At 72.4% G+C, this 55,833-nt stretch carries 55 protein-coding genes (2 of these 55 cut by a window edge); 33 read left to right on the plus strand and 22 right to left on the minus strand.

Translation table 11 applies throughout. The annotated features are described in order from the left end of the window. A protein-coding gene (locus tag NCI01_RS13685) for an acyl-CoA dehydrogenase (RefSeq protein ID WP_254182038.1) crosses the window boundary here: on the minus strand, window positions 1–1,011 show its 5' portion. 786 nt of this gene lie to the left of the window's left edge; the window shows 1,011 of its 1,797 coding nt (coding positions 1–1,011); the start codon lies at window positions 1,009–1,011; the stop codon falls past the left edge of the window. 109 nt (window positions 1,012–1,120) lie between these two features. Continuing rightward, window positions 1,121–1,930, minus strand: a complete 810-nt coding sequence (locus tag NCI01_RS13690; RefSeq protein WP_254182039.1) for a M57 family metalloprotease — start codon at window positions 1,928–1,930, stop codon at window positions 1,121–1,123. A 248-nt stretch (window positions 1,931–2,178) separates the two neighbouring features. On the opposite strand from NCI01_RS13690, the gene NCI01_RS13695 reads away from it, so the two are divergent. Then, the gene (locus NCI01_RS13695) at window positions 2,179–2,958 is read left to right on the plus strand and encodes an exodeoxyribonuclease III (RefSeq protein WP_254182040.1); all 780 of its coding nucleotides are present in this window, start codon (window positions 2,179–2,181) and stop codon (window positions 2,956–2,958) included. A gap of 3 nt (window positions 2,959–2,961) precedes the next feature. Here the strand turns inward: NCI01_RS13695 and NCI01_RS13700 are convergent, their stop codons facing one another. Next, on the minus strand, window positions 2,962–4,278 hold the full coding sequence (locus tag NCI01_RS13700) for an MFS transporter (RefSeq protein ID WP_254182041.1): 1,317 nt from the start codon (window positions 4,276–4,278) through the stop codon (window positions 2,962–2,964). A 71-nt stretch (window positions 4,279–4,349) separates the two neighbouring features. Between NCI01_RS13700 and NCI01_RS13705 the strand changes: the two genes are divergently transcribed. The 6 genes from NCI01_RS13705 to NCI01_RS13730 all read left to right on the plus strand — a co-directional run bounded on the left by NCI01_RS13705 (window position 4,350) and on the right by NCI01_RS13730 (window position 9,938). Next, window positions 4,350–5,342 (plus strand): GlxA family transcriptional regulator, encoded by a 993-nt coding sequence (locus tag NCI01_RS13705; RefSeq protein WP_254182042.1) that lies wholly within the window; start codon window positions 4,350–4,352, stop codon window positions 5,340–5,342. A 46-nt stretch (window positions 5,343–5,388) separates the two neighbouring features. Beyond that, a complete protein-coding gene (locus tag NCI01_RS13710) occupies window positions 5,389–6,363 on the plus strand; it encodes an aldo/keto reductase (RefSeq protein WP_254182043.1) in 975 nt (324 codons plus the stop codon). Window positions 6,364–6,427: 64 nt separating this feature from the next. Then, window positions 6,428–7,591 (plus strand): DNA recombination protein RmuC, encoded by a 1,164-nt coding sequence (locus NCI01_RS13715; RefSeq protein WP_254182044.1) that lies wholly within the window; start codon window positions 6,428–6,430, stop codon window positions 7,589–7,591. Between the two features lie 22 nt (window positions 7,592–7,613). Beyond that, a complete protein-coding gene (locus NCI01_RS13720) occupies window positions 7,614–8,054 on the plus strand; it encodes a DUF6542 domain-containing protein (RefSeq protein ID WP_254182045.1) in 441 nt (146 codons plus the stop codon). A 79-nt stretch (window positions 8,055–8,133) separates the two neighbouring features. After that, entirely contained in the window at window positions 8,134–8,682 is a 549-nt protein-coding gene (locus NCI01_RS13725; RefSeq protein WP_254182046.1) for a SigE family RNA polymerase sigma factor, read from the plus strand. Further along, window positions 8,679–9,938 carry a hypothetical protein gene (locus NCI01_RS13730; RefSeq protein ID WP_254182047.1) on the plus strand — a complete coding sequence of 420 codons (1,260 nt, stop codon included), beginning with the start codon at window positions 8,679–8,681 and terminating at the stop codon, window positions 9,936–9,938. Before NCI01_RS13725 ends, NCI01_RS13730 begins: the two co-directional genes overlap by 4 nt. Before the next feature lie 7 nt (window positions 9,939–9,945). Here NCI01_RS13730 and NCI01_RS13735 read toward each other — a convergent pair whose 3' ends face one another. Continuing rightward, window positions 9,946–10,569, minus strand: coding sequence for an L-threonylcarbamoyladenylate synthase (locus NCI01_RS13735; protein ID WP_254182048.1), 624 nt, complete (start codon window positions 10,567–10,569; stop codon window positions 9,946–9,948). 11 nt (window positions 10,570–10,580) lie between these two features. Continuing rightward, window positions 10,581–11,579 (minus strand): 4-hydroxy-3-methylbut-2-enyl diphosphate reductase, encoded by a 999-nt coding sequence (locus NCI01_RS13740; RefSeq protein WP_254182049.1) that lies wholly within the window; start codon window positions 11,577–11,579, stop codon window positions 10,581–10,583. Window positions 11,580–11,626: 47 nt separating this feature from the next. Here NCI01_RS13740 and xseA point away from each other — a divergent pair, with 47 nt between their 5' ends. Further along, window positions 11,627–12,880, plus strand: a complete 1,254-nt coding sequence (gene xseA / locus NCI01_RS13745) for an exodeoxyribonuclease VII large subunit (RefSeq protein ID WP_254182050.1) — start codon at window positions 11,627–11,629, stop codon at window positions 12,878–12,880. Next, complete coding sequence (locus NCI01_RS13750; RefSeq protein ID WP_254182051.1) at window positions 12,873–13,082, plus strand: exodeoxyribonuclease VII small subunit; 210 nt, start codon at window positions 12,873–12,875, stop codon at window positions 13,080–13,082. Before xseA ends, NCI01_RS13750 begins: the two co-directional genes overlap by 8 nt. 178 nt (window positions 13,083–13,260) lie before the next feature. Here the strand turns inward: NCI01_RS13750 and NCI01_RS13755 are convergent, their stop codons facing one another. After that, window positions 13,261–13,803: a DUF4245 domain-containing protein gene (locus tag NCI01_RS13755; protein WP_254182052.1), complete on the minus strand. Its 543-nt coding sequence runs from the start codon at window positions 13,801–13,803 to the stop codon at window positions 13,261–13,263. 106 nt (window positions 13,804–13,909) lie between these two features. Between NCI01_RS13755 and NCI01_RS13760 the strand changes: the two genes are divergently transcribed. From NCI01_RS13760 to glpX, 5 genes are read left to right on the plus strand one after another with little or no spacing between them, the layout of a single operon-like run. Beyond that, window positions 13,910–14,317: a TOBE domain-containing protein gene (locus NCI01_RS13760; protein ID WP_254182053.1), complete on the plus strand. Its 408-nt coding sequence runs from the start codon at window positions 13,910–13,912 to the stop codon at window positions 14,315–14,317. A 23-nt stretch (window positions 14,318–14,340) separates the two neighbouring features. Continuing rightward, entirely contained in the window at window positions 14,341–15,072 is a 732-nt protein-coding gene (gene modA, locus NCI01_RS13765) for a molybdate ABC transporter substrate-binding protein (protein ID WP_254182054.1), read from the plus strand. Next, a complete protein-coding gene (locus NCI01_RS13770; protein ID WP_254182055.1) occupies window positions 15,069–15,860 on the plus strand; it encodes an ABC transporter permease in 792 nt (263 codons plus the stop codon). The genes modA and NCI01_RS13770 overlap by 4 nt, the downstream gene beginning before the upstream one ends. 23 nt (window positions 15,861–15,883) lie before the next feature. After that, entirely contained in the window at window positions 15,884–16,837 is a 954-nt protein-coding gene (locus NCI01_RS13775) for a sulfate/molybdate ABC transporter ATP-binding protein (protein ID WP_254182056.1), read from the plus strand. A 10-nt stretch (window positions 16,838–16,847) separates the two neighbouring features. Next, window positions 16,848–17,864, plus strand: a complete 1,017-nt coding sequence (gene glpX, locus NCI01_RS13780; RefSeq protein ID WP_254182057.1) for a class II fructose-bisphosphatase — start codon at window positions 16,848–16,850, stop codon at window positions 17,862–17,864. On the opposite strand, the gene NCI01_RS13785 is transcribed toward glpX, so the two are convergent. After that, complete coding sequence (locus tag NCI01_RS13785; protein WP_254182058.1) at window positions 17,829–18,602, minus strand: esterase/lipase family protein; 774 nt, start codon at window positions 18,600–18,602, stop codon at window positions 17,829–17,831. The two genes, glpX and NCI01_RS13785, sit on opposite strands and share 36 nt — an antisense overlap. A gap of 151 nt (window positions 18,603–18,753) precedes the next feature. Between NCI01_RS13785 and NCI01_RS13790 the strand changes: the two genes are divergently transcribed. Next, a complete protein-coding gene (locus NCI01_RS13790; RefSeq protein WP_254182059.1) occupies window positions 18,754–19,686 on the plus strand; it encodes an alpha/beta fold hydrolase in 933 nt (310 codons plus the stop codon). Between the two features lie 5 nt (window positions 19,687–19,691). Here NCI01_RS13790 and galK read toward each other — a convergent pair whose 3' ends face one another. Beyond that, on the minus strand, window positions 19,692–20,804 hold the full coding sequence (gene galK / locus NCI01_RS13795) for a galactokinase (protein ID WP_254182060.1): 1,113 nt from the start codon (window positions 20,802–20,804) through the stop codon (window positions 19,692–19,694). 114 nt (window positions 20,805–20,918) lie between these two features. Between galK and NCI01_RS13800 the strand changes: the two genes are divergently transcribed. Genes NCI01_RS13800 through NCI01_RS13815 form a run of 4 tightly spaced genes read left to right on the plus strand, consistent with a single transcriptional unit; the run spans window position 20,919 to window position 25,249 of the window. Continuing rightward, on the plus strand, window positions 20,919–22,211 hold the full coding sequence (locus NCI01_RS13800) for an extracellular solute-binding protein (protein WP_254182061.1): 1,293 nt from the start codon (window positions 20,919–20,921) through the stop codon (window positions 22,209–22,211). A gap of 47 nt (window positions 22,212–22,258) precedes the next feature. After that, on the plus strand, window positions 22,259–23,146 hold the full coding sequence (locus tag NCI01_RS13805) for a carbohydrate ABC transporter permease (RefSeq protein ID WP_254182062.1): 888 nt from the start codon (window positions 22,259–22,261) through the stop codon (window positions 23,144–23,146). Then, window positions 23,146–23,976, plus strand: coding sequence for a carbohydrate ABC transporter permease (locus tag NCI01_RS13810; protein ID WP_254182063.1), 831 nt, complete (start codon window positions 23,146–23,148; stop codon window positions 23,974–23,976). The genes NCI01_RS13805 and NCI01_RS13810 overlap by 1 nt, the downstream gene beginning before the upstream one ends. A gap of 7 nt (window positions 23,977–23,983) precedes the next feature. Beyond that, window positions 23,984–25,249, plus strand: coding sequence for an ABC transporter ATP-binding protein (locus tag NCI01_RS13815; protein WP_254182064.1), 1,266 nt, complete (start codon window positions 23,984–23,986; stop codon window positions 25,247–25,249). A 91-nt stretch (window positions 25,250–25,340) separates the two neighbouring features. On the opposite strand, the gene NCI01_RS13820 is transcribed toward NCI01_RS13815, so the two are convergent. Further along, window positions 25,341–26,990, minus strand: a complete 1,650-nt coding sequence (locus tag NCI01_RS13820; RefSeq protein WP_372495163.1) for an alpha-amylase family protein — start codon at window positions 26,988–26,990, stop codon at window positions 25,341–25,343. A 281-nt stretch (window positions 26,991–27,271) separates the two neighbouring features. Between NCI01_RS13820 and NCI01_RS13825 the strand changes: the two genes are divergently transcribed. Further along, window positions 27,272–28,666 carry a glycoside hydrolase family 32 protein gene (locus tag NCI01_RS13825; protein ID WP_254182066.1) on the plus strand — a complete coding sequence of 465 codons (1,395 nt, stop codon included), beginning with the start codon at window positions 27,272–27,274 and terminating at the stop codon, window positions 28,664–28,666. 52 nt (window positions 28,667–28,718) lie between these two features. On the opposite strand, the gene NCI01_RS13830 is transcribed toward NCI01_RS13825, so the two are convergent. Together NCI01_RS13830 and NCI01_RS13835 are read right to left on the minus strand one after the other, a co-directional pair. Further along, the gene (locus tag NCI01_RS13830; protein ID WP_254182067.1) at window positions 28,719–29,804 is read right to left on the minus strand and encodes an ABC transporter ATP-binding protein; all 1,086 of its coding nucleotides are present in this window, start codon (window positions 29,802–29,804) and stop codon (window positions 28,719–28,721) included. A gap of 136 nt (window positions 29,805–29,940) precedes the next feature. Then, window positions 29,941–30,951 carry a LacI family DNA-binding transcriptional regulator gene (locus NCI01_RS13835; RefSeq protein ID WP_254182068.1) on the minus strand — a complete coding sequence of 337 codons (1,011 nt, stop codon included), beginning with the start codon at window positions 30,949–30,951 and terminating at the stop codon, window positions 29,941–29,943. Window positions 30,952–31,183: 232 nt separating this feature from the next. Here NCI01_RS13835 and NCI01_RS13840 point away from each other — a divergent pair, with 232 nt between their 5' ends. From NCI01_RS13840 to NCI01_RS13850, 3 genes are all read left to right on the plus strand, one after another. Beyond that, window positions 31,184–32,512: an ABC transporter substrate-binding protein gene (locus NCI01_RS13840; RefSeq protein ID WP_254182069.1), complete on the plus strand. Its 1,329-nt coding sequence runs from the start codon at window positions 31,184–31,186 to the stop codon at window positions 32,510–32,512. Between the two features lie 97 nt (window positions 32,513–32,609). Further along, a complete protein-coding gene (locus NCI01_RS13845) occupies window positions 32,610–33,593 on the plus strand; it encodes a carbohydrate ABC transporter permease (RefSeq protein WP_254182070.1) in 984 nt (327 codons plus the stop codon). After that, on the plus strand, window positions 33,590–34,510 hold the full coding sequence (locus NCI01_RS13850) for a carbohydrate ABC transporter permease (RefSeq protein ID WP_254182071.1): 921 nt from the start codon (window positions 33,590–33,592) through the stop codon (window positions 34,508–34,510). Before NCI01_RS13845 ends, NCI01_RS13850 begins: the two co-directional genes overlap by 4 nt. A 58-nt stretch (window positions 34,511–34,568) precedes the next feature. Here the strand turns inward: NCI01_RS13850 and NCI01_RS13855 are convergent, their stop codons facing one another. Next, window positions 34,569–35,216: a DUF1707 SHOCT-like domain-containing protein gene (locus NCI01_RS13855; RefSeq protein ID WP_254182072.1), complete on the minus strand. Its 648-nt coding sequence runs from the start codon at window positions 35,214–35,216 to the stop codon at window positions 34,569–34,571. 171 nt (window positions 35,217–35,387) lie between these two features. Here NCI01_RS13855 and NCI01_RS13860 point away from each other — a divergent pair, with 171 nt between their 5' ends. Continuing rightward, a complete protein-coding gene (locus NCI01_RS13860; RefSeq protein WP_254182073.1) occupies window positions 35,388–38,318 on the plus strand; it encodes an ATP-binding protein in 2,931 nt (976 codons plus the stop codon). 375 nt (window positions 38,319–38,693) lie between these two features. On the opposite strand, the gene NCI01_RS13865 is transcribed toward NCI01_RS13860, so the two are convergent. From NCI01_RS13865 to NCI01_RS13875, 3 genes are read right to left on the minus strand one after another with little or no spacing between them, the layout of a single operon-like run. Further along, complete coding sequence (locus tag NCI01_RS13865) at window positions 38,694–40,391, minus strand: CapA family protein (protein WP_254182074.1); 1,698 nt, start codon at window positions 40,389–40,391, stop codon at window positions 38,694–38,696. A gap of 39 nt (window positions 40,392–40,430) precedes the next feature. Continuing rightward, the gene (locus NCI01_RS13870; RefSeq protein ID WP_254182075.1) at window positions 40,431–41,243 is read right to left on the minus strand and encodes a Cof-type HAD-IIB family hydrolase; all 813 of its coding nucleotides are present in this window, start codon (window positions 41,241–41,243) and stop codon (window positions 40,431–40,433) included. Between the two features lie 21 nt (window positions 41,244–41,264). Further along, the gene (locus tag NCI01_RS13875) at window positions 41,265–42,332 is read right to left on the minus strand and encodes an NAD(P)-binding domain-containing protein (protein ID WP_254182076.1); all 1,068 of its coding nucleotides are present in this window, start codon (window positions 42,330–42,332) and stop codon (window positions 41,265–41,267) included. Window positions 42,333–42,395: 63 nt separating this feature from the next. Between NCI01_RS13875 and NCI01_RS13880 the strand changes: the two genes are divergently transcribed. Together NCI01_RS13880 and NCI01_RS13885 are read left to right on the plus strand one after the other, a co-directional pair. Further along, window positions 42,396–43,157 carry an isocitrate lyase/PEP mutase family protein gene (locus NCI01_RS13880; RefSeq protein ID WP_254182077.1) on the plus strand — a complete coding sequence of 254 codons (762 nt, stop codon included), beginning with the start codon at window positions 42,396–42,398 and terminating at the stop codon, window positions 43,155–43,157. A 39-nt stretch (window positions 43,158–43,196) separates the two neighbouring features. Beyond that, the gene (locus NCI01_RS13885) at window positions 43,197–44,909 is read left to right on the plus strand and encodes a fumarate hydratase (protein ID WP_254182078.1); all 1,713 of its coding nucleotides are present in this window, start codon (window positions 43,197–43,199) and stop codon (window positions 44,907–44,909) included. A 4-nt stretch (window positions 44,910–44,913) separates the two neighbouring features. On the opposite strand, the gene NCI01_RS13890 is transcribed toward NCI01_RS13885, so the two are convergent. After that, a complete protein-coding gene (locus NCI01_RS13890) occupies window positions 44,914–45,777 on the minus strand; it encodes a MerR family transcriptional regulator (RefSeq protein WP_254182079.1) in 864 nt (287 codons plus the stop codon). Between the two features lie 114 nt (window positions 45,778–45,891). Here NCI01_RS13890 and NCI01_RS13895 point away from each other — a divergent pair, with 114 nt between their 5' ends. Beyond that, window positions 45,892–46,125, plus strand: coding sequence for a hypothetical protein (locus NCI01_RS13895; RefSeq protein ID WP_254182080.1), 234 nt, complete (start codon window positions 45,892–45,894; stop codon window positions 46,123–46,125). Between the two features lie 38 nt (window positions 46,126–46,163). On the opposite strand, the gene NCI01_RS13900 is transcribed toward NCI01_RS13895, so the two are convergent. Further along, a complete protein-coding gene (locus NCI01_RS13900; RefSeq protein ID WP_254182081.1) occupies window positions 46,164–47,033 on the minus strand; it encodes a MerR family transcriptional regulator in 870 nt (289 codons plus the stop codon). Window positions 47,034–47,176: 143 nt separating this feature from the next. Here NCI01_RS13900 and NCI01_RS13905 point away from each other — a divergent pair, with 143 nt between their 5' ends. Beyond that, window positions 47,177–47,923 (plus strand): spermidine synthase, encoded by a 747-nt coding sequence (locus tag NCI01_RS13905; protein ID WP_254182082.1) that lies wholly within the window; start codon window positions 47,177–47,179, stop codon window positions 47,921–47,923. Window positions 47,924–47,948: 25 nt separating this feature from the next. Here NCI01_RS13905 and NCI01_RS13910 read toward each other — a convergent pair whose 3' ends face one another. From NCI01_RS13910 to NCI01_RS13920, 3 genes are read right to left on the minus strand one after another with little or no spacing between them, the layout of a single operon-like run. Next, window positions 47,949–49,841, minus strand: a complete 1,893-nt coding sequence (locus tag NCI01_RS13910) for a penicillin-binding transpeptidase domain-containing protein (protein WP_254182083.1) — start codon at window positions 49,839–49,841, stop codon at window positions 47,949–47,951. 58 nt (window positions 49,842–49,899) lie between these two features. Further along, window positions 49,900–50,442 (minus strand): SRPBCC family protein, encoded by a 543-nt coding sequence (locus tag NCI01_RS13915; RefSeq protein WP_254182084.1) that lies wholly within the window; start codon window positions 50,440–50,442, stop codon window positions 49,900–49,902. Next, a complete protein-coding gene (locus tag NCI01_RS13920; protein ID WP_254182085.1) occupies window positions 50,439–50,840 on the minus strand; it encodes an ArsR/SmtB family transcription factor in 402 nt (133 codons plus the stop codon). The genes NCI01_RS13915 and NCI01_RS13920 overlap by 4 nt, the downstream gene beginning before the upstream one ends. 171 nt (window positions 50,841–51,011) lie before the next feature. On the opposite strand from NCI01_RS13920, the gene NCI01_RS13925 reads away from it, so the two are divergent. The 5 genes from NCI01_RS13925 (at window position 51,012) to NCI01_RS13945 (ending at window position 54,618) form a co-directional block, all read left to right on the plus strand. Beyond that, on the plus strand, window positions 51,012–51,329 hold the full coding sequence (locus NCI01_RS13925) for a hypothetical protein (protein ID WP_254182086.1): 318 nt from the start codon (window positions 51,012–51,014) through the stop codon (window positions 51,327–51,329). Window positions 51,330–51,462: 133 nt separating this feature from the next. Next, complete coding sequence (locus NCI01_RS13930) at window positions 51,463–52,845, plus strand: class II fumarate hydratase (protein WP_308213222.1); 1,383 nt, start codon at window positions 51,463–51,465, stop codon at window positions 52,843–52,845. A 76-nt stretch (window positions 52,846–52,921) separates the two neighbouring features. Beyond that, window positions 52,922–53,626, plus strand: a complete 705-nt coding sequence (locus tag NCI01_RS13935) for a class I SAM-dependent methyltransferase (RefSeq protein WP_308213223.1) — start codon at window positions 52,922–52,924, stop codon at window positions 53,624–53,626. A 45-nt stretch (window positions 53,627–53,671) separates the two neighbouring features. Further along, complete coding sequence (locus NCI01_RS13940) at window positions 53,672–53,878, plus strand: hypothetical protein (RefSeq protein ID WP_254182087.1); 207 nt, start codon at window positions 53,672–53,674, stop codon at window positions 53,876–53,878. A 77-nt stretch (window positions 53,879–53,955) separates the two neighbouring features. Further along, window positions 53,956–54,618, plus strand: coding sequence for a DUF4396 domain-containing protein (locus NCI01_RS13945; protein ID WP_254182088.1), 663 nt, complete (start codon window positions 53,956–53,958; stop codon window positions 54,616–54,618). Here the strand turns inward: NCI01_RS13945 and NCI01_RS13950 are convergent, their stop codons facing one another. After that, window positions 54,619–55,311 (minus strand): aggregation-promoting factor C-terminal-like domain-containing protein, encoded by a 693-nt coding sequence (locus NCI01_RS13950; protein ID WP_254182089.1) that lies wholly within the window; start codon window positions 55,309–55,311, stop codon window positions 54,619–54,621. It lies immediately after the preceding gene. A 375-nt stretch (window positions 55,312–55,686) separates the two neighbouring features. Then, window positions 55,687–55,833, minus strand: partial view of an RNA 5'-3' helicase PhoH2 gene (phoH2, locus tag NCI01_RS13955; RefSeq protein WP_372495162.1) — the 3' portion only. It continues 1,242 nt past the right edge of the window; 147 of the gene's 1,389 nt are visible here — the last part of the coding sequence; the start codon falls outside the window, past its right edge; the stop codon is at window positions 55,687–55,689.

A 55,833-nucleotide genomic window follows, 5' to 3' on the forward strand; every position in this document is an offset into this window, starting at 1 on the left:
CGTCAGCCGACGGCCCTGCGGGCGGGAGCGGGCGTACTCCAGCGACTTGAGGTAGGCGGTGTAGGCCGTGGTCGTCGCGGACATCCCGACCCCGAGGCGCGCCGCGTTCATCATGTGGAACATGTAGGAGAGCCCCTTGCCGGGCTCCCCCACGAGGTAGCCGACCGCACCGGGGGCGCCTCCGGGCGTGTGGGCGCCCCCGCCGAAGACGGGCGCGGTGTTGACCGTTCCGCGGTTGCCGAGCTTGTGGTTGATGCCGGCGAGGGCGACGTCGTTGCGCTCGCCGATCGAGCCGTCCTCGCCGACGAGGTGCTTGGGGACGACGAAGAGCGAGATGCCGCGGGTGCCCGGCGCAGCGTCGGGGAGCTTGGCCAGCACCAGGTGGACGATGTTGTCGCCCATCTCGTGGTCGCCGCCAGAGATCCACATCTTGCTGCCGAAGATCCGGAACGTGCCGTCGTCGGCGGGGACCGCGCGCGTGACCACGTCGCCGAGGCTCGAGCCGGCCTGGGGCTCCGACAACGTCATCGTGCCGAAGAAGCGACCCTCCAGCATCGGGGTCACGTAGCGCTCGACCTGATTGGGCGTCCCGTGGGCGAGCAGCAGGCTGGCGTTGGCCATGGTGAGGAAGGAGTACGCCGCGGTGCCGATGTTGGCCGCGGTGAACCACGCCATGCACGCCGACGCCACGACGTTCGGCAGCTGGTGGCCGCCGACCTCCGCGTCGAGGGTGAGGCCCAGCAGGTCTGCCTCGGCGAACTTCGTGAGCGCGGCCTCGATCTCCGGGATCAGCCGCACCTTCTCGCCGTCGAACACCGGCTCCTCGGTGTCGCTCTTGCGGTAGTGGGGCGCGAAGTGCTCGGTGGCGAGCTGCTCGCACAACGCCAGCAGGGCGTCGTACGTCGCTCGGTCGTGCTCGGCGAACCGCGGCCGCTCGGCCAGCTGCTCCACGTCGAGCCACTCGAAGAGCAGGAATTGCAGGTCGCGCGCGGAGAGGATCGTGGAGGTCACGCTCCGACGCTACCCGCAGGTAGCCAGTCCCGCGCAACGGTCCGGACGGGCCGAACGCCCCCTCCGCTCGGGACGGAAGGGGCGCTCGGGGCTACGTGACGAACGTGCGTCAGGGGTAGGCGATGGCCGCACCCTGACGGTCGGTCGCCGTCATGCTGAGGTTGCTCGACGTGCCGTTGCACTGCGGGTAGTGCATGATCGACGAGGAGTCGTAGGGCGTCAACGGGACCCAGTTGTTGTCCTCGAAGCACGTGCCGGCCTCGGGCCGGGTGTGCTCGTGGCGGAAGCCCAGCGTGTGGCCGAGCTCGTGGCCCATGATGTTGGCCGGGGTCCAGGAGCCCGAGGTCCAGATCGAGTCGTCGACCAGCACGTTGCGCGAGCGCTTGGGGGTGCTGGGGAAGAACGCGCGGGCGATGTACTGCGTGGTCTGCACCGGCTCGACCGAGAAGAGGACCGACTTGTTGCGCGTGGTGCAGGAAGCGTCCTGCGACGGGACGTGGACGTAGTTGATCCGCGGCGCGGCCTCCTCCCAGAGGGAAGCACCGGCGGCCATCGCGTTGACGACGTCGGTGTAGCGCGACCCGAACTTGGTGCTCACGCAGTAGGTCAGGTTGCCGACCTGCGCCGTGGACCACTTGTCCTGGACGCCCCCGACGGTGTTGACGACGAGGCCCTCCTCCATGGCCTCCTCCGAGCCGTGGACCATCCGGTCGTAGTAGGCCTTGAGGTCGCCGGTGGTGCTGACCGGCTCGTCGCCGTTGACGATGTACTGCTGGTCGGTGTCCTTGTAGGACGAGGACTGGAACTCCTGGAAGGACGGGATCTCCGAGTCCGTCATGGCCATGGCCGGTGAGGCGAGGGCCGCGCCGAGGAGTGCGGCGGAGCTGAGGGCGATCGCCCCGAGTCGACTGCGCTGCATGCTGGTTCTTCTCTCGTGATGGGGGATGGGGCACACGCCATCTCGGAGTTCTCAGCAGCGCCGGACGTGACCAGAAGAGTGATGGGGTCAGCGTCCGACAGGGTGGAGCAGGAGCTTGCACTAGTTCCCGAGACAGGTGCGTGCCGACGAACTTCCCCCACGGGGCCCCGATCTGTAAAGGGTTTGCGGTGCAAAGACTTCCTCGCCCCACGGCGTTCGGCGCGAACCGCCTTCCTTAGGGTGGACGCGTGCGCATCGCGACCTGGAACGTCAACTCCCTCCGCTCCCGCATCGATCGCGTCGAGGCGTTCGTGCAGCGCCACGACATCGACGTGCTCGCCCTGCAGGAGACCAAGGCGCGCGAGGACCAGCTGCCGCTGATGGGTCTGCAGGCGCTCGGCTACGACATCGCGGTGGCCGGGCTGAACCAGTGGAACGGCGTCGCACTGCTCTCGCGCGTGGGCCTCGAGGACGTCGAGGTGGGCTTCACCGACATGCCGGGGTGGGGCGACCCCGTGGCGGCCGAGTCGCGCGCGATCGGGGCGACCTGCGGCGGGGTGCGCATCTGGTCGCTCTACGTCCCCAACGGCCGCAAGCCCGACGACCCGCACTACGTCTACAAGCTCGACTGGCTGGCGCGGCTGCGCACGACCGCGAGCGGCTGGCTCGACGGCCAGACCGCCCTGGTCGGCGACTGGAACATCTGCCCCACCGACGACGACGTCTTCGACGTCAAGCAGTTCGCGAAGTCGACGCACGTGACGCCGCCCGAGCGGGCCGCCTTCCAGGGGTTCCTCGACGACGGCTACGCCGAGGTGACCCGCGCCCACGACCCCGGCTACACCTATTGGGACTACTACCGCCAGCGCTTCGAGCGCGACCGCGGCCTCAAGATCGACTTCGTCCTCGCCTCCCCCGCCCTCGCCTCGCGGGTCAGCGGCGCCTTCGTCGACCGCGACGAGCGCGACCCGGCGCAGGGCACGGGCTCGCCGTCGGACCACGCCCCGGTCGTCGTCGACCTGCACTGAGCCTCACACCACCCCGGCCCTCGTCCGCTGGACCGCGGGCTGCGGCGTGCGCGCGATGGCGTACGACATCAGCGCGGCGACGGCGCAGAGCCCGGCCGCGGCGTAGAACGCGGGGTCGTAACCGCCGGTGACGTCGCGGACCACGCCGGCACCGGTCGCCGCGACGGCCGCGCCCACCTGGTGGCTGGCGAAGACCCAGCCGAAGACGATCGGGCCGGCCGCCGCGCCGAACCACTCCCGGCACAGGGCGACCGTCGGCGGGACCGTCGCCACCCAGTCGAGGCCGTAGACGATGATGAAGACCCACATGCTGGGCGCGACGTGCGGCGCCATGAGCGCGGGCAGGGTCATCAGGCCGACGCCGCGCAGGACGTAGTAGCCGACCAGCAGCAGCCGCGGGTCGACCTTGTCGGTGAGCCAGCCCGAGGCGATCGTGCCGACGACGTCGAAGATGCCGACGACCGCGAGCAGGGAGGCGGCCGTGGTGGCCGGCATGCCGTGGTCGTGCGCCGCCGGGACGAAGTGGGTCGCGATGAGCCCGTTGGTCGTCATCCCGCAGATCGCGAAGCCTCCGCCGAGGAGCCAGAAGGTGCGGCTCCGCATGGCGTCGCGCAGCACGCCGAGGGCCCGGCCCGCGCTCGACCCGACCTGCTGGTGCGGCGGCGGGCCGGGGTCGGCGTCGGTCGCGCCGTAGGCCCGCAGCCCGAGGTCGATCGGGTGGTTGCGCAGCAGGAGCAGGACGAGCGGTACGACGGCCAGCGCGGCCGCGGCGGCCAGGAGGGCCGCCGTACGCCAGCCGTGGTGGGTCGCCAGCCACGCCACCACGGGCAGGAAGACGAGCTGGCCGGTGGCGTTGCCGGCGGTGAGGATGCCGCTGACGAGCCCGCGCCGGGCCACGAACCACCGGCTGGTGATCGTCGCGACGAAGGCCATCGACATCGAGCCCGTGCCGATGCCCACGAGCAGGCCCCAGCAGACGACCAGCTGCCACGGCTCGGTCATGAAGACGGTCAGCCCGCTGCCCACCGCGACCATCACCAGCGCGAACGTGACGACCGGCCGGACGCCGAAGCGGTCCATCAGCGCCGCCGCGAACGGTGAGATCAGGCCGAACAGCATGAGGTTGAGCGACACCGCCGAGCCGATCAGGCCGTGCGACCAGCCGAACTCGTCGTGCAGCGGCTCGATCAACACGCCCGGCACCGACCTGAAGGCCGCCGCGCCGACGAGCGTCACGAACGCCACGGCGGCGACGACCCAGGCCCAGTGCAGGCCCTGCGGTCGCTGGAGGGCCGGCTCGGAGGGGGTGGTCGTGGTCACCGCGCCAGTCTCCCGGCGACCGCACCCGGTCCACGAGTGGCCGGAACGCCAACATGTGCAAGAATTCGGCCATGGCCTCTCCCGCACCGCACCGTGTGGTCGTGCTCGCGGTCGCGCCCGTCATCGGCTACGACCTCACCATCCCGCCCCAGGTGCTGGGCGAGGCCCACGACGCCGCCGGCGACCCGCTCTACGAGGTCGCGGTGGTGACGCTGGACGGGCGACCCGTGCAGGCGACCGGCGGCTACGCCATCGCGCCGGCGGCCGGCGTGGACGCCCTCGCCCGGGCGCAGACGGTGGTCGTGCCCGGCACCCAGGTCCGCGGACCGCGACAGGACGGGACGATCGACGACGACCTCCGCGCCGCTCTCGCCTCCGTGCCCGCTGACGCCCGCTGGGTCTCGATCTGCACCGGGGCGTTCGTGCTCGCGGCGGCCGGGATCCTCGACGGGCACCGTGCGACGACGCACTGGAAGTACGCCGACGACTTCCGCCGCCTCTACCCCGCCATCGCCGTCGACGAGGACGTGCTGTTCACCGACGACGGCCGGGTGCTGACGTCGGCGGGCTTGAGTGCCGGCATCGACCTCTGCCTCCACCTCGTGCGCAGCGACCACGGCACCGCGGTCGCCAACGCGGTCGCCCGCCACATGGTGGTCCCGCCCTGGCGCGACGGGGGGCAGGCGCAGTTCATCGAGCGCCACGTCCCGCGTCGCGTCGACGAGGCCACCAGCGACGTACGTGCCTGGGCGCAGGCGCACCTCGACCAGCCCCTCGACGTCGCGACCCTCGCCCGGCAGGCCTCGATGAGCGTGCGCACCTTCACCCGGCGCTTCCGCGAGGAGACCGGCCAGTCCCCCGGCGCCTGGGTCACCCAGCAACGGGTCCGGCACGCCCAGCACCTCCTCGAGGAGACCGACCTGACCGTCGACGACGTCGCGGCTCGAGCCGGGATCGGCACCGCCGCCTCGTTGCGCCAGCACCTGCGTGCCTCCCTCGGAGTGTCGCCCTCGGCCTACCGGCGCACGTTCCGCGGCGCGCCCGTCGCGGCCGCCGACGGCTGAGGTGCGGACGGCGTCCCTGTCGGCGCCGTCTGGTCTGATGGTTCGCATGCCTGATCCCGGGGGACCACAGACAGCCACGCCGCAGCCCGACCGCGGCAGCCAAGACCGACGATGGGGCGACGCGCTGGCGCTGCCCCTGGGGCTGGGCACCAACACCTTCGGCCGCACGACCGATGCCGCTGGGTCGCACGCCGTCCTCGACCGGTTCGCGGCCGCCGGCGGCACCCTGGTCGACACGGCCGACACCTACTCCGACGGTGCGGCCGAGACGATCCTCGGCGAGTGGTTGCGCGACAGAGGCAATCGCGACCGGATGGTCGTCGTGTCCAAGGTGGGCAACCATGCGCGCTTCGACGGACTCGCGGCTCCCGTGGTGACGGCCGCGGTCGACGAGTCGTTGCGCCGGCTCGGCACCGACCACCTCGACCTCTGCTTCGCCCACTACCAGGACGTCGAGACGCCCGTCGAGGAGAGCGCGGTCGCGTTCGACGCGCTGGTCCGGGCCGGCAAGGTCCGTGCCTACGGCCTGTCCAACTTCGACGCCGACACCGTGGCCCGGTGGCTCCGGGCGGCCGAGGAGGGCGGGCTCGCGGCGCCGGTCGCGCTGCAGCCCCACTACAGCCTGGTGCACCGGGAGCCGTACGAGTCCGCGCTGGCGCCGCTCGCAGCTGCATCCGACCTCGCGGTCCTGCCCTACCGGGCCCTCGGCGGCGGCTTCCTGTCCGGGAAGTACCGCACCCGCGCCGACACCGAGGGACGGGCCCGCGGCGCCGGGGTGACGCCCCTCCTCACGCCGGCCGGCCTCGCCCTTCTCGACGCCGTCGAGGCGGTGGCGCGGGACCACGAGGTCGCTCCGGCGAGCGTCGCGCTGGCCTGGCTGCGGGTGCGGCCCCACGTCGTCGCGCCGCTGGCCTCGGCCACCGACGCCACCCAGCTCGACGAGGTGGTCGCCTCGAGCACGGTCGAGCTCGGCCCCGACGAGCTCCACCGCCTGGACGAGGCGTCCGCGCTCCTGGGCTGACCAGGCTCCGCGTCGACGGGCACGGATCCGAGGCGATGTCGGTGGTCGCCCCCATGCTGGGCACATGGACACCTTCCCCCTCGTGCTGACCCTGGCGGCCGTGCTCGCCGTCGGGCTCGGCCTCGGTGCCGTGATCGGCGTGCTGTGGGCACGCAGCCGCCCGGCCGACGACCCGGCGATCGCCGCGCTCCAGCAGCGCGTCGCCGACCACGCCGTCGTCCGCGACGGCCTCGAGCGGCTGCAGGACCAGCTGAGCGACCTGGCCCACGACCGCACCGCCTGGCAGGCGCAGCTCCACCAACAGGTGACCGACGTACGCCACTCCACCGACGTGCTGCGGCACGAGACCCACACCCTCGCGACCGCGCTGCGCAAGCCGCAGGTCCGCGGGCAGTGGGGCGAGCTGCACCTGCGTCGGACCGTCGAGCTGGCCGGGCTCGTCGACCACTGCGACTTCGCCGAGCAGACGCGCCTCGACGACGGACGGCTGCGCCCCGACCTCGTCGTCACCCTCGCCGGCGGGCGCACCATCGCGGTCGACGCCAAGGCGCCCCTCGCCGCCTTCCTCGACCTCACCGGGGCCGACGACGCCGCCGAGCACGAGCGGGCGCTCACCCGGCTGGGCGAGCACGTGCGCAAGCACGTCAGCGACCTCGGGTCGCGGCGCTACTGGGAGGCGCTGTCCGGGACGCCGGAGTTCGTCGTGCTGTTCCTCCCCGGCGAGGCGATCCTCCAGGCCGCGCTGCAGGCCGTGCCCGACCTCGTCGAGCAGGCCGCGACCCGCAACGTCGTCCTGGCCACCCCGTCGACGCTCATCGCGCTGCTGCGCACGGTCGCCCAGGGGTGGCAGCACGAGGTGCTCAACGCCCAGGCGCAGGAGGTGCAGCGGCTCGGCCAGGAGCTCCACGCCCGGCTGGGCTCGATGGCCGGGCACCTCGACAAGGTCGGCCGCTCCCTCAACGCGAGCGTCGTCGCCTACAACCAGGCGATGGGATCGCTCGAGGGGCGGGTGCTGGTGTCCGCTCGCCGCTTCGCCGAGCTCGGCGTCACCAACGACCGCCTCGAGGGCCCCCGCCAGGTCGAGACCGTGGCCCGCTCGGCGGCCGCCCCCGAGCTCGAGGTCCTCGACGACGTCCCGGGCGCCACGGGCGACCCGACGCTCGACGAGCTCCTCGACGAGCACCCCGGCACGGGGCCGGTCACGGCGCGCCGCGCCCAGGGCGCCTGAGATCGGTCCTAGGTTGAGCCTCGTGACACGGACCGGTGCGTTCGGGCAGGCCGGGCAGGAGCCGGGCCGCCAGGTCGTGCTGCTGGGAGTGGCCCTCACCCTCACGGCCGTCGCGGTCGACGTGCTGCTCGTCGGCAGCCTCACGCTGTTCTTCGACCTCTGCTTCATGGCGCTCTGCCTGGGTCTGGCGGCGCTCGTGCGACGGCAGGACTTCTACCTGGTCGCGCTGCTGCCGCCGGTCCTGATGGTGGCGGTGTTCGCCTTCGTCTCCCTCGTGGCCCGTGACGCGATCGCCGACCCCCGCGACAGCGTCCTACAGGCCGTCGTCTCCGGCGTCGCCACCCACGGCATCGCCCTGTTCGTCGGCTACGCCCTGTGCCTGGGCTGGCTCGCCTGGCGCCTGCACCGCAAGGGCGACCTGGTCTCCGAGCTCGAGCACGAGCTGGGCCAGCCTGCCCGCTGACCCGGTCCGGTCCACCTCGCTGCAACCTGTTGCTGGGCCCGGCACGTATCCACACTGACAGTGGAGGCCGGGAGGTGACATGGCACGACGGGACGACACCGAGTTCGCTGCCTTCGCCGCGGCGTGCGCTCCCGGCCTGCGCCGGACGGCGTACCTCATGTGCGGCGACTGGGACCGGGCCGCCGACGTCGTCCAGGAGGCCTTCATCCGCGTGTACCTGGCGTGGCCGCGCCTCGACCCGGAGCGGGATGTCCGCGCCTATGCCCGCCGTACGGCGGTGCGGGTCGCCATCGACCAGAGCCGCAAGGGCTCCTCCCGGGAGGTTCCCACCCTCCGTCTCGGCGAGCGCCCCGCCACCGACCCCACCGACGGGGTGGCCGACCGCGCGCTGCTCATGGCCGCGCTCGCCGACCTGCCCCCGCGGCAGCGGGCCTGCGTGGTGCTGCGCTACTACGAGGACCTCAGTGTGGAGACGGTGGCCGAGGTGCTCGGCTGTCGCACGGGCACGGTGAAGAGCCAGACGGCACGAGGGCTGGCCGCCCTGCGGGTGGCCTACGCCCGGCACGGGGGCGAGCTGGCCGACCCCGAACCGGCCGCTCGCACCCACGCCGAGGGGGTCATGCCGTGAGCGCCGACCTGCGGACTGCCCTGCGAGACGCCTTGGCCGACGAGCCCGCCTTCAGCGTGGACGCGGCCGCGATCGCGGATGCCGGCGGTCGCCGCGCACGTCGGCGTACCGGGTTGGCGGTCGCGGCGGCCGCGCTGTCGACCACGGCAGTGCTCGCGGCTGTCGCCGTGCTCTCCCGCCCCGCCGACCCGGACCCCGCTCCCGCGCCCACCGAGGTCGTCCACCTCGGCCTCGACAGCGCGGACGAGGCACGCCTCGACGTCATTGCCTCCACTCGCACCACGTGGAGGGACGACGGCAGCGACGAGTTCTTCCGGCACGACCGCCTCGAGGGCCTGACCGCCGACGGGCTGGTCCTTCGCAACCGTCGGACCGGTCCCAGCGTCGGCGCGCTCCTGGGGTTGCTGGACCCACGCACCGGGACGACGGACTGGCTGCCCGACCCGCCCGCCAACCTCTACGGCATGCAGCCGCTGGCCCTCGACGTCGACCGCTTGGTGCTCGGCGTCGGGCAGGGCAACGGTCACTCCGTGCTGGTCTTCGATCGCGCCGCACGTCAGTGGCGCCGTGAGGTGGTGGAGGTCCCCTACGGGCTCGAGGTGCACGTGCCACCCCGCCTCGAGCTGCACGAGGACCGGGTATACGTCGGCAGCATCATGGAAGGCAACCCCGGTCCGATGCGCTGGTGGTCGGCGCCCGTGCCGGACGGCGGCCCGGCCGACCCGGAGCCCGACCTGGAAGGCGCCGCCGCCACGTGGGGTTCCGGCATGCGGCTGACCGCCCACCCGGACGGACGGGTGGTCCTCACGCGCGCCGAGGGGTCGACCGTCGTGGCAGAGGACCTTCCTGCCGGCTGCGAGCGACCCACGGACTTCCCGGACGCGGCGCCCGACGTCGTCCTGGCCGGCGATGTCCCCGTCGTGACCTTCCCCTGCGAGGGGAGCCAGGTCACGATGGTCTACCGCCCGGGCGAGGTGCCCGTGGCCATCCGCGGGGTCTCAGCCCTCGCTGGCGACGACGGGCACGTGGTGCTTGCAACTGCCCGCACGTTCTTGGGTGCGCTGATGATCGAGCCGGGCACCCCGGCACGCACCTACCTCCTCGACCTCGATGACCTCAGCCTGGGCCGCGTCGGCATGGGGCCGCACGAGGTCGACGTCGCCCTCGCTGCGGGAATGCTGCTGTGGAACGAACCCGGCCCGGGCGACAGCAAGGACGCCTACGACGTCGTCTGGAAGGTCGCGAGGCTGGACTGACCGGTGGTCAGGCCTCGAAGCGCGACGGGTCGCCCGCCCCGCGGCGTACGACGACGGGCTCGGTGTCGGACCAGTCGATCACCGTCGTGGGCTCGGCGGTCACCTCACCCGACTCGACCACGATGTCGACGACGTGGTCCAGGTCCTCCTTGATCTCCCAGCCCATCGTCCGCGCCTCGGTCTCACCGGGGAGGATGAGGGTGCTGGTGAGGATGGGCTCGCCGAGCTCCTCGAGCAGGGCGCAGACCAGCGTGTGGTCGGGGATGCGGACGCCGACAGTGCGCTTCTTCGGGTGCATCAGCCGTTTGGGCACCTCGCCCGTCGCGGGGAGGATGAAGGTGTAGGGACCGGGGGTCGCGGCCTTGATCGCCCGGAACGCGCTGTTGTCGACGTGGACGAACTGCCCGAGCTGGGAGAAGTCCTTGCACATCAGGGTGAAGTGGTGACGGTCGTCGAGGTCGCGGATCTTCAGGATCCGGTCGCGCCCGTCGCGGTTGCCGAGCCGGGCCCCGAGGGCGTAGCCGGAGTCGGTCGGATAGGCGATGAGCTGGTCGGCGCGCAGGGCCTCGACGACCTGGGTGACGAGTCGCGGCTGCGGGTTGTCGGGGTGGATGTCGAGGTAGCGCGCCATCGTGGTGCCCGTCAGGCCTTCTGCGCCGCGCGGAGGTCGCGTCGCAGCTCGGGCGGCAGCGCGAAGATCAGCGACTCCTCGGCTGAGTGCACGGCGCGCGCGTCGGGGAAGCCGCGCTCGGAGAGGAAGGAGAGCACGCCCTCGACGAGGTCCTCGGGCACCGAGGCGCCGGAGGTGACGGACACGGTCTCGACACCGTCGAGCCAGGCCTCGTCGATCTCCGTGTGGTCGTCGACGAGGTAGGACGCCTTGGCGCCGGCCTCGAGGGCCACCTCGACGAGCCGCACCGAGTTGGAGGAGTTGCGGGAGCCGACGACGATCACCAGGTCGGCGGCCGCGGAGATCTCCTTGATCGCGAGCTGGCGGTTCTGCGTGGCGTAGCAGATGTCGTCGCTCGGCGGGTCGAGCAGCAGCGGGAACTTCTCCCGGATCGCCGCGACCGTCTCGAGGGTCTCGTCGACGCTCAGCGTCGTCTGGGAGAGCCAAGCCACCTTGGCGGGGTCGCGGACCTCGATGCCGGCGACGTCCGCGGGGCTCTCGACGAGCTGGATGTGCTCGGGCGCCTCACCCGCCGTGCCCTCGACCTCCTCGTGCCCGGCGTGCCCGATGAGCAGGATGTCGTAGTCGTCGGAGGCGAACCGCCGGGCCTCGTGGTGGACCTTCGTCACCAGCGGGCAGGTGGCGTCGATCGTCTTCAGGCCGCGCTCGGCCGCCTGCGCGTGGACGGCCGGCGAGACGCCGTGGGCGGAGAAGACCACGGTCCGTCCCTCGGGGACCTCGTCGAGCTCCTCGACGAAGATCGCGCCGCGCGACTCGAGGTTGGCCACGACGTGCTTGTTGTGCACGATCTGTTTGCGGACGTAGACGGGCGCTCCGTAGAGGTCGAGCGCCTTCTCGACCGTGATCACGGCCCGGTCCACGCCGGCGCAGTAGCCGCGGGGGGCGGCGAGCAGCACGTTCTTCGCGGTCTCGGGGTCGAGGACGGGAGGAAGGCCGAGGTCGGTGCTCATGGGGGCGAGTCTACGGGCGTGTCCGCGGCCTCCCCTATCCTCGCCGCGTGCCCTCACTCCGCGACGCCACGGCTGAGTCGCCGGCCCCGGTCCGGGCCGTCGCCAACGCCGTCGCGCAGTGGATCGACAAGCTGGGCGGCGTCTGGGTCGAGGGCCAGATCGCCCAGGTCAACCGGCGCCCGGGCATGCAGACCGTGTTCATGACGCTGCGCGACACCGTGGCCGACATCTCGGTCACGCTGACCTGTCCCCGGTCGCTCGTCGACTCGATGAACCCGCCCCTCGTCGAGGGCGCCAGCGTCGTCGTGCACGCGCGGCCCAGCTTCTACGCCAACCGGGGGTCGTTCTCCCTGGCCGCGCGCGAGATCCGGATGGTCGGCATCGGCGAGCTGCTCGCCCGCCTCGAGCGGCGCCGGCAGCTCCTCGCCGCCGAGGGGCTCTTCGCCGCCGAGCTCAAGCGCGACCTGCCGTTCCTCCCCGCCCGGGTCGGCCTGGTGACCGCTCCCAACAGCGCCGCCGAGCGGGACGTCCGCGAAAATGCGCTGCGACGCTGGCCGGCTGTGCAGTTCGAGGTCGCCTACGCCGCCATGCAGGGCACGCGCTCCGCCGCCGAGGTGATGGAGGCGCTCGACCGGCTCGAGCGCCACGCCGAGGTCGACGTGGTCGTGGTCGCACGCGGCGGCGGCTCGATCGAGGACCTGCTGCCGTTCTCCGACGAGGCGCTGATCCGGGCCGTGCACCGGATGCGTACGCCCGTGGTGTCCGCGATCGGCCACGAGCCCGACCAGCCGCTGCTCGACCTCGTCGCCGACGTCCGGGCCTCGACCCCCACCGACGCCGCCAAGCTGGTCGTCCCCGACATGGCCGAGGAGGTCCAGGGCGTCACGTGGGCGCGCGACCGGCTGCGCCAGGTGGTCACGCAGCGCATCGCGCGCGAGCAGGAGTGGCTGGCCCAGGTGCGCTCACGCCCGGCCATGGCCGACCCGCGCAACCTGCTCACCGCCCGCTCCGACGAGGTCGACGACCTGCTCGCCCGCGCCCGACGCACCCTCTCCCACCGCCTCGACCGGGCGAGCGACGACATCGGCCACCAGCGCGCGCGGGCCCAGGCCCTCTCGCCGCTCGCCACCCTGCAGCGGGGCTACGCCGTGCTCCAGGACGCCGACGGCCACGTCGTCACGTCCGTCGCGCAGGCCGCGGTCGGCGCCGCGGTCTCCGTCCGAATCGCCGACGGACGCATCCACGCCACGACAGACCGCATCGAAGCAGCCACCCTGGTCGAGGAGGACCCCGATGAGTGACGCCACCCCCGAGCAGCCGAGCTATGAAGAGGCTCGCGAGGAGCTCATCGAGGTGGTCCGCACCCTCGAGGCCGGCGGGACGACCCTCGAGGAGTCACTCGCGCTCTGGGAGCGCGGCGAGGCGCTCGCCAAGATCTGCCAGCAGTGGCTCGACGGCGCCCGCAAGCGCCTCGACGAGGCCATCGGCACCGACGACGACTGATTGTCTGGCTCGGACCTAGGCGGAGCGGTGCGCCACGCGGGTTCCGCCGCTTGAGAACCCGCCTCGGCCACCGCTCGTACGCCGACACGCCGCGGCGCGCCGACCAGCGGTGCGCCACGCGGGTTCCGCCGCTTGAGAACCCGCCTCGGCCACCGCTCGACGGTGCGGACCGGACGTCTCAGCGGGTGAGCAGGCCGAGGTAGACCTCGATGTCCTCGGCCGGGGCGGAGCCGTAGACCAGGAGCGCCTCGTCACCGAGCTCGGTGGAGTAGCCGACGTCGCCGCCCTCGTCGGACCAGGTCTGCCAGGTGTCGGCGATGTCGGAGTCGACCGTGACGTCGTCACCGGCGACGGCCTCCTCGTCGACGTAGAGCTCGACGAGGTCGGAGACCGAGGTGTCCTGCTGCCGGATGCCGACGAAGCGGCCCTCGTCGGTGAGCACGCCGAGGCTCCAGCGCGGGTCGTCGCCCGCGGCCAGCTCGGTGCTGGTGGCGGTCCACCCCGCCGGCAGCTCGCGCGGGTGGACGACGGCGAGGTCCGCCTGCTGCGCCAGCTCGACGCGCGCCTGCCAGTCCACCGCCTCCGGCTCGGTCTCCACGTCGGTGCGCCAGAGCCCGCGCCACGCCACGAAGGCCAGCACGGCGACGACCGTGACGATGAGGGCTCCGGTCATCCCGCTGAACGAGCGCGTGTAACGGCTCGGCTGTCCCTGCCCACTCACGGGACCATCCTCCCAGTCGGCCCCTGAGCACCCCGCGGCCGGGTACGGCAACCGCATGCGCGGTGGAAGCGCGATGAATCAGCCGCACGTGCGGCATACTCCACGGGTGGTCACCTACCGAGTCGCGGAGGCAGCCGAGATCCTGGCGGTCAGCGACGACACCGTACGCCGCTGGGTGGACGCCGGCCGCCTGCCCTCGCGCCGCGACGGTGGCCGCACGACGGTGGACGGTCGCGACCTGGCCGAGCTCGCCGAGCACCTCGCGGAGTCGGGCGAGCTCGCGGAGCGCGACCGCACCCGCGCGGGCACCGTGAGCGCGCGCAACCGGATGAGCGGGATCGTCACGCGGGTCAAGCGCGACCCGGTGATGGCGCAGGTCGAGATGATCTGCGGCCCCTACCGGGTGGTGTCGCTGATGAGCACCGACGCCGCCGACGAGCTCGGCCTCGAGCCCGGCGTGCGCGCGATCGCCAGCGTGAAGTCGACCAACGTCGTCGTGGAGGTGCCCCAGTGAGAGGCGCAGTGAGCGGCTCACGGGTGAGGCGGCTGGCCGTCCTGGCCCTGCTGCTCCCCCTCACCGCCTGTGGGGACGGGGCCGCAGGCGGCGACGACGAGCTGACCGTCCTGGCCGCCGCGTCGCTCACCGACGTCTTCGAGGAGCTCGCCACACCGTTCGAGGAGGAGCACGACGTCGACGTCGTCCTCTCCTTCGGCTCGAGCACCGACCTCGCCGAGCAGGTCGCCGACGGCGCCCCCGGCGACGTGCTGGCCACCGCCGACGAGGCGTCGATGCAGCTGGCCGAGGACGCCGGCGTGACCGGCGAGGTCGAGACCTTCGCGACCAACGTCCTCACGATCGTCGTACCACCGGGCAACCCGGCCGGCGTCGAGTCGCTCGACGACCTGGGCGACGCCACGTGGGTGCGCTGCGCCGACGAGGTGCCGTGCGGCAAGGTCGCCACCGCGGTGCTCGACGCCGCCGGCGTCAGGGCGGAGCCGGTGAGCCTCGAGGAGGACGTCCGCGCCACCCTCGACAAGGTGGTCTCGGGCGAGGTCGACGCCGGCCTGGTCTACGCGACCGACGCGGTCGCGGCGGCCGACGACGTCGACGCCGTGGAGATCCCCGGCGCGGAGGCCGCCCCCACCTCCTACCTCGCCGCGACGCTGGAGCAGTCCGGGGACCCCGAGCTCGCCGCCGCGTGGGTCGCGTGGGTCACCTCGGACGAGGGGCAGGCGATCCTCGACGATGCCGGGTTCGGCAGCCCGTGAGGGACCGCCTCGGCCGGCCGCCGGCGCTCCTCGTCGTGCCCGCCGCCGTCGCCACGCTCCTCCTCGTCGTCCCGCTCGTGGCGATGGTCGCGAGCACCGACTGGCAGGCGCTGCCGGGTCACCTGACCTCGCAGACCGCGGTCGACGCCCTGCGCATCTCGCTGCTCACCTCGACCGTCGCCATCGCGATCTGCCTGCTCCTCGGGCTCCCCCTCGCCTGGCTGCTCGCGCGGGTCCACTTCCGCGGACGCGGTGCCGTGCGCGCGCTGGTCACGGTGCCGCTGGTGCTGCCGCCGGTCGTCGCCGGCGTCGCGCTGCGCAGCGCCTTCGGACGCACCGGCGTCATCGGCGAGCCCCTGCTCGAGCTGACCGGCTTCGCCTTCCCCTTCACGACCTACGGCGTCGTGCTCGCGCACGTCTTCGTCTCGATGCCGTTCGTGGTGATCTCCATCGAGGGCGCGTTCCGCTCGGCCGACCCCAGGTTCGACGAGGCGGCCGCGACCCTCGGCGCGACGAGGTGGACGACCTTCCGCCGCGTCACGGTGCCGCTGGCCCTGCCCGGCGTGGTCGCCGGGACCGTCCTCGGGTGGGCCCGCTCGTTCGGCGAGTTCGGCGCCACCATCACCTTCAACGGCAACTACCCCGGCACCACCCAGACGATGCCGACGCTGATCTACGTCACCCGGCAGTCCGACCAGGACGCCGCCCTCTCGCTGAGCCTGGTGATGCTGCTGGTCTCGATCGGCGTCCTCGTCGCGCTGCGCGACCGCTGGCTGGGTACGCCATGAGCGCGGCGCCGAGGAGACGACTGGTGGCCGACCTGCGGGTCGCCGACCGGGTCGAGGCCGCGTTCACCGCCGAGCCGGGCGAGGTGCTGGCCGTCATCGGTCCCAACGGCGCCGGCAAGAGCTCGCTGCTCCACGCCGTCGCCGGACTCGTCGACGTCGACGGGAGCGCCCGTCTCGGCGACGCCGACCTGCTGACGCTGCCCGTGCGCGAGCGTCGGGTCGGCCTGGTGTTCCAGGGGCAGCTGCTCTTCCCGCACCTCTCCGCCCTCGACAACGTCGCCTTCGGGCTGCGCGCCCGCGGCGAGCCCCGTGCGGCCGCCGAGGCGGTGGCGCGGGACTGGCTCGAGCGCTTCGGCATCGCGGAACTCGCGGCCCGCAAGCCCCGCGAGCTCTCAGGCGGGCAGGCGCAGCGGGTCGCCATCGCGCGGGCCCTCGCGACCGAGCCCGACGTGCTGCTGCTCGACGAGCCCTTCACCGGGCTCGACGTGTCGGTGCAGATGGCGCTGCGGATCGAGCTCGGCCGCCACCTGCGCGACTTCCCGGGCATCGCGCTGCTCGTCACCCACGACGCGATCGACGCGCTGACCCTGGCCGACCGCGTCCTCGTCCTCGACGACGGCCAGGTGGTGCAGGTCGGACGACCCGCCGACGTCGCCGCCGAGCCCCGCACCTCCCACGTGGCCCGGCTCGTGGGTCTCAACCTGGTCGCCGACGGCGACGAGCTGATGGCGTTCACCCCCGACGCGGTGGTGGTGTCGCTGCACGAGCCCGAGGGATCGACGCGGCTGCGCTGGCACGGCCCGATCGCGACGCTCGCGCCGCACGGTGACGCCGTACGCCTGCTGGTGCACGCCTCCCCCGACCTGCTCGCCGACCTGACGCCCGCAGCCGCGACGGAGCTCGAGCTGGCGCCGGGTCGCGAGGTGTGGCTGTCGGCCAAGGCGACCGCGGTGAGTCGCTACGCCGCGCGCCGATAACATGCGCGACATGAGCCCCACCTCGTCCCAGCTCGCCCCGCAGCCCGAACGCAACCTCGCCCTCGAGCTGGTCCGCGTCACCGAGGCGGCCGCGATGGCGGCCGGGCGCTGGGTCGGTCGCGGCGACAAGAACGACGCCGACGGCGTCGCGGTCGAGGCGATGCGCTACATGATCTCCACCGTCGAGATGCGCGGCACCGTGGTGATCGGCGAGGGCGAGAAGGACAACGCCCCGATGCTCTTCAACGGCGAGCAGGTCGGCGACGGCACCGGACCCGAGTGCGACGTGGCCGTCGACCCGATCGACGGCACGACGCTGACCGCCAAGGGCATGAGCAACGCGATCTCGGTGCTGGCGGTCTCGCCGCGCGGCTCGATGTACGACCCCAGCGCGGTCTTCTACATGGACAAGCTCGCCACCGGGCCCGAGGCCGCCGACGTGGTCGACATCCGGCTGCCGGTCAAGGAGAACATCGCCCGCGTCGCCAAGGCCAAGGGCATCTCCATCCACGACGTCACCGTCGTGCTGCTGGACCGGCCGCGCCACGCGCAGCTCGTCGAGAGCATCCGCGAGACCGGGGCTCGCATCAAGTACATCACCGACGGCGACGTGGCCGGAGCGATCATGGCGGCCCGCCCGGACACCGGCGTCGACCTGATGCTCGGCATCGGCGGCACCCCCGAGGGGATCATCGCCGCGTGCGCGATGAAGTGCATCGGCGGCAAGATCCAGGGCCAGCTCTGGCCGCAGGACGACGACGAGCGCCAGCGCGCCCTCGACGCCGGCCACGACCTCGACCGCGACGTCGTGCTCGGCACCGACGACCTGGTCACCGGCGACGACGCCTTCTTCGTGGCCACCGGCATCACCGACGGCGAGCTCATGCGCGGCGTGCGCTACCGCGGCGACGGCGTCACCACCCACTCGCTGGTGATGCGCTCGCGCAGCGGCACGATCCGCTCGATCACCGCCGAGCACCAGCTCGCCAAGCTACGCAATCTCTCCACGATCGACTTCGACAACTGACGCTGCCACCGCCGGCCGCAGCGCGGTCGACACCGCGCTGATCACGACCGGGTCGAACGCCATCCCCACGTGGGACGAGCGCACCTCCACCGGCCGCGCGACCGGGTCGATGCACGCACGCCAGTCGACGATGCCGTCGCGCCGGGAGAAGATCGCGGTGAAGTCGACGCCCTCCGGCAGCGCCGCGCGCGCCTGGTCGAAGCTCTCCTGGGCACAGTGCCCGGCCACGCAGTCCTCCGCCATCAGCCCGCGCATCCCGGCCCGGTTGAGCCGCACGAGCAGGTCGACGCTGCGCGCCAGCGACACGTGGTGCGCGCCCGGCGCCAGCATCGGGCTGCCCAACGTCACGATGCCCGCGACGAGGTCGGGGCGCCGGGCCGCGACTCCCCTGGCCAGCATGCCGCCGAGGCTGTGGCCGACGATCCGCACGTGCGAGCCACGCCGCTGCGCGATCTCCTCGAGCCGCTCCTCGAGCTGCGCGGCTGCCGACAGCGTGCACCCGACGTTGGCGCGGATGTCCGCGCGATAGGTGCGGAAGCCCTGGTCGCGCAGCCTCCGGCTCATCGGCGCGAGCGAGGAGTCGCCGGCGAGGAAGCCCGGGACCAGCAGCACCGGCTCGCCCGTCCGCGGCGGGCGCGAGCCCAGCGGCGTACGACGTCTCGCACTCCGCGAGCCGAGGGCGGCGACGGCGTAGCGACCCGCCTCCGTGATGACGGAGCTCTCGCGCAGCACCGCCACCACGGAAGGCTGTGAAAAGCCTTCCGGGGTGAGGAAAGCGGCCACTGTGCGCTGTGTCACAGTTCTCGAACCTAGCCCAGAACCCGCTCCGGAAGGGGGATGCGGGGCACCATGCGTTTTTTTGGGGACGCGCGTCGTGTTCACTGGCTCCATGTCCGCCCCGCACCCCGACAGCGACCAGCCGCCTGTCGCCTCCGACGAGCTCCGCGCTCCGATCGGCAACGAGGTCGAGCTCTGCTACCAGACCTTCGGCGATCCCGACGACGAGCCGCTGCTCCTGGTGATGGGGCTGAGCGGACCGATGACGTGGTGGGACCAGGCGTTCTGCGAGCAGCTCGCGTCCGCCGGCTTCCACGTCGTGCGCTACGACAACCGCGACACCGGGAAGTCGTCGCGCATCGCGGCCCCGGCCCGCCCCGACCAGCTGGTCAAGGCCTTCGCGACGGGCCGTGCCAGCGTGCCCTACACGATGTCGGACCTGGCCCACGACGCCGTCGCGCTGCTCGACCACCTCGCCCTCGAGGCGGCCCACCTCGTGGGCGTGTCGATGGGCGGGATGATCGCGCAGACCGTGGCCGTCGAGCACCCGGGCCGGGTGCGGTCGCTGACGAGCATCAGCTCCACGACGGGCAAGCGGACGGTCGGCTGGCAGCACCCCTCCCTCCTCCCCCGGCTCATCGCTCCGCGCAAGGCCGGGCGCGACGCCTACGTCGAGACCAGCCTCGCCATGTGGTCGCTGATCGGCTCCGCGGCCTACCCGTCGGACCCCGACACCCTCCGCACCCGCGCGGAGGCGACCTTCGACCGCGGCGTGAGCGCCAGCGGCGCGGTACGCCAGATGCTGGCCATCCTGACGCAGGACGACCGCACGCCGCGGCTGCGCAGCCTCCGCGTGCCGGCCCTCGTCATCCACGGCACGGCCGACAAGATGGTCCACGTCAGCGGCGGTCGCTCGACGGCGGCGGCCATCCCCGGCGCCGAGCTGGTGACCATCGACGGCATGGGCCACGACCTGCCGCCCGAGCTCTTCGACACCTTCGTCGAGGCCATCCGCCGCACCGCCGACCGGGCCACGGAGCGTTAGCGGGGTCAGCCCTCCAGACGGTGGGCGCCCTGCGCCGGCCGGGCCGTGAAGAGGTCGGGCTCGGCGAAGCCGGCGTCGGCGAAGGCACGTCGTACGGCGTCGCTCGCCGCGTCGACGGACCGCGCAGGCACCAGCCCGATCACGCAGCCGCCGAAGCCACCGCCGGTCATCCGGGCCCCGAGCGCGCCGGCCTCCAGCAGCGCGTCGACGGCGGTGTCGACCTCCGGCACGGTGATGCGGAAGTCGTCACGCATCGACCGGTGCGACGCGGTGAGCAGAGGCCCGATGTCGGCGAGCCGGCCGTCGTCGAGGAGCCGCACGACCGACAGCACCCGGTCGTCCTCGGTGACGACGTGGCGGACGTAGCGGCGCAGCTCCTCGTCATCGAGGCGGTCGAGCGCCGCGTCGAGGTCGTCGGCGGTCACGTCGCGCAGGGCGTCGACACCCAGCCGGCGCGCCGCCTCCTCGCAGCCGCTGCGCCGGGCGCCGTACTCGCCGTCGGAGTGGCGGTGGGGTGCGCGCGTGTCGGCGACCAGCACCGCCAGGTCGGTGCCGGCCAGGTCGAGCGGCACCGACCTGGTCGCGTGGCTGCGCATGTCGCAGAAGAGGGCGTGCCCCGCCTCACCGCGCAGGCTGACCAGCTGGTCCATCCCGCCGGTCGGCGCACCCACGGCGTCGTTCTCGACGTCGCGGGTCAGCGCGAAGAGGGCGTCGTCGTCGAGGCCGAGACCGAGGTGGTCGTCGACGGCCCGCGCGACCGAGCACACCAGCGCCGCCGACGACGACAGCCCGGCACCGGAGGGCACGTCGGAGTCGACCTCGATCTCCAATGGAGGGACGTCGACGCCGCGGTCGGTGAGCAGCCACAGCGCGCCCAGCACGTAGCGCGACCACTCGGGGACGTCCGCGCGGTCGGCGTCGGCCAGGCCCGAGCGTCGTACGACGACCGGCTCGGGCTGCTGCGCCGAGCGGACCGTCCAGCCGTCGGCATCGTCCGAGGCCGTCGACACCGACGCCGTGCACCCGACCTCGAGGGCGAAGGGGAGGACGAAGCCGTCGTTGTAGTCGGTGTGCTCACCGACCAGGTTGATCCGCCCCGGGGCGCGCCAGATCGTCATCGAACCCCTACTCGTCAACCTGTGGGCGGGATACCCGTTGGAATGGGATGAATGTTGCCAAATGGTGTCAGGGACCACTAGACCAGAGGCCCGAACTAAACGAGGAGGGCGCGGATGTCCCGAGCACCGTCGATCCGGCAACGAGGCCGGCCCAGGGGGAGACGGAGGGCGGCACCGCTCGCAGCTCTCGCTCTCGCGAGCGGTCTCCTGTCCGCCTGCGGAGGCGACAGCGGTCCCCCCGAGCTCACCTGGTACATCAACCCCGACAGCGGCGGGCAGGACGCCGTCGCCGAGAAGTGCTCCACCGACGACTACACCATCTCCACCCAGGTGCTCCCCCAGGACGCGGGCCAGCAACGCATCCAGCTCGCGCGCCGCCTCGCGGCGGGCGACACCGAGATCGACCTGATGTCGATCGACCCGCCCTTCACCGCCGAGTTCGCCGAGGCCGGCTACCTGGCCGACATCCCCGACGACCTCCAGCAGAAGTTCAGCGAGCAGGCCTTCGAGAGCGCGGCCGCCGCTGCGACGTGGAAGGACGAGCTCGTCGTCGCGCCCTTCTGGTCGAACACCCAGGTGCTGTGGTACCGCAAGTCCTTCGTCGACCAGACGGACCTCGACATGTCGCAGCCCGTCACGTGGCAGCAGATCATCGAGGCGGCCGAGGCCAACGGCGGCAAGATCGGCGTCCAGGCCAACAAGTACGAGGGCTACAGCGTGTGGATCAACGCCCTCGTCACCGGCGCCGGCGGCCAGATCGCGGAGGAGACCGAGAAGGGTGTCGACGCCAAGATCACCATCGACTCCGAAGCGGGCCGAGCGGCCGCCGAGGTGATCCAGACGCTGGCGGAGTCGGAAGCCGCACCGGCCAACATCTCCGTCTCCAACGAGGGCACCGCCGGCACCACGTTCGGCAGCGACGACGGCGCCTTCCTCGTCAACTGGACCTACATCTGGGGCAACTACGGCGACGACCGGCTCGGGGACGACATCGGCTACGCCCGCTACCCGCGTACGGTCGAGGGTGAGGAGTCGCGTCCGCCGTACGGCGGCATCGGCATCGGTGTCAGCTCGTCCTCCAAGCACCAGGACATCGCGATGCAGGCGCTGGAGTGCCTCACCAGCCCGGAGAGCCAGGCGATCAACGCCGAGATCACCGGGAACATGCCCAGCAGCCCGGCCGGCTACGACCAGCCCGCCGTGCAGGAGCTGTTCCCCGCCGAACTGCTGGCCTTGTTCCAGGAGAGCCTCGAGGCGGCCGCTCCCCGGACGCCGACGCCCTACTGGAGCGACATCTCCGGAGCCATCCAGGCCACGTGGCACCCGCCGTCGACGGTGGACCAGGAGACTCCGAAGGAGTCCGCGCAGTACATCGAGGACGTGCTCCAAGGAAGGAGCCTGTTGTGAGCAGCACTCTCGCGAGACCCCCGGCCGACGTCCGGGAGAAGCCCCAGGTGAGCGACCGTTCCCGCGCCGAGAACCGGCTGGGCCAGAAGCTCGTCGCTCCTGCGGTGATCCTCATGCTCCTGGTCACGGCCTGGCCCATGCTCCAGGCGCTCTACCTGTCGCTGTTCCGCTACCGCCTGACCGCGCCCGACGACCGCGAGCTCATCGGCATCGACAACTACGTGACGGTGCTGACGGACAGCCTGTTCTGGCAGGACATGTGGAACACCGTCCTGATCATGGTGCTCACCGTGGCCGTCGAGCTGGTCATCGGCTTCGCCTTCGCGATGGTGATGCACCGCGTGATCTTCGCCCGGGGCGCGATCCGCACGTCGATCCTCATCCCCTACGGCATCATCACGGTGGTGTCTGCCTTCGCCTGGCAGTTCGCCTTCAGCCTCAACAACGGCTTCGTCAACGGCTGGCTGCCGTTCGTCGACGAGAACTTCAACTGGTTCGGCGGCCACTGGTCGGCGATGTTCGCGATCATGGTCTCGGAGATCTGGAAGACCACGCCCTTCATGGCGCTGCTGCTCCTGGCCGGACTCGCGCAGGTGTCCGAGGACATGCTCGAGGCCGCGAAGGTCGACGGCGCGACCTGGTGGCAGCGGTTGTGGAAGGTGATCCTTCCCAACATGCGAGCGGCCATCATGGTCGCGGTGCTCTTCCGGGCGCTCGACGCCTATCGCATCTTCGACAACATCTTCGTGATGACCCGAGGCGCGCAAGAGACCGAGTCCGTGTCGTTCCTGACCTACCGACAGGTCATCGAGCAGGTCCAGCTGGGACTGGGGTCGGCACTGTCCGTGATCCTCTTCCTCAGCGTCCTGGTCCTGGCGTGGTTGATCATCAAGTTGTTCCGGGTCGACCTGGCCCAGGCGAGGGGTGAGGGCTGATGAAGAACAAGACCACCATCGGCACGTGGATCGGCTTCGTCGCGATCCTGGTGTGGTGCCTGCTCCCGGTCGTCTGGATCATCTCGCTGTCGTTCAAGTCGGTCGAGGAGACCGCCGCAGGCAGCGCCCAGTTCCTGCCCAAGGACCCGACCCTCGACAACTACCGCGACATCCTGTCGAACGGCGACTTCCTCGCCGCCCTGCGCAACTCCTTCGGGATCGCCGTCATCGCGACCTTCCTGGCTGTGGTGTTCGCGACCCTCGCGGCGTACGCCATCGCGCGGCTCGAGTTCAAGGGCAAGCGACTGGTCCTGTCGCTGGCCCTGGCCATCGCGATGTTCCCGGTCGTCTCGCTGGTCGGGCCGCTGTTCGACATGTGGCGGACCTTCGGCCTCTTCAACACGTGGCCGGGCCTCATCATCCCCTACATGTCCTTCACGCTGCCGTTGGCGATCTGGACCCTCTCGGCCTTCTTCCGCGAGATTCCGTGGGAGCTGGAGCAGGCGGCCCAGGTGGATGGCGCGACATCGTGGCAGGCCTTCCGGAAGGTGATCGTCCCGCTCGCGGCGCCCGGCGTCTTCACGGCGGCGATCCTGACCTTCTTCTTCGCGTGGAACGAGTTCGTGCTCGCGATCTCGTTGACCTCCACGACGGCCTCGCGGACGGTGCCGGCCCAGCTGTCGTACTTCGTGGGTCCCGATCCGTTCAACCCACCGTACGGCCAGCTCGCGACCGCTTCGGTCGTAGTCACCGTGCCGATCATCATCATTGTCCTGCTGTTCCAGCGCAAGATCGTCGCCGGCCTCACCTCCGGCGCAGTGAAGGGGTGATCAGCTCATGGCTGGCATCGAGATGAAGAACATCGTCAAGCAGTACGGCGACGGCTTCCCCGCCGTCAACGACGTGAGCATCGACGTGGAGGACGGCGAGTTCCTGATCCTCGTCGGGCCCTCGGGCTGCGGGAAGTCCACGCTCCTGCGGATGATCGTCGGGCTGGAGGACATCACCGACGGCGACATGATCATCGGCGGGAAGAAGGTCAACGACCTCGCGCCGCGTGATCGCAACCTGTCGATGGTCTTCCAGAACTACGCGCTCTACCCGCACCTGACGGTCTACGAGAACATCGCCTTCCCGCTGCGGCTGGCCGGCAAGTCGGACTCGGAGATCGACGAGAAGGTGCGCGAGGCGTCGAAGACCCTCGAGCTGGACGAGCACCTCGACCGCAAGCCCGGCAACCTGTCCGGTGGCCAGCGCCAGCGCGTCGCGATGGGCCGCGCGATCGTCCGCGACGCGGAGGCCTTCCTCTTCGACGAGCCGCTGTCCAACCTCGACGCCAAGCTCCGCGGGCAGATGCGCACCGAGATCTCCCGGTTGCAGAAGCGCCTGGGCATCACCACCGTCTACGTCACCCACGACCAGACCGAGGCGATGACGCTGGGCGACCGGGTGGCGGTGCTGAAGAGGGGCGTGCTCCAGCAGCACGCCACACCGCGTGAGCTCTACGAGAACCCCGCCAACCTGTTCGTGGCCGGCTTCATCGGCTCGCCGCCGATGAACTTCCTGCCCGCCAAGGTCGACGGGAACCGGGTCGAGCTCCCCTTCGGGACCGTGACCATCCCCGAGGCACGAGCGGCGAAGGCGCAGGGCAGGGACCTGCTGATCGCCGGCATCCGCCCGGAGCACTTCGAGGACGCCAGTGTCGTCGACAGCGACAAGGTCACCGACGAGGCGACCTTCACGGCCACCGTCGACGTGGTGGAGTGGCTCGGCAACGAGGCCTACGCCTACATCCCGTTCGAGGCGCCCGACGAGGTGCGCGAGCAGCTCACCCAGCTCGAGAAGGACCTCGACGGCGAGTCGCTGCGCACGCAGCTGGTGGTCTCGCTCGACGGGGCCAGCCGGATCAGCGAGGGCGACGAGGCCACCATCTGGGTCGACGCCCGCAAGATCCACCTCTTCGACCCGAGCACGGGCGACAACCTCACCATCGACCCCGACAACGCGGGCATCATCCCCGGCGGCAACACCATGGCGAAGGCCGAGGAGGTCGGCGAGCAGCAGGACGGGGTCAAGCCGAGCGCCGGTTCGTCGCCGAGCTGACCCCCGGACGTCCGACCCCGCTGGTCGGTGCGGAACCGAGGCCCCGGGAGCTGCTCTCGGGGCCTCGGCCGTACTGGTGGGGGTAGTCGCCTCAGGTGGGCGACGGGGCGGCGTGCAGCCACACCGAGGCGTACGGCTCCAGCCGGACCGCGCCGTCGTGCAGCCCCGGGGCGCGACCCGTCAGGGCGTCCACCAGGCCCCCCTCCAGGCCGCCGGGGTGCAGGCCGAGCCAGAGCAGGACGTCGGCGGACACCCACGCCTCCCGGTCCGTGACGTTGGCGGCGGCGAGGAGCGGGCCGTCCGGGTGCCGCCGGACCACGAGCAGCACGCCGGGGTCGCGGGGGTCCCACACCTCGGTGGGCGAGGCCGCGTGCAGGTGCGGCAGCGAGCGTCGTACGTCGACCAGGTGCCGCAGGCCGGAGGCGATGCCGTGCGGATCCGGGTCGGCCTCCACGTCGGCCCACGGCATCCGTGGCCGGTGCACCCACCGGTTGTCCGCGGCGTGGTCGGGGTCGTCGGCCCAGCCGCGGTCGTTGAGGAGTCCGACCTCGTCGCCCATCCAGATCACTGGCAGCCCGCCGAAGGACAGGACGACCGCGTGCGCGAGCAGGATCCGTGCCACGGCGTGGGGGTCGCCCGCCTCCAGCCCGGCGAGGGAGGCCAGCGAGCCGGAGATCCGCCGGTCACCGGTCTGCTCGTTGTGCTGGAACACCAGCCCCCGCGCCCACGAGCCGGGGAAGGACCCGGAGTACCAGTCGGACAGGAAGCGCCGGTGCGCGACGGGGTCGAGGCCGACCGCACGCGCGTCCTCGTCGGAGATGGCCCACCCGATGTCGTCGTGACAGCGCACGTAGGTGATCCAGGCCGTGGTCGACGGCGGCTGCGGCAGCTGCTGCAGGGCGTGTGTCGCCAGCCGGGCGTCGCGGGAGGCGAGCATCGACCAGACGTGCACCATCAGGCCGTTGTGGTAGGCGAGGTCGCTGACCCGCCCGGCGTGCTCGCCGACGCCGAGGTAGGCCGGCAGGTGCTCCGGGCCGACGATCGCCTCGGCCTTGAAGAGCACGGCCGGTGCGGCGATCCGGGCCACCGTGCGCAGCGCACGGGTGAGGTGGTGGACCTCGGGCTGGTTCTGGCAGTCGGTGCCGAGGCGCTTCCAGATGAAGGCGATCGCGTCGAGGCGGAACACCTCGACCCCCAGGTTGGCCAGCGACAGGATGAGGTCGGCGTACTCCCGGAGCACCTCGGGGTTGGACCAGTTGACGTCCCACTGGTAGTCGTTGAAGGTCGTCCAGACCCAGCCCGCGAGCTCGTCGTCCCAGGTGAAGCTGCCCGGGGCGAAGTCGGGGAAGACCTCCGGCAACGTCGCCTCGTAGGCGTCGGGCACCTCACGGTCGGGGTGCACGTGGAAGTAGGCCCGCTTGCCCGGGTCGCCCGCCCGCGCCGCGACCGCCCACTCGTGCTCGCGCGCGACGTGGTTGAGCACGAGGTCGACGCACAGGCTGATGCCCTCGCCGCGCAGGGCGGTCGCGAGGTCGCGGAGGTCGTCGACCGTGCCGAGGTCGGGCCGCACGGAGCGGTAGTCCATGACCGCGTAGCCGCCGTCGTTGGGGGCCGGGCGCGGCGTCAGGAGCGGCATCAGGTGGAGGTAGCCGACCCCCAGCGCCTGCAGGTGGGCGACCCGCTCCCCCACGCCGCGCAGGGTGCCGGCGAAGCGGTCGGCGTAGGCGGCGTAGCCCACCATCGACGGCCGCTGGAACCAGTCGGGCTCGCGCAGCCTCCGCGCGTCCAGCGCCCGCAGGTCGGCCGGACGGGCGGCGTGCGCCGCTCGGGCGACCTCGACCAGGGCTCGGGTGACCTCGGGCGCGGCGTCGGGGCCGTAGACGTGCGCCAGCGTGTTGCGGAGGTCGGGCTCGAGGGCGGCCAGCCGCTCCTCGAAACCGGTGTCGGACCCCGGGGACGGCTCCGTCTCGATGCGGCTCACGCGCCCAGTATGGCGAAGCCGGGGGGTCCTACGCTGGTCCGGTGACCCACGACCCGTCCCTGCGCCCGCGCGACCACTTCACGCCTCGCCGGGGCTGGATGAACGACCCCAACGGGCTGGTCGTGCACGACGGCGAGCACCACCTGTTCTTCCAGCACCTGCCCGACTCCCTCGTCCACGGACCCATGTCCTGGGGACACGCGGTGAGCACGGACCTGCTCGACTGGACCGAGCTCCCGATCGCCCTCGCCGCCACCGACACCGAGCACGTGTGGTCGGGCAGCGTGGTGCACGACGCCCGCAACACCTCGGGCCTCGGCGTCGACGGCGTCGGGCCGCTCGTCGCGCTGTGGACCGCCCACGAGCCTGTCAGCGGCGCCCAGCGGCAGTCGCTGTCGTGGAGCGTCGACCGCGGCCGCACCTGGACGTCGTACGCCGCCAACCCGGTGCTCGACATCGGCTCCACCGCCTTCCGCGACCCCAAGGTGCTCCGCGACGGCGACGGCTGGCTGATGGTGCTCGTGCTGTCCGACGAGCGCACGGTCGAGACCTACCGCTCGGCCGACCTGCTGCACTGGGAGCACGCGTCGTCGTTCGGTCCTGCGGGCTCGGTCGAGGGGATCTGGGAGTGCCCCGACCTGCTCCGCGTGCCGGTCGAGGATCGCGACGAGACGGCCGTGGTGCTGCTCGTCAGCGTCCAGGAGGGGGCACCGGCCGGCGGGTCGGGCATGCAGTACTTCGTCGGTCAGCTGGACGGACCCCACTTCCGCCCCACCCAGGACGCCCGGTGGGTCGACCACGGCGCCGACTTCTACGCCGCGGTGTCCTACTCCGACGCACCCGAGCCGCTGGTGCAGGGCTGGATGAGCAACTGGCGCTACGCCGACCTGGTCCCCGCCGCGACCCACCGCGGCTCGATGACGCTGGCCCGTCACCTCGCCCTCCGCCCGCGCGACGGGGAGCTGGTGCTCGTGCAGCGACCGGTCGTGCGCGACTCGCCGGTCGTGCACGAGGTCCGCGACGTGCCGGTGCAGGGCATCCTGGTGCTGCCGGTGCGGGCACGCACGTGCCGGGTCGTCGTCGACATCGATCCGGGTGACGCCCGTCGGGTCGGTGTCCACGTGCGTGCCGGGGACGGGCACCGGACGACGGTGTGGCTCGAGCCGGCGTCGAGCACGGTGGGGCTGGACCGTCGTACGTCCGGCGAGACCGGCTTCCACGACGGCTTCGCCGCCGAGCACACCGCGCCACTGACGGTCGGCGACCACGCGGTCCGGCTCGAGGTCGTGGTGGACGAGTCGTCGGTGGAGGTGTTCGCCGGCGACGGCGAGGTCGTGCTCACCGACCTGGTGTTCCCCGGCCCCGGTGACGACGGCCTGGCCGTCTTCGCGGAGGGCGGCACGGCCCTGGTGCAGCACCTCGTCGTGCAGGCCTGAGCCCCCGGGAGCAGGGCTCCCGGGGGCTCAGGCGTGGGTCACTCGGCTCGCGTCAGTCGGAGAGGCGCTCGCCCGACTCGGTGTCGAACACGTGGACGTGCTCGGGGTCGGTCGTGACGTAGAGGGTCTCGCCCTTCTGCGGGTGGTGCCGGCCGCCGCTGACGCGCACGATGACGTTGGACGGCGTGCCCTCCACGTCGCTGGTGCCGTAGACGTAGCTGTCGGCGCCGAGCTCCTCGACCACCGTCACCTTGACCGGGAGGCCACCGTCCTCCGCCGACACCAACCGCCAGTTCTCGGGGCGCACGCCGACGGTGACCTTGCCCGACATCTTGCGCTCGGCGGTCGGGTCGACCGGCACCTGGTAGCCGCCGATCTTGACGCCGCCGTCGGCGGCCACGCCCTCCATCAGGTTCATCTGGGGCGAGCCGATGAAGCCGGCGACGAACAGGTTGGCGGGCTTGTCGTAGAGCTTGAGCGGGGTGTCGACCTGCTGGAGCACGCCGAGCTTCATCACCGCGACCCGGTCGCCCATCGTCATCGCCTCGACCTGGTCGTGGGTGACGTAGACGGTCGTGACGCCGAGGTCCTGCTGCAGGCGGGCGATGTCGGTGCGGGTGGCCACGCGCATCTTGGCGTCGAGGTTGGACAGCGGCTCGTCCATGCAGAAGACCTGCGGGTTGCGGACGATCGCGCGCCCCATCGCGACACGCTGGCGCTGACCACCGGACAGTGCCTTGGGCTTGCGCTCGAGGTACTCGGTGAGCTGGAGGATCTCCGCCGCCTTGGCGACGCGCTCCTTGCGCTCGGCCGCCGGGACCTTGGCCATCTTGAGCGAGAACGCCATGTTCTCCTCGACCGACATGTGCGGGTAGAGCGCGTAGTTCTGGAAGACCATCGCGATGTCACGGTCCTTCGGCGGGATGTTGGTGACCTCGCGGTCACCGATGTAGATCTTCCCGTCGTTGACCTCCTCGAGGCCCGCGAGCATGCGCAGGGTGGTGGACTTGCCGCAGCCCGAGGGCCCGACGAGCACCATGAACTCGCCGTCCTTGATCTCGAGGCTGATGCCGGGCACGGCCGGCTCGTCGGCGCCGGGATACCACCGCTGCGCCTTCTCGAACGTCACTGATGCCATTGTCTGCTCCTTCACCGGCAGGTACGTGCCGGACGATCCGTAGTGAAGTGACTGGGGTCACAGACCCCGGGGTCACAGTAGGGCCCGCGGGCGGGGGGAGCAATGGCGGGGCCGTCGGGCCGGACCCGGCGCCGGCTCACACCGGGCGGACCGAGCCGCCCGGTCGCACGCGCATCGGTACGGAGTCGGTGCCGACGTGGTCGTCGGGGTCCAGCAACCGGCGTACGGCGAGGGCACCGAGCTCGGTGAAGGGCAGCTCGACCGAGGTCAGCACGGGCCGCAGCCACCCCGCCAGCGCCGACCCGTCGAACGACACGACGCTGACGTCGTCGGGCACGCGCAGGCCGTGCTCCGCGAGCGCCTGGTAGACGCCCATCGCGAGGCGGTCGTTCATGCAGACCAGGCCGTCGGCGCGGCCACCGTCCGCGAGCCAGCGGCTCGTGGCCTCGAACCCCTCGGTGACCGACCAGTCGCAGCGCACCAGGCCCGCGACGTCCAGGTCGTGGGTGGCCAGCTCGGCGCGGATCCCGGCCATCCGGCGCGGGCCCGCCGTCGCCTCCGGCACGGGGTCCTCGCCCACCACCCACACGTCTCGGGCGCCGGCGGCGAGCAGCGTCGCCACGGCGGCACGCCCCCCGCCCTCGTCGTCGGGCACCACCGACGGGAGCCGCTCGTCGGGGTCCTCGCAGTTGAGCAGGACCGACCGCACGCCGCGCAGCCCCTCGGGCAGGTGGACCGTGCGAGCGGTCCGGGTCGCGTAGACCACCCCGTCGACGTCGCGCTCGAGCATCTCCTCGATCAGCAGCCTCTCGAGCTCGGGGTCGCCCCCGCTCTCCCCCATCACCACGAGGTGGTCGAGCTCGCGCGCAGCGAGGCTCGCCCCGGTCAGCATGCTGCTGCCGTACTGCTCCCCGGCGATCTGGTCCGACACGAGTCCCACCGTCGCCGTACGCCGGGTGCGGAGGCTGCGGGCACTGCGGTTGGGCCGGTAGCCGAGGTCGGCGACGGCCGCCTGCACCTTGGTCACCGTGGCGGGTGCGATCCGCATCTCGTCGGCCCGCCCGTTGAGGATGTACGAGGCGGTGGTGGCCGAGACCCCCGCCTCGGCGGCCACGTCCGCGAGCATGACGCGTCGTCGTTTCCTCACTGCTGCTCACCCTCTCTGTTCGGGTCCTCACCGTCGCCGCGGACCGCCCGGTCGCGCGCCAGAGCATGCCGCAGCCACCGTGTGCCGGTGGCGGGACCGTGTCCGAACCGTTGCTTGACACCAGTCCCACCCGGCGCACATGATGCGGCTGATTCGATTCAGCAGTGGTACACGTCACACTACGACACAGCGGCTGAGCGGGACAGACCCCGCCACCCGAGGAGGCACCCTCATGCGACTGACTGCGACACGGCGACGGGCTGCGTTGGCCACCACGGCGGCGGCACTGGCCCTCACCACGACCGGCTGCCTCGGCAGCAGCGACGACGGAGGCGGCGGAGGTGAGAGCTCCGGCGGGGACGACGGCACCGTCGAGATCCTCGCCACGACCGACCCCCTCGTCTTCGACGGCCTGAAGGCCAAGATCGAGCAGGAGGCCGAAGCCGCTGGCATCGACGTCACGATGGAGCGCGTCGACAACATCAACCAGCTGATCCTCACCCGCATCCAGGCCGGCGACCCGCCGGACATCGCGGTCATCCCGCAGCCCGGCGTCATCAAGCAGATCGTCGACCGCGGGGAGGGCGTCGAGCTGACCGACGACATCGTCCCCGCCGACTCGATCGCCGACATGACGCCCGGCACCCTGGAGGCCGGCCAGATCGACGGCACCCAGTACGGCCTGATGATCAGCATGAACGTCAAGAGCCTCGTCTTCTACAACAAGCAGGCCTGGGAGAAGGCGGGCTACGAGGCCCCGGAGACCCTCGACGACCTCGCCGCGCTCACCCAGCAGATCAAGAGCGACGGCGGCACCCCGTGGTGCTTCGGCATCGAGTCGGGCACGGCCACGGGCTGGCCGGCGACCGACTGGTTCGAGGACCTGATCATGCGTTACGGCGGTGCCGACGTCTACAACCAGTGGGTCACCAACGAGGTGAAGTTCGACTCCGACGTGGTCCGCCAGGCCGCCGACTTCCTCGAGACCAACGTGCTCGACGACGACAACGTGCCCGGTGGACGCGACTCGATCGCCAGCGTGGCGTTCGGCGACGCCGAGGACACCATGTGGGACGACGACCCGGGCTGCTGGATGCTCAAGCAGGGCAACTTCATCGTCTCCGCCGACTTCATGCCGCAGGAGGTCGTCGACAACGTCGACGAGCGGATCGGCGTCTTCGGCTTCCCGCCGGCCGAGTCCGGCGGCGAGAACCCGGTCATGGGTGGCGGCGACCTCGCGACGCTGCTCCAGGACAACGAGGACTCCCGCGCGATGATGGAGATCCTGGCCGACGTCGACCTCGGCACCGAGGCGGCACCCGAGAGCTCCTTCATCTCGCCGCACACCGAGTTCGACACCTCGCTCTACCCGAGCGACCTGACCCGTCAGATCGCCGACGTGGCCTACCAGGCCGACCCCTTCCTGTTCGACGGCTCCGACCTGATGCCCGGCGAGGTCGGTGCCGGCAGCTTCTGGAAGGAGATGACGGCGTGGATCAGCGAGCAGCAGGACCTCGACACCACGCTGAAGAACATCGACGACAGCTGGCCCTCCAGCTGAGCGACGCTCGCAGGGACGGGGGCTGCCGCGCCACGCGGCCGTCCCCGTCCCGGCACCCGTCCACCACCCGTCACGTGCCCCCCGAGGAGCGAGACACATGGTCCTGAAGATCCTCAACACCCTGATCACCGTCGGCGTGGGTGTCGCCGCCGCGGTCGTCCTCTACTGGCTGCTCAACAAGATCGCGGAGCTGCTGCCCGGGCCGTGGGAGGACCGGGTCAAGCCCTACCTCTACATCCTCCCCGCCTACGCAGCCCTCGTCTTCTACCTCGTCTACCCCGCCGTCCAGACCGTCGTCTTCAGCTTCGCCAACGCCCAGAGCACCGCGTGGGTCGGCTGGGACAACTACACCAAGCTCCTGCAGAGCAGCAGCTTCCAGGACACCCTGTTCAACACGTTGCTCTGGATGATCGTCGTGCCGGTCGTCGTGGTGGCGCTGGGGCTGGCCATGGCCGTCCTCGCCGACCGCCTCAACCCGACCTGGGAGAAGACCTCCAAGACGATCATCTTCCTGCCGATGGCGATCAGCGCCGTCGGAGCCGGCGTGGTGTGGGGCCTGGTCTACAACTACCGTCCGGAGGGACGCGAGCAGATCGGCCTGCAGAACGCCATCATCACCGCGCTCGGCTTCGACCCGGTGGCATGGCTGCAGATCAGCGAGTTCCACGTCAACAGCTTCTTCCTGATGATCATGCTGATGTGGGCCCAGGTCGGCTTCTCGATGGTGCTGCTGTCCGCGGCGGTCAAGGGCGTCCCCGACGACACCCTCGAGGCCGCGCGCATCGACGGGGCCAACGAGCGGGCGATCTTCTTCCAGGTGGTCGTGCCGCAGATCTGGGGGACGGTGCTGACCGTCTACGTCACGACGCTCATCGGCGTGATGAAGATCTTCGACATCGTCTACGTGATGACCAACGGCGGCTTCAACACCAACGTCGTCGGCAACGAGTTCTTCAACCAGCTCTTCAGCAACTTCAACAACGGCGCCGCCGCGGCGATCGTCGTGATGCTGATGCTGGCGACGGTCCCGATCATGTTCTACCAGGTGCGCAACTTCCGTCGTGAGGAGTCAATGGCATGACCTCGACACAGACCACGATGGCGGCGGCCACGCCGACCGAGAAGACGCGCCGCCGGTCCTCCCGGGAGGGACAGCCGCAGAAGGCGGGATGGTTCGCCCGGATCGTCGTCTTCATCCTGTGCTTCCTGTGGATCGTGCCGGTCGTCGGGCTCTTCCTGACGTCCTTCCGGCCGCGCGACGACGCCAACGAGACCGGTTGGTGGACGATGTTCTGGACCCCGTCGGCGTGGAGCCGCCTGAGTCTCGACAACTACGTCACGGCCTGGAACGACGCCGACCTCGGCCGGGCGTTCGTCAACAGCCTGGCGATCGCGCTGCCCGCGACGTTCATCCCGGTGCTCGTCGCGGCGTTCGCTGCCTACGCGTTCGCCTTCATGGAGTTCCCCGGCCGCAACTTCCTGTTCCTGGCCGTCGTCAGCCTCCTGGTCGTGCCCAACTACATCGCGTTCGTGCCGATCCTGCGCATCTACAGCGACCTGGAGATCGCCGGGACGTTCCCGGCGGTGTGGCTGGCGCACATCGGCTTCGGCATGTCGCTGGCGATCTACATCCTGCGCAACTACATGGCGACGTTGCCGAGGAGCCTGATCGAGTCGGCCAAGATCGACGGTGCGAGCCACTTCCAGACGTTCTTCCGGCTGGTGCTGCCCATGTCCGTGCCGGCGCTGGCGGCGTTCGCCATCTTCCAGTTCCTCTGGGTCTGGAACGACCTGCTGGTCGCGCTCATCTTCGTCGGACCGGGCGAGAACGCGCCGATCACCGTGGCGCTGCGCAACAACCTGATGGGGCAGGCCGGCGCGGGCCAGAACCTCGTCACGGCCGGCGGGTTCCTCTCCATGATCCTGCCGATCGCGGTCTTCCTGGTGATGCAGCGCTACTTCGTCCGCGGCCTCACCGCGGGCGCGGTCAAGGGCTGAGCAGCACCCCGGGTCGCCCGGCGCCGGTCGCCGGGCGACCCGGGGCGCCTCGCGCCCGTCAGTAGGTGCCGAGGTACTTCTTCGGTGTGCCCGGCGCCGGCTGGCGCTGCACCGTGACCGACCCCATGAGGGCTACCCCGCGGATGCGCAGGACGGGTGAGCCCGGACCGACCTGCGCCGGCACCTTGTCCTTGGCCTGGGTGAACTCGCCCATGATCGGGGTGCCGTCCATGACGACGTGCATGTCGGCCGGCACGATCACCTTGACCTCGCCCATGATCGCGCTGGCGTTGACCAGGGTCTCGTGGGCCGAGAGCTGCGCCTGGCGGAGGTCGATGAGCACCCCGCCCATCATCGCGAAGGCACTGTGGTGCTCGGGCACCGACCAGACGCCCTGGCGCTTGCACTCGCTCATGATGGCCACCGACGAGTTGTGCCCGACGGCCGGCACCGCCGACGGCGTACGACGCACGGGCGAGCCGGCGGGCGGCGCCACGGGACCGGTCGCCTGCAGGTCGAGCGTGATCGGCACGAGCTCGCCGTAGGTCTTGGCCTGCCAGGTCAGCTCGAGCCGCTCCTCGAGCTCGTCGAGGTCGATGCGGCCCTCCCCCGCGGCGTCGCGCAGGACGTCGGCGACGCGCTGGCGGTCGGCGTCGGAGATGCGCATCTGCGACGGGTCGTGCGGGCGGTTCTCGATCTCCCCCATGGCGACAGCCTAGCGAGCAGCGGGAGTCGCGACCCGTGACGGCCGTCAGGGTCCGGGCACCTGCCGTTCTGTGGTCACCCTGTCGTCGAAATGCGTGGACACGACCCCTCGGGAGTCGGATTCTGGGAAGAGGACGTCTCGGGCACTGCACCAGTGGCTGCCGGAGGTGACATGGGCGCGCTACCCAGCCCGGACCTGCCACCGGGCGCGCACCACGACCTGGTCCGTGGCCTGCACGACCTGCACCACCGGGCCGGCTGGCCCAGCCTCCGCACGCTCGCCCGGCTGACCGGCGTCTCCCACACCACGGTCTCGAAGGCCTTCTCGAGCGGTGCCCTGCCACCGTGGGGGACCGTCGAGCTGCTGGTGGAGGCGCTGGGCGGGCGCCGGTCGGAGTTCCACGCGCTGTGGCTGGCGGCGTCGTCGACGGACGAGGCTCCCGCCCCGTCGCCGGAGATCGCGGGTCGTCGCACCGAGCTCGCGGTGGTGCGCGACCACCTCGCCGGCAGGGGCGGCCTCCTGGTGGTGACCGGGGAGGCCGGCATCGGCAAGTCCACGCTCGTGCACGCGGCCGCGGCCCGGACGGACACCCACGTGGCCGTCGGGCGGTGCCTGCCGTTCTCCACCGACGTGCCGCTGATGCCCGTCGTGGAGCTGCTCCGGTCGATCCACGACCCGGACGGGGGCCGGTGGGTCGACCTCGCGCTGTCCGGGTGCCCGGGCTATGCGCGCGGGGCGCTCGCCCGGCTGCTGCCGGAGCTGGGTCGCGACGCGCCCTCCACCGACGACGTCGACTTCGCCCAGCAGCACCTCTACGCCGCCGTCGCGGCCGTGCTCGCCGGGCTCGCGGCGTCACGCCCGCTCGCGCTGGTGGTCGAGGACCTGCACGTGTCGGACGACACCACCCTCGACCTGCTGGAGTACGTCCTCTCGCGCGACCGCGACGTGCCCGTCACGGTGACGTGGCGACTGGACGACCCCACGGTCCCGCGGCGGCGCAGCGACTGGCTCGGTCGCGTGCAGGCGCTGCCGGGGGTCCGGACCGTCGACCTCGGCCCGCTCACCCTGGAGGAGACGCACGACCAGCTCCGGCTGGCCGGGTGGCCCGACGTCACGCCGGACCGGGCCCGACGCATCCACGCGCGGTCCCGGGGGCACCCGCTCTTCACCGCGCAGCTGGCGGTCCAGGGGGACGACCCGACGCTCCCGCCGCTGCTCGCCGACCTCCTCGACCGGCGCCTCGGCGACCTCACCCCCGAGCAGGACCGGGTGACCACCGCTCTGGGGGTCGCCGACCGGCCGCTCGACGTCGAGCTGCTCGCGCGCGCGACCGGTCTCGACGAGGACACCGTGCTCGTCGCGCTCCGGCAGCTCGCGGGACGACACCTCGTGAGCGTGGGCGCGACCGACATGGTCAGGCTGGCGCACCCGCTCCTCGCCGACGCCGCCCGTCGCCGGCTGCTCCCCGGCGAGGTACGACGGCTGCACCGCACCTTCGCCCGGCTGCTCGGGCACGGTGGAGCCGACGCGGCCGTGGTCGCGGAGCACTGGCGGCTGTCGGGTGACACCTCGGAGGAGGCCCGGTGGCGAGCCGCCGCCGCCCGTCAGGCGCGCCGCCGCACCGACCCACGCTCCGAGGCCGAGCACTGGCTGCGGGTCCTCGAGCTGGGTCGCCAGCACGTCGTCGCGCCCGAGGGCGTCGTCACGGCCTGGCTGTGCGCCTTCGACGCCCTCCAGCTCTCGGGCCGGCTCGAGGCCTGCGCGGCCCTGGTCGACCACGAGCAGCCCGACGTCGACGCGCTCCCCGACGAGCAGGCGGCCAGGGTGCTGCGTCGCGCGGCGCAGGTCGCCTGGCTGGTGGGCGACGACCCGGAGGCCGCCGTCGCGCTGGCCGGCCGCGCGCTCGACCTCCTGGCGGGCCACCCCGTCAGCGCCGGCCTCGTGCACCTCCTCGACCAGCGGGCCAACGCCCTCATGGGCCTCGCCCGCTACGACGAGGCCACGCAGGACCTGCAGGCCGCGCTCGACGCGTGCGCGGAGCTCGACGACGGCGCCCTCTACCTCCAGACCGCCGCGACCCTGGGCTGGCACGTGGGCCACCTCGGCGACCTCGCCGCAGCGCTCGACCTGTTCCGCCGGGCGCGGAGCCGCGTGCGCGGCACGGCCGGACCGTGGCGGGAGGCCTACCTGGCGATGATGCACACCGACGTGCTGCTGCAGCACCACCGCCCACCACAGGAGGTCGAGGAGGCCGCCCGGCGGGCGCTCGACCTCGGGCGCGAGTGGCAGCTCGACTTCCACCTCCTCACCATGGTCAAGGCCAACGTCGTCGAGGCCTACCTCGATGCCGGCCGGACCAGTGACGCAGCCGCCCGCATGGCCGAGGTGCCTCGCTCGCAGAGCTATGACGACTGGCCGGGGCAGTGGGCCTCGGCGCGCCTCGCCATCGTCCAGGGTCGTCCCGAAGACGCGCGCCGGACGATGCACGGGCTGGTGAAGCTCGGCGGCAGCACCCGCAACCGGCTCAACCGGGCGGTGTGGGAGGCGATGGCACTGCTGTGGCAGGAGGAGCCGGAGCAGGCGTGGGCGGTCCTGCACGACCCCCTCGAGGCGTTCCTCGACTCACGCGGGATCGTCGACTACTGGCTCGCCTACCTGGTGCTCGCCAGGGCCGTGGCCGACATGTGCACGCGTCCCGGACGCAGGACGAGGGACCCGACGGCACCGCGGGCGCTCGCGGCGCTGGAGGACCTGCGTCGACGGGCCCGGCTCGACCCGCTGGATCCCCGGCGGTCATCGGCGGGGGTGGCAGCCGGCGCGACGTGGGACGTCGAGCTCGTCCGTGCCCGCGGCACCGACACGGTGGACCAGTGGTCGCGCGCCGCGACGGCCTGGGGTCACCTCGGCCGACCGCACTCGGCGGCCTACTGCCGGTGGCGTGCGGCCCAGGTCGCGCTCCGCGAGGGACAGGGCGTCGTCGCCGAGCGGCTGCTGCGACGTGCCGCGGCCGACGCCCGCGAGCACGTCCCGCTGTCCCGCGTCATCACCGAGACGTCCGCCGGGCAGACGGCACGACGTCGCTCGACGGGCGGGACCGGTTGACCGCTCCCGAGCCGGGTGCCGGCCGTACTCGTCCCTGAAGTCGAGGCGGTTGCCCGAGGTGTAGTCCGGCACGGGGACGCTTCTCCTCTCGACCACCTCGTCGCGGCTGGTGTCCGTGACCGGCATGTCGACGTAGGGGGTGCACGCTGCAAGGCCCGCCCAGATGACAGCCGCCGCGGCCAGGGTGGTCACCCAGCGGCGGACCGCGTGCGCGTCGGTGCCCGTGTCGGCGCCCATGGCCGTGTCCCTCCGTGGTGCCGGGCCCGGCTGGACCGGCAGTCCCTCCACAGTGGAACCGCCACGGCCGTGGTTGACACGGGTTGACGAAGGCTGACACCGCACTCGTCAACGGTCTGGACCGTCACGCCGAGCGGGTCATCGCCTCCGCGGTGCCGCGACGTGCTGGTAGTCCTTCGACGACTCCCAGTAGCCGCCCCACTCCCAGCCGATCCGGGCGAACGCCGTGACCGGGAGGTCGCCCGCGCGGATCACGCCGAGCCGGTCCGGTGCCGAGCGGTCCCGGCGGACCCCGGCGTAGGCCCGCCCCGCCGGCGGATCGATGCTCCCGGGGCGGACGTAGGGGTTCTGCACCGGGTTGATGTCGATCGCCTCCCCGTAGGCGTGCTGCGACCAGCTCGTCTGCCCCGCGACGCGCCGGCAGTTGAAGCCGGAGGTGTTGTTGGCCGCCATGGAGAGGTCGTCGTCGGCGCGGTAGTCGTCGACGAGCCGCATCCGCGCGATCGGGAAGCCCGCGTCGTAGAGGCGACCGAAGACCTCGGTCACGTCGTCGGCCCACCGCCGGTGGACGACCATCTCGCCGGTGCGGGCGCGGCCGTCGAAGTCGCGGTGCGTCATCCGGAGGTGGCGCAGCTCGCGCAGCGGCACCGGGCACCCGGGCCGGTGGCTGCGGCGCATCCGGTCGGCGAGGTCGGCGTCGACGCGGCTGACCGTCGAGGCGTACGCCGGGTCGTCGGCCTGGGCCTGCCCCCGCTCGCCCGCCAGCCCCGTGCAGCGCCGCCGGTCGCGCCAGTCGGCGACGGCGCGGGCCCGGGAGGCTCCGGCGAGCGGCACCGGCCGGCCGTCGTCGGGCGAGATGCGCGCGGGAGTCCACGACTTCCCCACCGCTCCCCCGCTGTCGAGGGTGACGGAGAGGACGCCGGACGCGGCCTGCCGGTCGTGGTACCAGACGAAGTTGCCCAGCCCGTAGCCCACCACCGCGTCACCCACCCAGCCCGTGCCACCGAGGACGTGCGAGTGGCTGCCCACGACGACGTCCGCACCCGCGTCGGCGAGGTCGCGCGCGAGCAGCCGCTGCGACTGCGTCGGGCAGGACTGGTACTCCCGTCCCCAGTGCAGGTAGACCACGGCGAGCTGGTCGCGCGCCGACGCCGCCTCGACGGCGGCGACCAGCGCGTCGGCGTTGCTGCCGCGCGCCGAGGCCGTCCCGAGACGGCCGGGGCGCGCGGTCCACACGTCGCTGGAGCCCTCGCGCTGGACCATGTCGGCCGCGAGGAAGGCGACCTCGAGCTCGCCGACCTCGACCACGTGGGGGGCGTACGCCGCCTCGCCCCGGCCGGCGCCGACCATCGCGACTCCGCGCTCCCGTCCGGCGGCCAGCGTGTCCTGCAGGCCGGTCGCGCCGTAGTCGCCCGCGTGGTTGTTGGCCACGCTCACCACGTCGACACCGGCGTCGGCGAGCACGTCCAGGGCAGCAGGGCGGGTGCGGAACCAGTAGCGGTCACCCGCGTTCTCCAGCTCCTTGGGGTCGCGCCGCCCCCGCTGCGTCACCGGCGTCTCCAGGTTGACCATGGCCACGTCAGCGGCGCGCAGCGTCCGGGCGATGCTCCCCAGCCCACCCGGGCGTTCGAGCAGCCGGTCGGCCACCCCCTCGAAGTGCACGTCGCCGCCGAGGGCGATGGTCACCTGACCACTCCGCTTCGGCGACGTCGTGGTCGTGCTGCCGGTCGCGGCGCCGGGTGGCGGGGGCTCCTCAGCGGGCGACGGCGACGTGCAGCCGGACGCGACGAGCACGCACGCGACGACTCCGGCCAGGTGTCGTGCCCGTCCCTCCATCCCCCGAGTCTGCCGGGGCCACCCCAACGGGTGGCGGCGTCACGAGGTGAGCAGCCGCTCGAGGACGAGCGCGACCCCGTCGTCCTCGTTGGAGGCGGTGACCTCGTCGGCGACGTCGAGTGCCTCGGGCACCGCGTTGGCCACCGCCACGCCTAGCCCAGCCCACGCGAGCAGCTCCACGTCGTTGGGGGCGTCGCCGAAGGCGACCACCTCCTCGCGGTCGATGCCCAGCCGTTCGCACAGGCGCGCGACGCCCCAGGCCTTGCTGACGCTGGCGGCCATCACCTCGAGGAACGGTGCGCCCGAGTGGGTCAGCGCGACGTCGTCGTGCCCGAGCGCGCGGGCGGCCGCGAGCAGCTCGGGCACGCCGAGCTCGGGGTGCCGCACGATCAGCTTGAGGCTCGGCTCGGCGAGCACCTCCGCGAGGTCGTGGCCCGACATGGTCGACACGTCGCGCTTGTGGTCCTCGTAGGTCGCCAGGGCGGCGTAGCCCTCCTGCGCGACGAAGCCCTCGCCGCCGTCCCGGACGCTGACGTGCAGCAGGCCCGGGATGCGCTCGGCCAGCGCCGCGACCAGCCGCTGCTGCGCCTCCACGGCGACCGGCTCCTCGAAGATCCGCTCGCCGGTGGTCAGGTGGATGCCCAGCGAGCCGTTGGAGCACACCGCCCACCCGTCGAACCCGGCCGCCTCGGCGAGCGGGCGGACCCCCAGAGGCTGCCGCGCGGTGACCGGCACGACGTGCACCCCCGCGGCGCGGGCGGCGTCGAGCGCGGCGCGGGTGCGCGGGCTCACGCTGCGGTCCCCGCGCAGCAGGGTGCCGTCGAGGTCGGTCGCCACCAGTCGGAGTCGCATGCGGAAGACGCTATGCGCCCGTCAGGCCGCCGCAGCGGCCAGGTGCCGCGACACCGCGAGCGCGGCCTGACGACCGGCGCGCGAGGCACCGACGGTGCTCGCCGACGGGCCGTAGCCCACCAGCTGCACGCGCGGGTCGCGCACCGTCGTGGTCGCGCCCTGCACGTTGCCGGGCACGGGGACGAGGGCGATGCCGCCCTCCGGCGACCTGAGGCCGAGGGGCGCGAGGTGGTCGACGGCGGGGCGGAAGCCGGTGGCCCAGAGGATCACGTCGACCGGCTCGAAGCGCCCATCAGCCCACCGCACCCCGTCGGGCTCGATCCGCTCGAACATCGGCAGCCGCCGGTCGTAGACGCCGAGCCGGGCCGCCTCCTGCTCCTGCGGACGCAGCGCCAGGCCCGTCACGCTGACGACGCTCGCCGGCGGCAGCCCACGTCGTACGCGCTCCTCGACGGCGGTGACCGCGGCGAGGCCGGCAGCGGAGTCGAAGTCGGCGTCGCGCCACACCGGTGGGCGGCGGGTGACCCACATCGTGTCGGCGACGGGCCCGAGCTCGCCGAGGAGCTGGACCGCGGAGGCGCCGCCGCCGACCACGAGCACGCGCCTGCCCCGGAAGTGGTCGGCGCCCGGGTAGCCGGCGGTGTGCAGCTGCTCGCCCGCGAAGGTGCCGATGCCCGGGTAGTGCGGCACGAACGGACGCGTCCAGGTGCCCGTGGCGTTGACCAGGGTCCGGGTGCGCCAGACGCGGTCGCCGGCGCGCACGACGAGGAGGTCGCCCTCGCTGTCGACGCGGTCCACGTTCACCGGGCGCACCACGGGGAGGTGGTGCCACCGCTCGTAGCCGTCGAAGTAGTCCGGCACCACGAGGTTGGCCGCCCGGCCGCTGCCGTCGGGGGCGGTCGACGCCGGCAGGTCGGCGACCCCGTGCACGTCGTCCATGCTCAGCGACGGCCACCGGTGCTGCCAGGCCCCGCCGGGCCCCGGGTTGGCGTCGAGCACGAGGTGGTCGATGCCCCGCTGGCGCAGGAAGTAGGACGCCGCGAGCCCGGCCTGGCCGGCGCCGATGACGACGGAGTCGAGGACGTGCATGCCGTCCCAACGCCGACCCGCTCGGCTCTATGCCCGTGACCGGCCACGTGGCAGCCTCGGGGCATGGACATCGCGACGCGCGCCACGACCCTCCTCGACCTCCACCACACCGGCTCCACGCTAGTCCTGCCCAACGTCTGGGACGCCTGGTCCGCGAAAGTCGTCGCCGGCGCCGGCTTCGGCGCGCTCAGCATCGGCAGCCACCCGCTGGCCGACTCCCGTGGCCAGGGCGACAACGAGCACATGACGCTCGACGACGCCCTCGACGGCGTACGCCGCATCTGCTCGGCCGTGCCCGAGGCCCCGGTCACCGCCGACATGGAGGCCGGCTACGGCGCCGCGCCGGCCGAGCTGGTCGAGCGGCTGCTCGAGGCCGGCGCCGTCGGCCTCAACATCGAGGACACCGTTCACTCCGAGGGCGGGCGGATGCGGTCGGTGGCCGAGCACGCCGACTACATCGGCGCGATCCGCCAGGCCGCCGACGCGGCCGGCGTCGACCTGGTGGTCAACGCACGCACCGACGTCTTCCTCAAGAAGGACCGGTTCGAGGACCCGGTCGGCGAGGCGATCACCCGGCTGCAGGCGTGCGAGGAGGCGGGCGCGCGCTGCGTCTACCCCGTCGGCGTGCCCGACGCGGCGGCGCTGCAGGCCCTGCTCGACGCCCTCTCCGGGCCGGTCAACGTCATCGCCAACCCGCGCACCGGCAGCGCCGCCGGGTCGCTGGAGGACCTGCAGGCGATGGGCGTGCACCGGGTGACCTTCGGCCCCAAGCTCATGCAGGAGCTCGCGCCCGAGCTCGCGGCACTGGTCGAGCCCTGGAGGTGACGTCCGGGCGGGCGCCGACCCGGCGTAGCATCACGGGCCGTGAGCGCCGCTGAATTCCACTACTCCGACCTCCTCCCGACCGCCGGTTCCAACGGCGCGGAGGAGACTCCCTACCGGTTGATCACCACCGAGGGCGTCTCGACCCAGGAGGTCGACGGCCGCACCTTCCTCAAGGTCGAGCCCGAGGCGATCCGGCGGCTCACCGAGGAGGCGATGCACGACATCAGCCACTACCTCCGGCCCGGCCACCTCGCCCAGCTGCGCAAGATCATCGACGACCCCGAGGCGTCGGGCAACGACCGCTTCGTCGCCCTCGACCTGCTCAAGAACGTCAACATCTCCGCCGGCGGCGTGCTCCCGATGTGCCAGGACACCGGCACCGCGATCGTGATGGGCAAGAAGTCCGAGGGCGTGCTGACCGGCGCCGACGACGGCGAGGCGATCAGCCGAGGGGTCTACGACGCCTACACGCGGCTCAACCTGCGCTACTCGCAGCTCGCGCCGCTGACGACGTTCGAGGAGAAGAACACCGGCACCAACCTGCCCGCGCAGATCGAGCTCTACTCCACGCCCGCGAAGGACGTGCCCGAGTACAAGTTCCTCTTCATGGCCAAGGGCGGCGGGTCGGCTAACAAGTCGTTCCTCTTCCAGGAGACCAAGGCCGTGCTCAACCCGACGCGGCTGATGGAGTTCCTCGACGAGAAGATCCGCTCGCTCGGCACCGCCGCCTGCCCGCCGTACCACCTGGCGATCGTCATCGGCGGCACCAGCGCGGAGTTCGCGCTCAAGACCGCCAAGTACGCCTCCGCGCACTACCTCGACGACCTGCCGACCGAGGGCTCGATGGCCGCCCACGGCATCCGCGACACCGAGCTGGAGGAGAAGGTCTTCGAGCTCACCCAGTCCTTCGGCATCGGCGCCCAGTTCGGCGGGAAGTACTTCTGCCACGACGTGCGCGTCGTCCGGCTCCCCCGCCACGGCGCGTCCTGCCCGGTCGCGATCGCCGTCTCCTGCTCCGCCGACCGGCAGGCGCTCGGCAAGATCACGCCGGAGGGCGTCTTCCTCGAACAGCTCGAGACCGACCCCGCCCACTACATGCCCGACGCCGGCATGGCCCACGACATCGAGGGCGGCGCGGTGGTGCCGATCGACCTCAACCAGCCGATGGCCGACATCCTCGCCGAGCTCTCGAAGCACCCGGTCAAGACGCGTCTCTCGCTCACCGGACCGCTCGTCGTCGCCCGCGACATCGCGCACGCCAAGATCAAGGAGCGCCTCGACGCCGGCGAGGAGATGCCCGACTACCTGCGCAACCACCCGGTCTACTACGCCGGCCCCGCCAAGACCCCGGAGGGCATGCCGTCCGGCTCCTTCGGCCCGACCACGGCCGGGCGCATGGACTCCTACGTCGAGCAGTTCCAGGCCGCCGGCGGCTCGATGGTCATGCTCGCCAAGGGCAACCGCTCCAAGGCGGTCACCGAGGCGTGCCACGCCCACGGCGGGTTCTACCTCGGCTCGATCGGCGGCCCGGCCGCCCGCCTGGCGCAGGACTGCATCCGGTCGGTGGAGGTCGTGGAGTACGAGGAGCTCGGCATGGAGGCGGTCTGGAAGATCGAGGTCGAGGACTTCCCGGCCTTCATCGTCGTCGACGACAAGGGCAACGACTTCTTCACCGACCCCTCCGGCGCGGTCACCGTACCGCTCAGCTCGTTGACGGGGGCCGGGATCCGGGTCCGCTCGGCCGAGAAGTAGTCCCTCAGCGGGTCGCGCTGAGGCGCGCCGCCAAGTCGGCGGCCGCCTCGCCGATCCGGTGCCCGAGCGCCTCCGCTCCCTCCACGCGGCCCTGGTGGGCCCCGCCGAGCAGCACGGTGGCGATGGGCGCGATCGCCTGAACGGCCTCGCGCACCGCCGGCAGGTCCTCCACGGTCGGGACCGAGAGCACGACGGCGTCGGGCATCAGCACGCGCGCGGTGTCGACCCAGCTCTCGACGGGCAGGTCGGCGCCGAGGTAGGTGACATTGACGCCCCTGCTGCGCAGCACCAGCGCGAAGGCCAGGACGCCCAGCTCGTGGCGCGAGCCCCGTGCCAGCCCCGTCATCACGTGCGGCGCCCCGGGCTCGGCGTGCGGGAGCTGGTGGAAGGCCTGCGCCAGCCGGCGCAGCACCGCCGCGCTCACGAAGTGCTCACCGGCCACGCTCACGGTGCCCTGCTGCCAGGCCTCGCCGAGGCGCACGAGCGACGGCATCAGCCACTCGTCCACCGCGATCGCCAGGTCGCCCTCGGCGAACGCCTTGTCGAGCATGCTCTCCAGCCGTACGACGTCGAAGTCCTGGCCGCACGAGGCCAGGTCGTCGAGCCGCGACAGCGGCGACCCCGGCCGGGGCTCGGCCGCCACGGTGCCGACCGGCTCGTCCAGCACGCGCCGGGCGGCGTCGCGCGGCGCCCACCCCGAGTCGACGAGGTCGCGCATCACCGAGAGGCGGCGGACCGCCTCGTCGTCGTAGAGGCGGTAGTTGCCCTCGGTGCGGGCCGGGGACACGACTCCGTAGCGCTGCTCCCACTTGCGCAGGGTCTCGCGGGGCACGCCCGTGAGCTGTGCGGTGCGTCCGACGGTGTACACACCCATGAGGGTAGCGAACTTTGGACAAAGTGTGGACAGAGTCCTACTGTCCTCTTGTCCACCAACGGTGGACAAACTGTGGACAACCCGCAGGCGCACTCCTCAGGAGAACCCATGACGACGATGACGGCCCTGCCGACGACCGACCTCGAGGTGCGCTCCGGCCGTGGCCTGCGCGTGGCGGGCATCGCGGTCCTCGCGGCCGCGGCCCTCGGCTCCGTGCTGGGCGCGTCGCCTGCGATGTCCGAGGCCCCCGCGACCGACAGCCACTGCCGCATGGACATCGTGGGCAGCTACTGGTTCAGCAGCGGCTGCGCCGAGGAGCCGACGGCGACGACCGCCCGCTGAGCCCCCGCCCGCTGAACCCGGCCCGCCGAGCGCCCGCGTCAGCTGACGGCGCCGAGGCGGGTGGCCAGCGCCGCCGCTGCCGCACCCGCGTGGTGCCCGAGGTGCACGGGCCCCTCGACACGGTTCTGGTGGGCACCACCGAGGAGCACCTCCGTGAGCGGCGCGAGCGCGTCGCTCACCTCGCGCACGGCGGGGAGGTCCTCGATCGTCGGGGCGGCGAGCACGACCGCCCGGGGCTCGATGAGCCGGACGGCTCCCACCCAGGCCTCGAGCGGCAGGTCGCCCCCGAGGTAGGTCACCGCCACCCCGCGCGAGCGCAGCACCAGGGCGAACGCCAGCACACCGATCTCGTGGCGCGAGCCCCGCGCGAGACCGACGACGACACGCGGGCCACCGCTCGGGGCCGGCTGCAGCGACTGGAAGGTGATCGCGAGCCTGCGGTGCACGGCGCCCGTCACGAAGTGCTCACCGGCCACCGAGATGAGCCCGCGCTGCCACGCCTTGCCGAGGTGGACCATCGAGGGCAGCAGCCAGTCGTCGACCACCGACACGACGTCGATGTCGGCGAAACCCTCGGCGAGCAGCTGCTCGAGCCGGGGGACGTCGAAGTCCTGGGCACAGCCGACGAGGCCCTCGAAGCGGGCCTCGTAGGCCGGCTCCTCAGGGCGCCCGACCTCCGCCTCGGCGGCCGCGACGTCCTCGGCCACGTGGCGCGCCGCCTCCTGCGCGGTCCAGCCGGCCTCGACGAGGCTGCGCATCACGCTGAGGCGGCGCACCGCCTCGTCGTCGTAGAGCCGATAGTTGCCGCGCGAGCGCTGCGGGGCGACCACCCCGTAGCGCTGCTCCCACTTGCGGAGGGTCCCGGAGGGCACGCCGGTGAGCTCTGCGGTGCGGCCGACGGTGTACACACCTTCACGGTAGACGCGCCCGGCGCGTCTGGGCAGCCATTTCGCGACATGATCTGGCGTGCGCCGACCATGGACAGGGCTCGCCGTCAGGCCCGCGCGCGGGCGGCCGCCGGGACCCCCTCGGGGGTTGGCAGGATGGCCCCATGGTGAGCCAGGGGACGCCCCACGACGTCGGGACGAGCACGGGATCGACCGCGGGATCGACCGCGGGATCGAGCGCGGGGTCGAGCGCGGAGGTCGCCCGGGCGGAGAGCCCGCGCGGCGAGGTGGTGCTGCGGCGGCGTACGTCCGGGACCGGCGCCGACGTCCTCGAGCTCCGCGTTAACGGGGTCTTCGTGATGGACACCCTGGAGACGACGAGCGAGATCGAGCTCGCCGCGCAGGCGCTCGAGCTGGTCGACGAGCCGTCGGCGGTGCTGGTCGGCGGGCTCGGCCTCGGCTTCACGTTGCAGCGGGTGCTGGCCGACCCGCGTGTCGAGCGGGCCGTCGTGGTGGAGATCGAGGAGTCGCTGATCCGGTGGATGCGCGACGGGACGGTGCCCCACGGGCCCGCCCTGCTCGCCGACACCCGAGCGAGCGTCGTCAACGCCGACATCGCGATGGCGATCGCCGAGGCGCGCTCGTCCTACGACCTGGTGCTCCTCGACGTCGACAACGGACCGGGCTACCTCGTGCACGAGAGCAACGAGGCGGTCTACGAGGAGGAGTTCCTCCGGCGCTGCCGCGACGTCCTGGGCCCCGGGGGCGTCCTGGTGGTGTGGTCGGCCAGCGCGGCGCCCGAGCTGCTGGACTCGCTCCGGACGGTGTTCGGCGCCGCGGAGGAGCAGGCCCACGACGTGCTGCTGCAGGACCGCCCGGAGGAGTACTTCCTCTACCTGGCCCGCCGCTGACCGGCCCCCAGCGCCCTCGGCACCTTCAGCGCAGGAAGGCCTCGAGCACCGGGCCGGCGGTCTGCGACCCCGAGACGCCGGTCTCGACGAAGACCGCGACCGCGAGGTCGCCGCGCGTCGCGATCATCCACGCGTGCGTCGGAAGGGCGCCGGAGGCGTCCGGCTCGCCGTGCTCCGCGGTGCCGGTCTTGGCACCCACCTCGCCGGGGACGTCCTGGAGGAAGCGGCCCGACCCCGTGGTCACCACGGCCCGCATCAGTCCGCGGAGCGTGCCGGACTCGGGACCGGTGAGCGGCGCCTGCGGGGGCACCTGCTCGACCTGGTGGTCGGGCAGGAGCACCGGCAGCACGGCCCGCCCGGCCCGGACCGACGCGCCGACCGTGGCCATCGCGAACGGGCTGGCCAGCACGGTGCCCTGGCCGATCATGTCGGCGGCGGCCCCCGTCTCGGTCTCCGGCGGCGGCACCTGCCCGAAGTAGACCGGGAAGCCGAGGTCGTGGTCGGTGCCGAGCCCCAGGGCCTGCGCGGCGGCCGCGAGGTCGCCCTCGGCGAGGCGGTCGGCGTTGCCGATGAGCGCGGTGTTGCACGACTGGGCGATGGCCTGGGTGAGGGTGATGTCACCGATCGCGGTGGCCGGGTAGTCGTCGTAGTTCTTGAACGACCGGCCGTCCACGACCGTCGTGGCGGGGCAGGACACGACGTCGTCCACCCCCATCCCGCTGCGCAGCAGCGCGAGCGAGGTGACGACCTTGAACGTCGACCCGGGCGCGTACTGCCCGGTCATGGCGAGGTCGGCGCCGGCGGCCCCGGCGCCGTTGGCGCTCGCCAGCACGGCGCCGTCGGAGGGCCGGATCGCCACGAGGGCGGCTGCCGGGGCACCCTCGCCGAGGCCGGCGAGCACGTCCTCGGCCTTCTGCTGCAGGACGGGGTCGAGGGTGGTGGCGAGGTCGGCGCCGTCGGCGGCGGGGACCTCGGCGAGCGTGCGCAGCCGGTCGTCGGCGTCGCGGGCGACCACGGACGTGCCGGCCACGCCGCGCAGCTGCTCGTCGTAGCGCTCCTGGAGGCCGGACAGTCCGACCTCGTCGCCGGCGGCGATGCGCCCGTCGGAGGCCTCGACGACCTCGGCCGTGGCGGGTCCGACCCGGCCGAGGAGGGCGGCGGCGAACTCGCGCGTCGGGGCCAGCGGGAGCGTGTCGCGCACGGCGAGCGCGCCGCGGATCTTCGCGAACCCGGGCAGCACGTCGAGGGCGTCGTCCTCGCGCAGGACGAGCGCCTCGACGAAGGCCTCGGCGCCCATCGCCTCCGCGCGCTCGACGTAGGACGCGACGTCGACGTCGAGGACCCGGGCGATCCGGCGGGCGCTCCGGGCGACCTGCGGGCCATCGACCTTGGTCTTGTCGAGCCCGTAGCGCAGCACCGGCCGCTCGGTCACGAGGACCGCTCCCCCGGCGCCGGTGATGTCGCCGCGCACCGGCGGGAGGGTGCGCAGGCCGAGGGTGTCGCCCTCGGCGAGGTCGGGCACCAGCGCCTCCGGCGCCCAGTCGACCTGCCACCCGGTCCCGTCGGGCACCAGCGCGACCGTGGTGTCGTACTCCCACGGCGCGGTGTCGGTGAGCTGCCACCGCCAGGCCAGCGTCGCCGTGGCCGAGCCGGCCTCGTCACCGGCGCCCTCGACCTCCTCGACCGAGGCGACCTCGACGGCGACCGGCACCTCCTCGAGCGGCGAGACGAGCTCGGCGAACGCGGCACGGTCGGCCTCGTCGGTCAGCGGCACGTCGCCGAGCGAGTGCCCCGACAGGGCGGCGGCGAGGTCGTCGGCCACTCCGGACGGCGGGGCGGTGTCGTCGCCACCGAGCACGGAGCAGCCCGAGCCCACCCCCACGAGCAGAGCGGCGACCCCGAGACGGAGAGATCGCATGCCCCCATGCTCCCGGTCGGCGAGCGCCGCTCCAAGCGGCCACGCCGCGAGGCGCGGCTCAGGCGAAGCGCTCGCGGTAGTCGGACGACCCGCCGGCGTAAGCCTCCCAGTCGACGCGGTCCACGTCGTCACCCGAGAGCGCCGCGCCCAGGCGGTCGAGGTAGTAGTCCCAGCCCGGCCCGACGCTCGCGGCCATCTCGACGCCCGTCGCGCCCGGTGCGAGCACCTGGACGAACCGCAGCGAGGTGACACCGTCGGTCTCCTCCAGCTCGAGCTCCATCTCCCAGAACGCGGTCTCCCCGGAACCGTCCTCGCTGAAGGGCTGAGGCTCACGACCGCGTACGACGAAGCGCCGCGGCGGCTCGCACGCCAGGACGTCCATCTCCTCGGCCGGCACGTCGTCACCCTCCGCGGTCATCCGGAAGCTGACCGACCCGCTGGCCGGGTCGCCGCTCCACGTGCCGATCCAGCGCTCCATGCGCGACGGGTCGGTGCACGCCGCCCAGACGTCCTCCACCGGGGCCCGGAACTCGCGCTCGATCACGAGCAGGGTGCTGCCGTCGCGCTGCTCGCGCCGGCCGGTCATCAAGGTGTTGCTCATGCGGTGTCCTCCTGCGGTGGGGATGGGTGGCTGGTCGGGCGCCCGGGTGCAGGCTCGGTCGCGGCCCGGCGCTCGCGGCCGGTCCGGCGCACCTCGAGGTCGAGGCCGTCGAAGTCCGAGGTGGTGAAGCGCGGCCGGGGGGCACCGGAGCCCTCCAGCGCGGCCAGCCAGTCGCCCAGGGCCGCGAGCCCCTCGCGCCGGAGCCGGTAGTGCCGCTCGCGCCCACGGTCCTCGGCCTCCACCAGGCCGGCCTCGGCCAGCACCCGCAGGTGCCTGCTGATCGCCGGCCGGCTGATGGCGTGATCGGCGGTCAGGTCGACCACCCGCGCCGGTCCCTGCGCCAGCCGCACGACCAGGTCACGGCGGACGGGGTCACCGAGGGCGGCGAACGGGTCCACCCAGTATTAGTAACCTTTGTGTTACCAATTGTCAAGGCTGGCCGAACATCCCGCCGCCCGACGACGACTCTGGACAAACCTCAGACAGACCTTGGACAAACCCTCGACACGCAGGGCCGGGCGGTGGTTCGGTGGGCGTCCGACCTTGATCCCCCCACAAGGAGCAACGACATGACCCGCACCTCCCGCACCGCCGCCGGCCTCGCCGCCGTGTCCCTCGCCGCCGCCACGGTGGTCCTCGCTCCCGCCGCGGCCCAGGCCAAGCCGGACACCGACTGCATGCGTGCCGGCATCAGCACGCTCAAGACCGCCGGGCTGTTCTCGACCGTGGCCCGCGACGGGCTGCCCATCGCCACCGCCGTGTCGGTCGGCGTCGCCCCTCGCGCCGGCACCGATGTCGCCGCCCTGCCCGACCCGCTCCCCCTGTCGGTCGTCCTCGCGGACCACCGCGCCGGCGACGACAGCCTGTTCATCTACCCCTGGTGCTGATCAGTCCCTGGCACTGACCACTCCGCCACCGACGCCCCGCCGACCGTCCCCGGGTCGGCGGGGCGTCCTGCACCGGGCCCGATCCGTGCCGCCGGCGAGGCGTACGCGCGCTGACAGTGGGTACGGTCGAGCCGTGACCGAGACACGGACAGAGCACGACTCGATGGGCGAGGTGCAGGTGCCTCGCGACGCCCTGTGGCGGGCCCAGACGCAGCGTGCGATCGACAACTTCCCGATCAGCGGCCTCACCCTGCAGCCGCGCCATGTCCAGGCGCTCGCCCACGTGAAGGCAGCCGCCGCGACCGCCAACGCCGCACTCGGCGTCGTACGGCACGAGCAGGCGCAGGCGATCGTCACCGCCGCCGACGCCATCGCCGCGGGCACCCACGACGCGGAGTTCCCGATCGACGTCTTCCAGACGGGCTCCGGCACGAGCTCGAACATGAACGCCAACGAGGTCATCGCGACCCTGGCTGCCCGCGCGGGCGTCGAGGTCCACCCCAACGACCACGTCAATGCCTCGCAGAGCAGCAACGACACGTTCCCGACGAGCATCCACGTCGCCGCCACGCTCGCCGTCGTCGACGACCTGCTGCCCGCGCTCGACCGGCTCGCGTCGTCCTTCGAGGCCAAGGCCGAGGAGTTCGCCGACACGGTGAAGTCCGGCCGCACCCACCTCATGGACGCCACGCCCGTGACGCTCGGGCAGGAGATGGGCGCCTACGCCGCGACCCTGCGGCTCGGCGTCGAGCGGCTCGAGGGCGTGCTCCCCCGCGTGCGCGAGCTGCCCCTCGGCGGGACCGCCGTCGGCACCGGCATCAACACCCCGGCCGCGTTCGCCGAGCGGGCGATCGCCGCCCTGTCCGAGCGGACCGGCCAGCCCTTCACCGAGGTGCGCGACCACTTCGAGGCGCAGGGCACGCGCGACTCCCTGGTCGAGCTGTCCGGCGTGCTGCGCACCATCGCCGTCGGCCTGACCAAGGTCTGCAACGACCTGCGCTGGATGTCGTCGGGACCGACCACCGGGCTCTCCGAGATCCACCTCCCCGACCTGCAGCCCGGGTCGAGCATCATGCCGGGCAAGGTCAACCCGGTGCTGCCCGAGGCGACCCTGATGGTCTGCGCCCGCGTCGTCGGCAACGACGCCACCATCGCGTGGGCCGGGGCGTCCGGCAGCTTCGAGCTCAACGTGCAGATGCCGGTCATGGCGCACGCGCTGCTGGAGTCGATCCACGTGCTCTCCACCTCGACCGTGCTGCTCGCCGAGCGCTGCGTCGACGGCATCACTGCGGATGCCGAGCGGATGCGCCGCTACGCCGAGTCCTCGCCGTCGGTCGTCACCCCCCTCAACGCCCACATCGGCTATGAGGAGGCGGCCAAGGTGGCCAAGAAGGCGCTCGCCGACGGGGCGACGATCCGCGAGACCGTGATCGCCATGGGCTACGTCGAGCGTGGCGACCTCACCGAGGAGCAGCTCGACGCCGCCCTCGACGTCGACTCGATGACGGGCCGCTGACCGACACGGGCTGACCGACACCTCCTGGCCGGGCGCCTGCCGCGACGACGTCGGCGGTCCGTGAGAGCGTGCACCCGTGGACGACATCACCAGCCCCGAGCACGTGCGCGACCAGTACGGGACGGAGGGACGGCTCGAGACGCGACGCTCGGTCTGGCGCCCGACCGACGACGGCCGCGACCCCGCCGACGAGGCCTTCAAGGCCATCGACCGCGCGATGACCGGCGACTCCTCGGTCCTCGAGGTGGGCTGCGGCACCGGGGTGATGGCAGAGCGGATCAACGCACTGCCGGGTGTCACGCTGGTCGCGGTCGACCTCTCCGAGCGCTTCGTCGAGCTGACGGCGGCACGCGGCGTCGACGCCCGACAGGCCGACATCTGCTACCTCCCCTTCGAGGACGACACGTTCGACGTCGTCTACGCCGGCTGGATGCTCTACCACGTGCGTGACATCGACCGGGCGCTCGCGCAGGTCCGCCGGGTGCTGCGCCCGGGTGGCACGTTCGTCGCGGTCACCAACGGTGACGACACCCTCGCCGACCTGCGCCGCGAGGCCGGGGGCCGCCGGATGGTGACGACCTTCTCCAGCGAGAACGGCGAGCACGCGCTCGGCCGGCACTTCAGCGACGTACGCCGCCAGGACCTCGAGACGCGCGCCGTGTTCGCCGACCACGCCGAGGCGCAGGCCTACCTCGACACGGCCGGGGAGGGCCTGGTGCTGCCGCCCTTCGAGGGTCCGCGGACCTGCGCCGGCCACGTCACGGTCTTCGAGGCGCGCTGACGACAGGGGCTGCCGGTCGTCCGGAACCCGGCCTAGCCTCGGCAGATGACCGCGACCCGAGGCGAGACGTCGTACGAGATCAAGCCCCTCACGCCCGAGACCTGGCCGGCCTTCGACGACCTCGTCATCCGGCACAACGGCATCTTTGGCGGCTGCTACTGCATCGCCTTCCACCCCGACGGCCCCGATCGCGGACAGGGCAGGGAGGCCAACCGGGCCCTGAAGCGCTCGTTCGTGGAGCGCGGCGCCTGAAGAACTGCGTGATGACGACGACCGTGCCCGCCACCCGACCCTTGACGTAGATACCCCCCGGGGGTATGGTCCGACGCATGGACCACCCACACGCCACCCACCTGGAGCACGACTCCCACCACGACATGGGCAGCACCAACGCGATGGCGGTGTCCGCCACCCTCCACTGCCTCACCGGCTGTGCCATCGGCGAGGTCCTCGGCCTGATGATCGGCACCGCTCTCGGCCTCGGCAACCTCGCCACGATCGCCATCGCGGTCGCCTTGGCCTTCCTCTTCGGCTACGCGCTGTCGACGCTGCCGCTCCTGCGTGCGGGCCTCGGCCTCGGCGCGGCGCTGGCCGTCGTCCTCGCGGCCGACACCCTGTCGATCGCCACGATGGAGCTCGTCGACAACCTGGTGATGGCCGCCATCCCGGGCGCCATGGAGGCGGGGCTGGTCAACCCGGTCTTCTGGCTCTCCATGATGCTCGCGCTGACCGTGGCGTTCTTCGCGGCCTGGCCGGTCAACCGCTACCTGCTGGCGCGCGGCAAGGGCCACGCGCTGACCCACGGGTTCCACGGCGCCGAGCCGGAGGGCGCGCGGCGCTTCATCCCGGACCTGGCGACCTCGGCGCTCGTGGCCACCATCGTGGCGTTCATGCTCGGCGGCCTCGTCGTCTCGATCGCCGACGAGCTCGAGTCCCCGTCCGAGGTGGAGGCCCCGTCCGACACCGGCGGCCATGCGGCCGGCGTGCGGTGATCAGTACCAGCCGTTGCCCTGCTTGAAGCTCCACGCGCTGCACGGGGTGCCGTAGGTGTCCTGGATGTACTCGAGGCCCCACCGGATCTGCGACTCGGCGGAGGTCATGTAGTCCGCGGGCAGGTCGTGGAGCTGCGTGAGGGCCTGCGGGATGCCGTACGCCGACGAGGTCGGGTTGTCGGCGTCGACGCGCCAGTCCGACTCGCTGACGTAGAGCGAGTCGAGGCAGGAGAACTGGTCGGAGGAGAAGCCGTAGGCCGGCAGCAGCGCACGGGCGATGTCGCGCGGGTCGCCCTCGGACAGCCTCTCCGAGCGCGTCACGGCCGAGCCACCGGTCATCGCGAGCGCGGCGGCCTTCGTCTTGTCGGTGCGCCGGGCCGAGCGGGACGCCACCTCGCGCGACGAGCGACGCTCGGGCGCGGCCGACTCCGACGCCTCCCCGGCGGCCTCGGCGGAGGCGGTCGGGGACGCGCTGGGGGACGCGGTCGGGGACGTGGTGGCCACGTCCGCGGCCGCGGGGGTGAGCACGTCGGGGTCGCTCGAGGCGAGGCCGCCGGTCACGCTCACGCCGGTCACGGCGGCGGCCAGGCCGGTCAGGGCGACGCCGGTGCGCAGCGCACGACGTGGCGCGCGCACGGCCTTGTGCTTGCCGGGCGCGCGGTGCTTCGGGACGTACTTGTCTGACTTCGACACAGGGGCTCACGGGGGGTTGACGACAGGGGTGGTGGTCACGCCGGGTCGTGCACGGGGGCGCGGGTCGACCACGAAGGACCGGGTCCGACAGGACGGGCGGTTGATGGGGGGTTCCCGCGTCCTGCCGACGACCGAGGTCACGAAACGGTCACGAGACACCCTGCATGAGGCTCGGACCGCGTGCAAACCGAACTGCACAACCGGTGTCGTCACTTGCGTCACAAGCGTCACGTAGGTTCACACTGACCTCACCCGCCGCGCGGACGTGACCGCTGTAACGCCGGGTTGAGGGCTGTACCCACCGTGATGCACGGGGGTGGGTACAGCCTCTAACCCGGCGTCACAGCACCGGCGAGGGCCGCGACACCGGTCGCGTCAGAGGGTGACGTCCTCCAGCATCTCGGTCACGAGCGCGGCGATGGGCGAGCGCTCGGAGCGGGTGAGGGTGACGTGCGCGAAGAGCGGGTGGCCCTTGAGCTTCTCCACGACCGCGACGATGCCGTCGTGGCGCCCCACGCGGAG

It is taken from the genome of Nocardioides pinisoli, from assembly GCF_024199985.1.
Taxonomy (GTDB): Bacteria; Actinomycetota; Actinomycetes; order Propionibacteriales; family Nocardioidaceae; genus Nocardioides; species Nocardioides pinisoli.

What these genes read in the sequence shown, in the direction of transcription:
- NCI01_RS13715 (WP_254182044.1), top strand. Translation starts at nt 6,428, where the DNA reads ATGGACACCTTCCCCCTCGTGCTGACCCTGGCGGCCGTGCTCGCCGTC.
- NCI01_RS13690 (WP_254182039.1), bottom strand. Translation starts at nt 1,930, where the DNA reads ATGCAGCGCAGTCGACTCGGGGCGATCGCCCTCAGCTCCGCCGCACTC.
- NCI01_RS13860 (WP_254182073.1), top strand. Translation starts at nt 35,388, where the DNA reads ATGGGCGCGCTACCCAGCCCGGACCTGCCACCGGGCGCGCACCACGAC.
- NCI01_RS13905 (WP_254182082.1), top strand. Translation starts at nt 47,177, where the DNA reads ATGGTGAGCCAGGGGACGCCCCACGACGTCGGGACGAGCACGGGATCG.
- glpX (WP_254182057.1), top strand. Translation starts at nt 16,848, where the DNA reads ATGAGCCCCACCTCGTCCCAGCTCGCCCCGCAGCCCGAACGCAACCTC.
- NCI01_RS13710 (WP_254182043.1), top strand. Translation starts at nt 5,389, where the DNA reads ATGCCTGATCCCGGGGGACCACAGACAGCCACGCCGCAGCCCGACCGC.
- NCI01_RS13880 (WP_254182077.1), top strand. Translation starts at nt 42,396, where the DNA reads ATGGACATCGCGACGCGCGCCACGACCCTCCTCGACCTCCACCACACC.
- NCI01_RS13850 (WP_254182071.1), top strand. Translation starts at nt 33,590, where the DNA reads ATGACCTCGACACAGACCACGATGGCGGCGGCCACGCCGACCGAGAAG.
- NCI01_RS13945 (WP_254182088.1), top strand. Translation starts at nt 53,956, where the DNA reads ATGGACCACCCACACGCCACCCACCTGGAGCACGACTCCCACCACGAC.
- NCI01_RS13800 (WP_254182061.1), top strand. Translation starts at nt 20,919, where the DNA reads ATGTCCCGAGCACCGTCGATCCGGCAACGAGGCCGGCCCAGGGGGAGA.
- NCI01_RS13735 (WP_254182048.1), bottom strand. Translation starts at nt 10,569, where the DNA reads ATGGCGCGCTACCTCGACATCCACCCCGACAACCCGCAGCCGCGACTC.
- NCI01_RS13740 (WP_254182049.1), bottom strand. Translation starts at nt 11,579, where the DNA reads ATGAGCACCGACCTCGGCCTTCCTCCCGTCCTCGACCCCGAGACCGCG.
- NCI01_RS13915 (WP_254182084.1), bottom strand. Translation starts at nt 50,442, where the DNA reads ATGAGCAACACCTTGATGACCGGCCGGCGCGAGCAGCGCGACGGCAGC.
- NCI01_RS13705 (WP_254182042.1), top strand. Translation starts at nt 4,350, where the DNA reads ATGGCCTCTCCCGCACCGCACCGTGTGGTCGTGCTCGCGGTCGCGCCC.
- NCI01_RS13895 (WP_254182080.1), top strand. Translation starts at nt 45,892, where the DNA reads ATGACGACGATGACGGCCCTGCCGACGACCGACCTCGAGGTGCGCTCC.
- NCI01_RS13815 (WP_254182064.1), top strand. Translation starts at nt 23,984, where the DNA reads ATGGCTGGCATCGAGATGAAGAACATCGTCAAGCAGTACGGCGACGGC.
- NCI01_RS13750 (WP_254182051.1), top strand. Translation starts at nt 12,873, where the DNA reads ATGAGTGACGCCACCCCCGAGCAGCCGAGCTATGAAGAGGCTCGCGAG.
- NCI01_RS13910 (WP_254182083.1), bottom strand. Translation starts at nt 49,841, where the DNA reads ATGCGATCTCTCCGTCTCGGGGTCGCCGCTCTGCTCGTGGGGGTGGGC.
- NCI01_RS13845 (WP_254182070.1), top strand. Translation starts at nt 32,610, where the DNA reads ATGGTCCTGAAGATCCTCAACACCCTGATCACCGTCGGCGTGGGTGTC.
- NCI01_RS13810 (WP_254182063.1), top strand. Translation starts at nt 23,146, where the DNA reads ATGAAGAACAAGACCACCATCGGCACGTGGATCGGCTTCGTCGCGATC.
- NCI01_RS13820 (WP_372495163.1), bottom strand. Translation starts at nt 26,990, where the DNA reads ATGGTGGGCTACGCCGCCTACGCCGACCGCTTCGCCGGCACCCTGCGC.
- NCI01_RS13865 (WP_254182074.1), bottom strand. Translation starts at nt 40,391, where the DNA reads ATGGAGGGACGGGCACGACACCTGGCCGGAGTCGTCGCGTGCGTGCTC.
- NCI01_RS13790 (WP_254182059.1), top strand. Translation starts at nt 18,754, where the DNA reads ATGTCCGCCCCGCACCCCGACAGCGACCAGCCGCCTGTCGCCTCCGAC.
- NCI01_RS13725 (WP_254182046.1), top strand. Translation starts at nt 8,134, where the DNA reads ATGGCACGACGGGACGACACCGAGTTCGCTGCCTTCGCCGCGGCGTGC.
- galK (WP_254182060.1), bottom strand. Translation starts at nt 20,804, where the DNA reads ATGACGATCTGGCGCGCCCCGGGGCGGATCAACCTGGTCGGTGAGCAC.
- NCI01_RS13840 (WP_254182069.1), top strand. Translation starts at nt 31,184, where the DNA reads ATGCGACTGACTGCGACACGGCGACGGGCTGCGTTGGCCACCACGGCG.
- NCI01_RS13855 (WP_254182072.1), bottom strand. Translation starts at nt 35,216, where the DNA reads ATGGGGGAGATCGAGAACCGCCCGCACGACCCGTCGCAGATGCGCATC.
- NCI01_RS13940 (WP_254182087.1), top strand. Translation starts at nt 53,672, where the DNA reads ATGACCGCGACCCGAGGCGAGACGTCGTACGAGATCAAGCCCCTCACG.
- NCI01_RS13830 (WP_254182067.1), bottom strand. Translation starts at nt 29,804, where the DNA reads ATGGCATCAGTGACGTTCGAGAAGGCGCAGCGGTGGTATCCCGGCGCC.
- NCI01_RS13925 (WP_254182086.1), top strand. Translation starts at nt 51,012, where the DNA reads ATGACCCGCACCTCCCGCACCGCCGCCGGCCTCGCCGCCGTGTCCCTC.
- NCI01_RS13875 (WP_254182076.1), bottom strand. Translation starts at nt 42,332, where the DNA reads ATGCACGTCCTCGACTCCGTCGTCATCGGCGCCGGCCAGGCCGGGCTC.
- NCI01_RS13870 (WP_254182075.1), bottom strand. Translation starts at nt 41,243, where the DNA reads ATGCGACTCCGACTGGTGGCGACCGACCTCGACGGCACCCTGCTGCGC.